Here is a 57671-nt window from a genome sequence, read left to right on the forward strand (position 1 = left end):
TACAAAAGTGGATCTTCAGATCACGCTGATCCCACAGGAGTCGAAGTGGACGCCTACGCTAAATAACGTTCTACATTGTTTTAACGTACGGACATTACGTCTTTTATTTCACATGGTATAAAACCTCAAAAAGTTAACTGTCACATACGTTGTAGAGCTGCTTTATAGCGGAGGCCGCCCGCTTCAACTCCTGTGGGACTGTTTTACCTGAAGATCCACTTTTTCAAGCGGTTTTTGCTTGGAAAAGTTAGCTGAAGGTAAAACCCCACGGAAAGGGAAGCGGGCAGCCGGAGCGGTTGACTTGCACTAGCTAGCTTTCAAAACAGCAACTCCATATGTATAACTATTCTTGTTTCTTAAAATATACGTGATGAATCACCTTTTCCTATCATACTTGCTTATAAAAGTTGTGATATCAATGATTATATGCTTTCCTTATAATTAAAAAAGGATACCACCTTGGTGATATCCTGCCTGTTAAAGTGAGACTGTGTCTACTTCCTGCAAATATTTTTTCATATATTTTTTCACTAATGTAGCAGATTTCACTTTTAATGGTAATTGATCGGAAATTTTCACTTGGTATTTTTGCTGGACAATAGCTTGTTTTAATTCTTCGCTATTGCGACAATCTTGCTCAAATACATTTACGATACTACCATATTGCAAAAATTGATGAGTATCACTTCCGCCTACAACAGGTAAATCAATTTCTTCCGCTAATTCAAGCAATTCTTGGCGACAAGTCTCTACTCCTTTGGCATATAAATCCTTGCCATTTAAATCAAGTGCATCTAACCTTTTCAACTGTTCCCTCGAAACGTTTTGCGCTAATGGCGTACTATCACGGTAAGGATGTGCACCAATTTTTATCAGAGAATACCCTTCCGCAAGATCCATCAACAAATCAAACGGAATAAAATGATCCTCCTCGATATAATCTGATAATTGCTCACGTACAGCACAAACTTCCTTTCGATCACCAATTAACAAAATATGCCCCACTTCTTGAACATCCACTTCTATTCCTGGGAACAACTTCAATCCATCCAGATCATAATAACCATCTACATAGCTATAATGTTCATCTAAAAAAGAATAGATATCAAAGAATCGAATCGTATTAAAATGCTCTGTTAACACTAATGCTGTTAATCCATTCTGTTTCGCCTCGACTATCATTTCGCGGAAATAATCCGGCATAAAATTAGATTTCTTTGAAATCTTTACATGGCTGTGAAAATCAATAATCATACAAACACCTTCCTATAACAATATAAATAATGCTATCACGTAAATAGCAGAACCGAGCAAAAATAAATAATCTTGTCGTTTCATTTTTAATGAAGCTAATTTTAATTTCTTTACTTCAGGGTGATTAAACCCATACATACTTCCCTTTGTTTCTAACGCCTCCACCGTTGTTCGTGCGCTTTTCGCTGTCGATAACAACAATGGATAGAAAGAAAGCATCGCGATTTTAACAAAATATGCAATCGAGCGGATATATAAGAAACCATGTTTTTCAGGAGTTTTCCCTCGTAAACGGAATGACTGAAACACATGATGATATTCCTCTATTAAAGTAGGTAACATCCGGTAACCATAGGCAATACTGAAAGAAACCTGACCTGGCACCTTAATTTTGAGTAAGCCATCACTTAATTTATCTGGATTCATCGAACAAAAAACCGAGATACTTGCTAATGAAATCGTCGATAATTTAACGGTTAAGACAAGCAGTGGTAGCATCGTTGTCCAATTACCACCAAAAAATAATGATACGACTAATAAGTAGCCACCTTGCCCCAATAACCCTAAACAAAGAATAAAAATAATAAGTGGACTAATTTTCGCCATATATGTTGTCACCATCATAAACAAACACATACCAATCAACACACGTACATCATGAATAAACCACGGTATAATACCAAAGAACAGGTACCAAATAAATAATGTTCTCGGGTCCAATTTTGCTAAGAAAGTATCCCCGTTTCCATATGCCGTATTAAGTAATTCAATTTTTACTTGTTCTACCGATAATTTATCGGCAAATTTACGCGTATACTCCATTATCGACTTCCTCTCTTTGATAACGCTCGATAAACTCCTGTACTGTATATGCAGGCTCTTCCCACCCTAATGATTTCGTAAGCGAAAAAACTTGTGGTGGCATAAGTCCTGCCTTTTCTAACAATCGATAATTTTGAAATACCGAAACACGATCTCCGTCATGAATGATTCTTCCTTCATGCATAACTATAATCCTATTAGCAAATTCACTGGCTAACTGCATATCATGTGTAGCGATCACGACTGCTTTTAATTGTCTTTTTAAGTCGTCCAGTAATTTGGTAATATGCTTTCTCGTTGCGATATCTAAATTAGCTGTTGGTTCATCTAACAACATAATCTCAGGATTCATTCCTACTCCAATCGCAAGTGATGCTCTTCGTTGCTGACCACCACTCAATAGGCGGCTGTCACGATCAGCAAGTTCAGTAAGCTCAAATTGTTTCAGTAATTTATCCACTTTTGTTTGATAATCTTTTACTTTACGAGATTTCATAAAAAATGCTACATCTTTCTCAACACAATCCTCGATAAACATTTGTTCAGGATTCTGGTGAATATAGGTTACCTTTTCCGCTAAATATTCAGGAGGGACATCTCTTGTATTCTCTCCATCAACGGTTACTTCTCCAGTTGCAGCCTTTACCAATCCTGTCATCAAACGCATAAACGATGATTTTCCTGCCCCATTATTTCCAACTAAAGCGATATAATCGCCTTCATGAATCGTACAATCAATTTCATGTAATACTTGTTTCTTTTCTCTTGTGATCGTTTTATAGGCAAAGTCAACATCTTCGTATGACACAATTGCTTGCTTCTGCTCCCTACTAGAAATATATGTACTTTCTTTTGGTTCTGCAGTGGAAAAATGAGTCAAGCCTTCTTCTAACGTAACAGGTAACTTTCCGTCCATTCCTGTTTCCCGTGCTACTTGTGTCACCTGTGGCGGATAAATCTGGTGTGCAAGTAAGGTATCAACTTGATTTAACGCCTCTGTAACTGGTAACGAAAAATGGATCGTGCCTTGATCCATCAGTACCACTTTCTTAGCATAGGAAGCAACAAATTCCGTATGATGTTCAATAACAATGATCGTCTTGTCGTGCACTTCGTTTAATTCCGTTAAAATATCATAAATATCTTTGGCATGATGTGGATCAAGTTGGGCAACCGGCTCATCAATGATAATGATGTCAGGATTCAATGACAATACACTTGCTAATGCTAATAAGTGTTTTTGTCCACCACTTAACTGCCAGATAAAAGCATCCTTCTGCTCTTCTAAGCCAACTAATTTTAAGGCTTGGAGTCCTCTTTCATGGAAATCAGGCAGTCCATAGTGCAGAGGAGCAAAAGACGCATCCTCTAACACTCTTGGACTAACAATCTGATTTTCAAAATCCTGATAAACATAGCCAACATGCTTGGATAAATCTGCTACTTTGTAATCTGTTGTTTTATAACCATTTACTGTCACTTCTCCAGACATATCACCAACATAATAATGTGGAATTAAACCATTCAACAGCTTACACATTGTTGACTTACCACTACCATTTCCACCTAATATTGCTATAAAATCCCCTTTTTCAATCGATAAATTGATATTGTTTAATACTGGATGTTCGGCACCTGGATATTGAAAGGTGACGTTTTTTATTTCGATTTGAGATGTCATGATGGAATCTTTTCCTCCTGTTGATCAGCAGCGTTGGTGTTTGATTTTTTCTTGATCATAAATGTAATCGTAATGATTGCTACTATTAATGCAACTCCAAGACTTACCCAAATAAACCAGTCACCAAACATTTCTAAGAAATCTGCTTCCCATTCGACATTAAAGCCTGCTTCTGAAAGATATTCAAATAGAAAAGCTGCAGCAGCAAGAAAAATACCTGTAACGATTAATCGTGGACCAACGATTTCACCTAATGAATAGCGGTCATGACGATCACGTGGTTTCATACCTAATAACGGTTCGATCTTTCCATATAATCGTGGTACTAAATATAAAGTTGGTAACAAGGCAAATAGAATTCCTGAGAACAAGACATCATTAAGAAAAGCAAAGCCTTCCACAACTACAACACTTTCGGCTAACCCTGGTACAGCTTCTAACTCTTCGACACCGACCCAAACTTTTAAAATATCGACCATTGCACTGATCGCCTGATGAATAACTACCCCTAAAATCGCAGCAGTTCCGACTTGCAACTTGTTTTTTGGGTCACGTACAAATGTCCCTGCTACATACATCGCTAATGAAAAAGCGATAAACTTCTCCAATTCACCAAAGCCACCGAATTGGCCGAGCATCAACTCACCGAAAATTACTTCTCCTAAAGATGCACCAATCGCAGCATATAACGGATGGAATAAAATACATAATGTTAAAGGAATAAAAGCAAAATACTCAATCGAAAATTCGATTGGACCAAGGTATGCACTTGGCACCAATTCCGTAATCATATTCGACAGACCATACAACGACATAGATAAAATAAAGACCATCATCTTTTGTGACTGTGTTAGCGTGTAACGTTGATTTAATGTTGCCATTTTTCTACCTCCTTTATTTGATTAACTTCATTGTAAAGAAGGTTTATTAATCTATGTTTGGAATGAAGTTAAGAGAGTGTAAATTTGTTAACTTTTATTTTCATAATGTAAATTTTTTTTCATTATGAGTTATGAGGAAGATTCATTTGCTAGAATACAAAACGAGGAGGGATCATATGCTGCCATTTTCCATTGAAAAAGACCGATTAACACCTAGTCAAATGAAAATAGCAAACTACATTTCTAAGCATTTGCAACAAGTCTTACTGTCAACAGAGAAGGAAATTGCACAAGAGGTGGGAGTAAGTATAGCCACCGTTTCTCGCTTCTGGTCGATGATTGGCTATCACAATTTAAAAGATTTTAAACAACAGATGAAAAAGAAGCTAGAAGTTTCTCCTGCAGGTAAGATTAAACGAGTACCAAGGCAACCATCACATTATCTTACATTAGAAAAAAGTCTATCCTTACTGCAAGAAACGTTTGATAATATGGACCAAGTCCGCTTCCAACAAGCACTTGACCTACTTTATCGGGCCAATCATGTTTATATTTTTGCTAGCGGACCTTCTAAAGGACTAGGTGAATTACTTGTGTATCGAATGAAACGTTTTGGCATATCGATTCATTTAATAGAACATCAAGGAAATGAATTGTTAGAAGAGTTGATTCATTTTGAACAAGGGGATGTTGTGATCGTCTTTGCGTTTGGAAGGTTACTGCCTGAAGCGAGAGTCATCTTGGACTACCAGCGAGAAATTCATTTTCAAACCATTATGATTACCGATCAATTAGTAGCAGATTTCACATCCTTGTCGACTATTACTTTATTTGCAAGTAGAGGGGATGCTAACGAATTCCATTCTATGGTAGCACCTACTATATTAGTAGAAAACCTTATACTTGGATTAAGTTTAAGAGACCACACAAAGAATATTGAAAGATTGGAGCACTTATCCTCTTTAAGAAAAAAATATGACAAAGAGCTTCCGCGATAAAAATAAATATGTCTATATACCTATAATTGTAAAAATGTATTGTAACTATTTACTTATTTATTTATACTTAAAGTAATAGAACATCATTTCACACATAGGAAAGGAAGACTACAGACATGGACCTTATTCAAACGATGAAACACAATGATACCAAGCATAAGAATATTTTAATGATAAGCATTCTAGCGATTATGATGAGTGCTGGAATTATATTATCATTCGTTACGAATCAAACGACCTCAACTATACTCTATAGTAGTGAGCTCATTTTAGGTGTTATCTTTTTTATCATATTTCAAAAAGGAATAAATAAACCTCATGTTTTACCATATTTACTTGTTATCATGTACTTCAGTCTTATCTTTGTTTTTATAGCAATTCAAGGAGCAAGTGCATCGATTTTTATGATCGTTCTCTTCCTAAGTATATTTTCAGGCATTCAAATGAATCGTAAAGTGTTTTATACAGGATTTGTTATTGGTTTATTGGTGATAGGATATAATTTCTATGTAATGGATAAATCGGACCAATTAATGGTAGATTTATTCCTATATTCTTTAATCACCTTTTTGTTAACGGCAGTGATTTTTCACTTTATTATTAAAATGGCGAATAACCAAATGACACAACTTGCCGACCTGTTACAATCGTCTGAATTAAATAGTCATAACAGAGAACAACAAGGACAGGTGGTCGAAAAATCGGTTACGAACATCTTGGAAAAAATCGCACAGGTTAATGACAAATTGCAAGACAATGTCAAAACTCAAAATGATCTAAATGCTACCATTCAAGAAATCTCTCAAGCTAGTCAATCACAATCAGAGCAAATTTCTGATATTTCCAATGCCACCAATGATACACGGCAAAATATAGATATTGTTGAACAGACATCTCAGCACCTCTATGACGAAGCTTTACAAGCGAGTGAATTAACATTGTCTGGCAAAGAAAAAATGGACACATTAAATGAAAATAATCGTATCCTAGAACAGACGATCGGTGATTTAAGCAGGACCTTTGCTGAATTAACCGATAAAATCAAAGAAACAAATGGTTTTGCTGACAATATTAAAGAAATTACCGAACAAACCAATTTACTTGCCTTAAATGCATCTATTGAGGCAGCACGTGCTGGTGAAGCAGGGAAAGGATTTGCCGTTGTAGCGGATGAAATAAGAAAGCTCGCTGACTTAACTGGTGAGACAACTGAAAAAATCACAAGCAATTTATCCGCATTAAATGATACAAACGACTCGGCGGTTGCCCAGATGGATAAGAGTATGCAAAATTTTGTCGATGGTATGCAAACGTCTGAGGAAGTAACTGGCTATTTTGAAAGACTCACGACAACGATGGGAACATTAAATGACGCGTTACAGAACTTTTCCCAATTAGCTAAGCAAGTACAGCAACAATCAAACGGTGTAGATGGGTCCACAAATGATTTAGCAGCGATTATCGAAGAGACTTCTGCAAGCTTAGAAGAAATGAGTTCAACGATTACCACTTTAACCGAAAGCAACAAAGAGCTGGCTGAATTATTAGATGAAGCTGTTGAGGATTCAGAAACATTAAAGAAACAGTTCTAAGTTTTATAAAAAGGATAGAGGAGCTGGATAAATATGCTCTATCTATCCTTTTTTTGTATTTCACATGCCCTAGAAATTTGTTTCTCATTGGCTTTTAAAAATTATCGCAGTGAAGAATGATTGTAGCTTAACTAAGCTTTTACTTCTAGCTTATTGAATTTTATATGAGTGTTTTGCACATGATAAAGTCCGTTTGTTCCTCGTTACCCATATAAAAAGAGTGGATCCCTGTTTGAACAAACCCCATTTTCTGATAAAAGGCAATAGCATTTTCATTTTTTTCCCATACGCCAAGCCAGACTTTTTGTTTATTTTGCTCGATGGCAATTTCCATCGCTTTATCTAACAAATATTTGCCTAGCCCCAGTTTTTGAAACTCACTCTTTATATAAATCCTTTCAATTTCAAGTGAATCATCATCCATTTCTTCAGACTGCGCATCATTGGTATTGACCTTTAAATAGCCAGCAATTTCATTATGAAAATAAACAAAATGGAATTGCGAAGAAACATTGGATAATTCTTTTTCTAACTGTTTCACGTTAAATGCCTTTTCCAAATAAGCATTCATATTTTCAGGTGAATTCTGATGCTTAAATGTCTCATTAAATGTTTCATAGCTAATTTCTTGAAGTTTATACAAATCTTCAAAGGTACACTGTCTTATATTGATCATCATTTTCATATGGCGCTCCTTTAATCAATACTCTCTCTTGTTCCCTTTTTTAACAAATTCCCAATCTTTTTCTATATTTTCTCTTACTCTTTGAAGAAGGTTGTAGATGGTATCTATCTCTTTTTCGGAAAACCCGTTCAATGCAATCGTATTGGAATAATCGTTTTCTCTTTTGATAAAAGGGTAAACATTTTCCCCTTTCGTTGTTGGAAAGAGTTTTTTAATTTTCTTGTTATGGTTGTCTGCTCGCTTTTCAATAAAACCATTTAATTCAAGTTTTTTTATAGCGCGTGCTGCTGTTGTTCGATCTACTTTGATCATTTCAGCTAGCTTTTCTTGAATAACGCCTGGGTTTTCACATATGCGCACAAGATACAAATACTGACCTTTTGTTAGGTCAAATTCTTTAAATTCTATATTACTTATAGAATCTAAAGCCCTTGCTATCATCCCGATTTCACGAAGTATTTCCTTCATCATTAACTCCTCAGCACTTATTTTTGTTGTATATGCAACAATAATAATACCTATCTAACATACCTTATTTTTATTGTATTTGCAACAAAAACAAAGAATTATTAATCACTTTTCATCTCTTACTGACTGCTACCTTTCCAAATTTGTGCTATATTTATTGCTAAGGAGAGGATTACATGACCAAGATTCTGATTGTGGAAGATGAAGAAAAGTTAGCTCGTGTATTAGAACTAGAATTAGGCTATGAAGACTACCAAACTACGATTGCTACTGATGGACAGACGGCTTTTCAACTTTTACAGGAAAATGATTATGATCTTGTTTTATTAGATATCATGCTACCAGGAATAAGCGGACTTGAAATACTCAGACGCTATCGCAAAACGAATACTGCTACACCAATTCTTCTATTAACTGCTCGTGATGAAGTACATGATAAAGTCTCTGGCCTAGACTTAGGAGCTAATGATTATATAACCAAGCCATTTCAAATAGAAGAATTGTTAGCAAGAGTCCGAGCACAATTACGGCAGGCCGGACCAGCTAACTCTCTGCAAGACCAACTAAACTATCAAGATTTAACGATTGATTTGCAGTCACGAGATGTGACAAGAAACGGTAAAATAATTGATCTCACTCCGCGTGAATATGATCTGCTTACCTTCTTATTACAAAACAAAAATCAAGTTTTCAGCCGTGATCAATTATTGGATAAAGTCTGGGGCTTTGATTACGCCGGGGATACCAATGTTGTGGATGTCTATATCCGCTATATTCGCAATAAAATTGATAAACCCTTCGAAAAGGTAACTATTCAAACCGTTCGTGGTGTAGGTTATACGATAAAGGATGTAAAATAATGAAATTACGGACGAAAGTACAACTTTTTCTTAGTGGATTTATGATTCTCGTTATTTTTCTCATCAATAGTGCTGTTTATGTTTTATATGAAGATCGGGTTAGTGATAATGAACTGAATCGGGTCAAGGCAGATGCCGAAAGCATTATGGAGGCGATAGTGAAAAGCTCAACAGTTGCGATTGAACAAAATAATTTACTGACAGCATTTCTTCCTGCCAATGGCATTATCCGAATTATTGATGAAAACGGAGAGCTTATTGAAAATGTCAGTACAGAGGATCAATTTAATGATTGGCCATTTTCCTATTCACAAACTGAAAAGAGTCAAATAGCAAAAAATGCAAATAAAACACCATATGCACAAGTATCGATGCCCATCATTTGGGAGGATGGTTCAATAGTTACATTGCAAGTCAACGAAGCATTGTACTCCATGGAAGATTCATTACGTACACTTCGTTTTGTTTTATTTCTTACCACAGGAGTCATGCTCTTCCCTGCATTATTTGCCGGATATTTTTTGTCGCGCTATATTACCAATCAAATTCAGACACTAACATTAGAAATGAAGGAAAACCCCAAGAACGGAAAATGGAAGAAGCTCGCAATTAAGGGAAAAAATAAAGACGAGATTAGTGAAATGCAGCAAGCTTATAATGCCATGATAGATCGAATCGAGGAAAATAGACAGAAGCAAGAGCGCTTTGTTTCCGATGCTTCTCATGAGCTTCGCACCCCTATTTCTGTCATTAAAAGCTATACGGAATTATTACAACGACGCGGAAAAGATAAACCGGAAATTTTTGAGGAAGCAACGGATGCCATTCTTTCGGAATCTGATCGGATGCAGCATTTGACAGAACAAATGCTTATTTTAGCCAAAAATGAAGATCAAGAAAATTTATTATTTGAGCAAGTGAATATCAGTCAGATTACACGTGACATCATTCGGTCATTATCCACTGCTTATCAACGTGAAATTAAATATTATCATGAAGTGGATCAAGACATCACCATAAGTGCAGACCGTAGAAAAATTCATCAGGCGATTTATATTCTAGTTGATAATGCATGCAAATATAGTGAAGACATCGTGATTGTAAGAATGCGAAATAAACAACAACTGTTATCGATTGATGTGGTGGATAAAGGAGAAGGTTTATCTGCTGAAGATCAGGAACATATTTTTGACCGCTTTTACCGTGTTGATAAAGCTCGCAGTCGAAAAGCTGGTGGGACAGGTCTTGGTCTAGCTATTTGCCATCAAATTATTCAGGCACATGGAGGAAGAATCCATATCACGAGTCATGTGAATGAAGGGTCAACCTTTACACTTACATTACCAAAATGAGATTATTTTTCTCATCAAATTCTCATTTTTCTCTCATGGTTTACTCATCGTGTTGCGGTAAACTATACGTAACAAGAAAAACCGGCAAACCCCGCTGGTCCTTTATTACTTTAGTAGTAATGAGGAAATATTTGAACAGCTTGACCACCGCTCCAGCTGCCCACTTCCCTTTCCGTGGGGTTTGTCCTTCAGCTAACTTTTTCGAGCCAAAACCGCTCGAAAAAGTGGATCTTCAGGTCAAACGATTCCCACAGGAGTGGAAGTGGGCGCCCTTCGCTTTATACATCTGCTACAACATTTGTCAGATCAGGCAATTTGAGTTGTCATCCCTGTGAAAGTGCAATGTATGGCATAGGAAATTACTAATAAGGTTTATAAAACCCAATATCTTTTTTCTATTGTTCGTTGTAGATAAAGTATAGCGAAGGCGACCGTTTAGAAACGTAGCGGCATCATAATTAACTGAGATAAAGAAATCACGGTGAGCATGGGATCCGATGATGCTAAGGCCACTTTATTCAAAGGGGGAAATTTTATAATTTTCCAGAACACAAGGAATGAGGAGTGATCATAGATGAAAAAAAAGCTTTTATATCCCTTGATTGTAGTTGCCATAATCGGTGGTGTATTTGCCATTTACCATTTCACTTCTTCTCCGGCTGATGCCTATTTATCAGAAGAAGAAGCAAAAGAAAAAATATCAAAACAATACTCCGGTGAAATCGCAGAAATAGAATTAGAAGAGGAAAATAACCAAAAAATATATAAAGTAAAAATCAAGGGAACAGATCGTGATTATGAGTTGAAAATAGATGCAGAATCTGGAGAAGTATTATTGTTAAATGAAAAAGCTGTAACCGAAAGTGACAACTCTACTAGAAATGAGGATACTGCAGTTGATGATAATACGGAACAAGAAGATAACAGTGGAACTAACAATAAAGAAGATCGTAATGATAGTAGCAATGAAGAAACGAAGCAGCAACCAAATAACACATTAATATCTGCAGAAGAAGCAAGAGATATTGCATTAGATCAATATCCAGGTGCGGAAATCACCGATTTTGAACAGGACGAAGATGATGGAAGATACCTATATGAAATCGAATTGATAACTGACAAAGAAGAAATTGATTTGGAGATTGATGCATATACCGGTTCCATTATTTCCATTTCTAAAGATGAACTTGATGAAGACTAAAGCTATTTGACAAGTTAACATATACTCAAGCAAGCGCAAAGTTCTGAAGGTAGACGACACTATTATTATGGAGGTGGACATTTAATCCTTTATTAAGTTACTTTTGTTAAAAAACAGCGTTATTTTGGATGAATAGCGGAATAGATGTCCGCTAACATCATAAAAACGGCACTTTTGTCACAAATAGCGGAACAAATGTCCACCAACGCCTTATTACAAAGCGAAGTATCTTGCTGAAGCGTATCAAAGTACTTATTTGAATTCAAAACTACGCCAAGTTATTTCACAATATGTTTAGTTTCAACTCTCGGAGCTGACAAGCACCCAATTATTATACTTTCCCAACACAAAAGATGCCCCTCACCAGTGGAAGGAAGGGCATCTTTTTAGATACTCGATAAAATTGTTTTTTTAGCAAAAAGGACATCAAACAAAAACAACATATAATCCATAAACTACTAACAAATAAACTAATGAACTCGCAAATAAGAGATTTGCCCATTTTGTTACTGATGGTGTTTTAAACCCGCTAACTCCAATGATTAACCAACCAACATTTAGCAATGTGATAAGGACATAAAATAAAGTGCTGAATCCACTCAAAAATAAAGGAATAAATAGCAACAATACTATATAAATATTCGTCCTGAGAATTGTAGTCGGAAATCCACGTACAACGGGTAACATTTTTAACCCTGATCTTGCATAGTCTTCATACTTCCGAATAGCGATTGCATAGGTATGGGGCATTTGCCAAAGAAACATAATCGCAAAAAGACTTAGTGGAATAGGGTGAAACGCTGAATCTATTACTCCCCACCCCATCAATGGTGTAACTGCACCTGATAAACTGCCTATGTGCGTATTCCACGTTACTTTTCTTTTCGTCCAAATTGTATATACAACAACGTACGTATACCAACCAATAAAACCGTAAATGGCAACCTCTAAATTAATTAAAAGTACTAGAAATTGCCCAATTAAACTCAAAACTATTCCCATTATCAGAATCGTACGTAAAGAGATAGATCCGGTGACAGTTGGCCTGTTTTTAGTCCGTTCCATTAGTTTATCAACATCTGCTTCTAACCAATTATTTAATGTTAAAGCACCTGCAACCAACATTGCACTGCCGATCAGCAGCAATAAGAAATCAACCGAATAGTCACCGAAGCTAATATTATAATAACGTGCTGCGATAATAAATCCGAGTACTGTTGGTAACACATTCGCAATTAATACAAATCGTTTAAATAAATACTTTAATTCTGTCAACACACTAATCATTCATTGAACTCCTTAACCCTTCTTTATATAAACATGCCAGCTTGAACCAGTTCCAATATTGTGAGCTTTAGCAAATGAACCTTGGTTGATGGCCACTGCCAGGTTATCCAAAGAATTCACATACAGCACCGGCTCTCCAATCTGAATGGCTGCGAAAGAACGACCAAACGTCATCTTATTTCGATATACCCTTCTCGTGTCATGGAGAATTTCTATCTCTACTGCTTCACCATAATCAATATTTAATTGGAGAAAAAGCTCTCTACTAATATTGGTCCACAAATTACCAAAACGGACATCCAATATATCAATAGTCCCGCTTATCATTTGATCCTCAAGCTTTGGTTCATAAAATGGCAGACGTACAATATCTTCTATTTCTAATTCCGGTCCAACGTTATCAAAAGAAATCACTCCTGCAGCTATTCGAGCACCTGTATAGGCATAAATATCTCGGCCATGAAAAGTATGAGAAGCTCCTGACTTTGGTAACCGATTGACCTCTTCATCAATTTCTCTAATTTGTTTGATGCCAATTTTATGATAAATATGTGTTAGCGTACCATTATCTGGTGTAACAATATATTGATTATTCTTTGTTTTGACAACCACACTTTTACGTTCAGAACCGACTCCTGGATCTACGACAGATACAAAAACAGTATTTTCTGGCCAATAGGACAAAGTTTGTAATAATCGATAAGAACCCGACCAAATATCAAATGGTGGTATATCATGAGTATTATCAAATATGTTAACGATTTTACTTACACTATGTGCAACACCTTTCATTGCACTAACTGCTCCATCCTCTAATCCGAAATCTGATTGTAATACTAATGGATTCATCATCATGATTACCCCTTTCTATGCTTAGCACCATTATACTATTATCTAGTAATGAAATGAAAGAATATCATTTGGATCCTAAATACTTGGGTACTTGCAAAAAAAAACAGGCATCCGCTATCAGATGCCTATTTTTCTTCATGTAGTTAAAATGTTGGCCAATCATTATGCCAGTTTATTTTTCGGATTTGCATACGAATGACACCATCGGCATCTCCATCATAATAATGATAAACCATATAATAGTCGTCATTTTTCTGTATAATATCTTGCCCACCTGGACCAATTTGATTACTCTGGCTATCTAATATAATATCACCACCGCCTTGTAATAGCTCTTCCCCTTCTGAATCTAGGTAAGGTCCGGTTACAGTTTCAGCACGACCTACCGCTACTTTATAGGTACTATCTACTCCATTACAGCAAGAATCCCAAGAAGTTAATAGATAAAAATAACCATCTCGTTCAAAAATAGTCGGTCCTTCGATAGCATTGTGTTGAGTTGTAGCTTGTCTGGAAGCAATTTTCGTCGGTTCTCCATTTAATTCTTTCATATTATCTGAAAGCTCTTGAACGACAATTCCACCAAAATGCGAGCCATAAACCATCCACCAACTATCTTCGGCATTGAAAACCATCGGATCTATTGCGTTATATTCTGTTTCACCAGGTGCTGACGTAACAATCGGTCCATGGTCTTCCCAGCTAGTTATATTGCCTGGTGTAGTCGTACTAGCAACACCAATTCCAGATTGGTTTGTACCAAAGATGGACGCTGCATAATAGAGATAATATGTACCATCCTTTTCTACAACATGAGGAGCCCATAAATGTGCTGTATTATACTCAAAAATCCATTCCGGCACCGCTATTTCTCCCATCCCTTCCCATGGACCTGCTAAGGATTCCCTAGATTTTCTTACGAAGATACCTCCAGGATCTTCTGTACTCCTTGCTATCCCTGTAGATACTACGAAATATTCATTGTTCGCCTCGAATATCGACGGATCATGTACTGGATCATCAATCCCTAATGCAGGGTCATAGTCACCATATTCCCCAGTCATTTCCAATAAACTAGCTTTTCCACCATTTGATAAACCATTTAGTTCATCACTATAAAGATTAACAACTATTAATATACCTAATGCTACTACAATAGCAATCCACATATTTAATTTATCCAAAATAAAATCCACCTTTCTCTGTAATTCTCCGTACACATTATAGCATAACATTAATATTAATGTATACGATTACAAAAGAAGACGGATTAGATTAACAAATTAGATATCCATATGATTCCCATTATCATCAATAAATGCAAATGGACTCGATTTCCAGCCATTTTCTATAAGGTGATATATATGATCGGCTGTATCATCAGGATCTTTTGGTGCTTTCTCTCCCCCCATATCTGTTTTCATCCATCCTGGATGTACAGATACAACTTCCACTGGTTCATCCTTCAAATACACCTTTAATTTCTCAGTCAGCATATTCAAAGCCACTTTTGTCATACCATAAGGATAGTCACCACTATAAGCATTGGTAAGACTTCCAGCTTCGGAACTAATATTAATAATCGCTTGTGTTTCTGCCACATGTTGTTTAAGTCCTATTCGTAAAACCGGAAGGAAATGTTTCACTACTCGCATTGGTCCTAAAGTGTTCACATCAAATGCTTGCATTACGGCATTCATATCCAATTCTTCAATCGTCTTTTCCCGTTCATTTAAAATAGCTGCATTATTTATAATCACATCTAAATATTGATCAGTCAATTTCACAGCTTCCGCGGCTTGCTTGACTGATTTTTCATTCGTTACGTCCATATGTATAATTCGAAGTTGTCCTTCATAAGATTCTTTTAAATTTTGCAATTCTTTTATATGTTTATCCGCTACAGAACGAACAGCAGCAAAAATAATATTGCCTTGTTTCAGACCACTACGCACTAAGGCTAAGCCTAAGCCTCTATTAGCTCCTGTAACTAAAACTTTCATTATTTCACCCCATTCTTTATTATTGAAAACCCTTACATATATCTTATCATAATTTCCCATCTAATTGGTGAAAAAGTAATGAAATAGTGCTACTGTTGACGCGATATTCTTATTAGGTCGCCCACAGTAGCACTAGTCTTACCATTATTTAGTCTTTATTTTTAATCACCTTCACACTCTCCATTAATATCACACTTCCGAGTGCTAATGCAAAAGCAATGAATCCTTGGCTCCAGCCAAATTCAGCTGGAATATGGAACACTTCTCTTGCGAAAGGCATAATCGTAATCGAATATAGTACAAACCCAACTACGACAGCCCCTAGCACATATTTATTTTGGAAAAATCCTGCACCAAAAGCAGTCTGGACATTTGACCTTGCTGGGAAGGTTTGTAACGTCCGCGACAGAATAAGAGTGGTAAATGCCATTGCTACCCCCATTCCCTCTGAGTGCTGTAATCCAATATAATGAGAGATAATAACTGCCACCCCAATTAACAACCCTCGGATAATGACCGATCGTAATGTACCTTCAGCAAAAATCCCCTCATCGATTTTTCGTGGCTTACGCTTCATGACGTTTGGTTCTGATTTTTCCATCCCTAAAGCGATAGCCGGTAAAGAATCATTAACAAGGTTGATAAATAATAATTGTAATGCTGTGAACGGATTGGCCCAATTCATGATTACGGCAAACAAAATCGCAATAATTGCACCTAAGTTACCAGCAAATAAATATGCGATCGATTTTTTGATATTATCGAAGACCGTACGTCCTACACTTACTGCTTTTACAATCGATACAAAATTATCATCGGTTAAAATCATTGCTGCCGAATCCTTCGCCACATCGGTTCCACTTCCCATGCCAATTCCAATATCAGCCTGTTTTAACGCTGGTGCATCATTGACCCCATCACCTGTCATTGCAGTAATTTGGTCTTTGCGCTGCCATGCTTTCACAATTCGGATTTTATTTTCAGGTGAAACTCGGGCATAAACAGCAATATGTTCTAATTTCTCATCTAATTCTGTATCAGTCATATCGTCCAATTCTCTACCAGTAACAGCTAAATCACCTTCAGCCATTAATCCGATATCCTTACCGATCGCTTCTGCGGTTGTTTTATGATCACCGGTGATCATGACAGGTTTTATACCTGCTTTTTTCGCCTCTTCAATGGATCCATAAACGGCATCTCTTGGTGGATCCATCATTGCCGTAAAACCGATTAACGTGAAATCTTGTTCATCATCTAACGTAATCTGTTGATCTTTTTCTATTTTTTTATATGCAAATGCTAAAACACGTAAAGCTTGTTTGGAGTAACGCTCATTTTGCTTCGCTAAATGTTCTAGCCATTCTGAAGTTAGTTCTTGTTGCTCTCCGTTAACTAAAATAGTACTTGCACGGTCTAACATTACATCTGGACCGCCTTTGATTAACATCAACCGTTCTCCATCAATTGTATAGACAGTCGACATCATTTTTCTTGCAGAGTCAAAAGGCAGTTCTGCTTCACGCGTATATTTATTTCGCAATTCCTTATATGGCTGGTTTTGCTTATCTGCCAATCGAATCAGTGCAATTTCTGTCGGATCTCCAATTTCATTGTTATCTTCATTAATATAGGAATCATTACAAAGTGCTGCAGTTTGAATGATTAGTCGTTCACTTTTCGCCCATTTTTTATTACTAAACGGATCCTCTATTTCCGGCAAATATACTTCTGTAACAGTCATTTTATTTTGGGTTAATGTTCCGGTTTTATCGGTACAAATGACACTCGTAGAACCAAGTGTTTCTACTGCCGGTAAACGACGAATGATCGCGTGCTGCTTGGCCATTTTATTAGTACCTACTGATAAAACAATCGTCACAATCGACTGCAAAGCCTCAGGAATAGCTGCTACTGCAATTGCAACCGAGAACATTAAAGCATCTAAGATTGCTTTTGTCATATCAACATTAGCATCATTAAACCAAATCCGACCAACTTGTACGGCAAAGATAACTATACAAATAAGTAAAATCGCAATCCCTAACTTTTTGCTGAAAGAATCCAGTTTTCGTTGCAATGGTGTTTGTTTTGCTTCCGCTGTTTCAATCATTTCGGCAATTTTTCCAATCTCTGCTTTCTCGCCAGTTGCTGTCACAACGAAAGTACCTCGTCCATTAACGACTAACGAACTGGAAAACACCATGTTTTTCTGATCACCGATTGATACTTCCTCTTCGATCGGTTCAGTGATTTTTTCTACCGCATCAGACTCACCTGTCAGCATACCTTCATTAATTTTTAATGATTCAGCTTCCATAAGACGACCATCGGCTGGTATGTAGTCGCCCGCCTCAAGCAAGACAATATCACCAGGCACTAATTCACGAGCCATTATGGTATGACTTGTGCCATCGCGAATTACTTTAGCCTCTGGCGCCGACATATCCCGAAGTGCATCTAGCGAACTTTCTGCCTTCTTCGTTTGCACCACACTAATAATGGAGTTTAACAAAATAACGACGAAAATAATGATCGATTCTATTAATTCACCCAATACTAATTGGACGATTGCAGCCACGAGGAGAACAACGACCATTGCGTCTTTAAAACTTTCTAAAAACAGCTTCCATGTTGGTATTTTTTCTTTATCAGCGATTTCGTTATAGCCTTCCTGTTCAAGTCGGTTGTTGGCTTCGTTTGCTGTCAATCCCTCGGATAGTGATACTTCCCACTTATCTAATACTTCCTGCTTTGTTTTTTGATAACTGCTCAAGATTTATCCCCTCCTGATTCGATCGTAATCAGTACCTTTTCTATACGATAATCTGATATTTCAACTGCTTCAAATATCAGATTTTTATAAGAAATGGCTGGACGTTCTGAATTTTTTGGAATGTATCCTAGCTGATGAACCATAAAACCATTTACCGTCTCGAAATCCTCGGAAGGTAACTCCATTTGAAAAGCTTCCTCCAATAAATAGAGATGAGTCGTTCCCTCTACCTCATATTGATTCGTATTAACCTTTTTCACACTGCTTGCCTCATCTTCACCTGGTAAATGATGTTCACTTAATATTTCTCCAACAATCTCCTCGATCATATCTTCCATTGTAATAAGACCATCAATTCCACCATATTCATCGACAACCATCGCGATATGGATGTTATGTTTCTTCATATCGCGAAAGGCGACATCAATAGGTTGAGACTCCATTACATAATAAGGCTCACGTAAGAAGTGATTCCACGTTTGGTCATTTGTTTTTAAATAAGGAAACATGTCCTTCATATGTAAAATACCAATAATATGATCGATATCCTCCTCATAAACAGGAAAACGAGTAAAACGTTTATCATTAATGATATCTACTATTTCCTCGATACTTGACTCCACATTAATCGCTGTAATATCTGTTCTGTGTGTCATAATATCGGAGACGGTTTTATCATTAAACTCAAATATATTATGAATCATCCGTTTTTCATCATTTTCAATTGTTCCACGTTCACCACCAATATCCACCAGCATTCTAATTTCCTCTTCATTTGCCTCTTCCTGTTTGGCATGTGGGTCTACTCCAAACAATTTTACGATTAAGTTCGTCGAAAGATTCAATATTTTAACAAACGGATAACTAATTTTAAATAGCATCGATAATGGACTAACTGTTTTATAAGCTATTGTCTCTGCCTTTTGCAAGGCTAATTGCTTCGGTACTAGTTCTCCAATTACCAATGTAAAGTACGAAAGTAGAATCGTAATCGTAACAACAGCGATTGTTTTCATTAATGGTAAAGCGATCGGTACACCGATAGCCACTAACCATTCTGCTAATGGCCCGGCAAAACGATCGGCAGCAAATGCACTAGCGAGGAAACCCGCTAAGGTTATACCGATTTGAATCGTTGCCAAAAAGCGGCCAGGTTCTGATAATAAAGCCTGTAATTTAATTGATTTTTTGTCACCTTGTTCCGCTCTTTTCTTTATTTTATTATCATTCAAAGCTACTAGCGAAATCTCAGAAGCTGCAAAAAACGCATTGATTAATATTAGTAATACAAGAATAAGAAAAGATAATATCAAAATACCACCCACTTTTCACCAGTCTTATCATTGTTATACCCAAAATAAACGATAACAAGACAATTTTTTTGATAATACATGATTAAAAATGTCAAATTCGGATGAAACCTGTTACAAAATATGTCATAATAGATTATAATAGAAAATATATTCTTAATATGTGATAATAAAAATAATTTAATTAGTACTCAGAAAGTAGTTGGTGGAATTATGCAATTAGAAATAGATAAGTCGTCCCTACCAGTATATGAAGCATTAGCAAGCCAAGTCAGATTAGAAATTATCCAATTATTATCGAAAAATAAAATGAATATAAAGGAATTATCCAGTGTTTTAGGGATCAGTAGTCCGATTGTGACCAAACATATTGAAAAGTTAGAAAAAGCTGGTATCATTCGAACAGAAAAGATACCGGGAAAATCAGGGTTACAACGAATCTCCATACTAAAAGTCGACCACATTGAAGTCAATTTTCCTAAAAAAATCTATCATTCATTTGCTACATATGAAACGTCAGTACCTATTGGTCATTACACAGACTACCATGTTGTACCTACTTGTGGCTTAGCAACTAGTAAAGACTTTGTTGGCCCAGTAGATCAAACCAAATATTTTATGGACCCTAAAAGAATGGATGCAAGAATATTATGGTTTACTCAAGGATTTATTGAATATAAAACTCCGAACTTTTTGCAAGAAGAAGATCAATTACAACAAATGGATATCAGTTTTGAAATCTCATCGGAGTTTCCATTTTCAAACGAAATATGGCCATCTGACATTACTTTCACTTTAAACAATATCGAGTTAGGAACATGGCAAAGCCCAGGTGATTTTGCGGATACTAGAGGTAAATATACTCCTGACTGGTGGCCGCACAATATTAACCAATACGGACTACTAAAAACGATTCGAATCACATCACATGGCACCTATATGGATGGGGAACCTTTGTCAGATGTAACCATTCATGATTTAGACACTACTGTAGATGGATGGAAATTCAGAGTAGAAGTAAAAGAAGATGCCGAACATGTAGGTGGAGTTACATTGTTCGGAAAAGAGTTCGGAAACCATGATCAGGATATTAATTTTAAATTATATTATATTTAATAGTTAGTTATTTCATAATGAAGTTGAATAACAAGAATCCGTCTCAATTTATTGGACGGATTCTTTTCTATTAGAATAATCATATATTCCATATCTTTACTACATCACAAATTACTATCCTTCTAAAACTTTTTCCTTTCTAAAGTGTAAAAAAACAGCTTCACAATGCCTAATACTTCCTTTAAAATAATGATAGAAGAATGTCGAATTGTGAAATGAAAAAGAAAATGAGGGAACAGCGATGAAAAAAACAGTCATCATTGCAGATGATTCACGATTTATGAGACAGTGGCTTAAGCAGAAAATCGAACAACATCCCTATCAAGTTGTTGCAGAAGCCTCAACTGGTCTAGAAGCAGTGAAAGCATATCAACAATATAAACCAGATATTATCATCTTAGATATCGTTATGCCAAAATCGAACGGATTAGATGCCTTACTAAAAATCAAAGACTTAGACCCAAGCGCTAATGTCATCATGGCCTCTTCCCTCGCCACTCACGATAACGTAACAAGGGCATTACAATATGGAGCCAAAGACTTTATCATCAAACCACACTTTCATAACTTAATCCAAATTATGGATAATATTTTCGATTAGCAGTAATAGAACTAATTAACAGATAACCGTTTGTCGAGCGGACATTTATTCCGTTATTCGGTTCATTTAAGTTAACATTAGAGCTTTTTTCGATGAATAGCGTAATAGATGTCCGCGCTCAGCCCTGACATAATCATGTCTACGTTACTTCGCTGCTTGGAACAAACACAGCGACTTCCCACTCAGACCTTTAAAAAAGCCTGGCATTTGTTTAGCCAAGCTTCCTAATTAAAATAATTCGTAATAGCTTTCTTGTCCTAGGTGCTGTACATATTTGTCCGCCAACTCTTTTAAATTTGTAGATTCTTCTAAAAAGAGCCACTGATCATCTTTTTCACCTGTATAAGATTTACGTTCTACTTGAAAAGCTCTCGTATCTTTATCCAATAATGTAAAACATAACTGCGCATCATATGTTTTATATTTCGGATCGGACAATGCCTCAACAATCAAAGGATTCTCATCGAATGGGACAGGATTTTCGTACGTATATAAATAGATACTTTTTTGTCTGATATCTAACTTATAATCCTTAATTGGACTATTATTTTCCATACTCTCTTTAAGTAACTGCACTTCTTCATCAGTTATTTTCCGTCTTGACTTCTTTGTTAAAAAGACTCTTCCATTCGGGTGTTCATATATTTCATACCCTTCTGGAATGCTATCAACTGAAGTATTAGAATCATCTTTTTTAAAATAAAAGGACGGATTACCTTTGTTCGTTTTCCTTACATGTAAATAGTACTCATCTCCACGAAAATTCGTATATTTCACTGCCATCTTTACACCACCTTTAGTTTCATAGCCGATACGTAATCTCAAGATTTTGCTTTCATTAGTATAACAAAAATCAGAATAAAGTGAAACTTTGAAAAAACCATGTTTGCAATTGATTAAAATTTACATAATGTGATTTGCATCACAAATAATTTCTGATCCTTTTGTTACAGTAAAAGTAACACAAGTAAAGGAGGATCAATATCATGAGAGAATTCCAACTAACTGATACACCTGCAGATATTGTCAAAATATACCCGAAAGCAAGTGATTTCTTTAAAAAAGAAAAAATTGATTTTTGTTGTGGCGGTGACCAACCTCTTCAATCTATTCTTGATAAGAAAAAAAGACCTGTTGATGGGGAACAGCTTATTGGCTCGATCAATGAATCCTACCAAGCATGGATAGAAGCCGGGAATAAAGAGATCAATTGGGATGATGTCACTCCTTCAGAATTGGTCGACTATATTATGCAACATCATCATCACTATTTACATGAAGAGTTAACACCACTCAGTCAGTTTGTTACGAAAATATACCGAGTACACGGTCCGCATCATCCGCACCTTGAAGATTTATATAAATTATTTCATCAATTCAAAATGGAAATGGAAGGTCATATGATAGAAGAAGAACGTGATTTATTCCCGCTCTTTGAAAAATATCAAGTAGAGCCTAGCCAAGTATTAAGAGAGAACATTTTCCAATTGAACAAAACGATGATCGAGGATCACGAATTTGTAGGTGAACTCATGCAACAAATGAACGAAATAACCAATGACTATACATTGCCAGAAGGTGCATGTAATTCATACAGGATCACCTATGCTAGACTAGCAGAGCTAGAACAAAACACGTATCAACATATACACTTGGAAAACAATATACTCTTTAAGTCCATTTCATAGGATAGTAAAGACGCTAATAGTAGGATTAGCGTCTTTTACATATTTTCGACAATTTCCCGGGGAATATTTCCAAATAATTGTATTAGTTTATAATAATATAGTGTAAGAATGATAAATATTGGGAATAGCTTAAAGAGAATTATTTTAGTGTCATTAAAGGAGTGCATACGCATGGAAATCAAAGTGTCAGATCAAGCATTACAATGGTTTAAAGATGACGTTGGGGTAAGCGATGGAGATACAATAAAATTTCAAGCTAAATATGGTGGTTATAGCCCAATACATGAAGGTTTTTCACTAGCCTTTGCACTAAATGAACCAATGGAAGATACGATTACAACTACGGAAAGAGATGGCATCACCTTTTTTATTGATGCGACAGATGCATGGTATTTTGAAGGGTATAATTTAATTGTCGAATATAATGAACAACTAGATGAAGTTGCATATGATTATGAAGAAATCCAGTAAAGAGTGAGGAAATCCCTCACTCTTTTTCTTTAGCTAAATCTCCTCCCTCTCGAACCAAATACAACGAAACAGGAAGAAATTATGTTAAAATAAAGGAAGACTTATCAGGAAGTTAGCGACCGTCACCATCCGCTTCATAACTTTACACTTGAAGTTAGGGGCTTACGGACAGTTAGTAACGTGGTAAAGCAAACTTAATAGAATGTTCAGTATAATTTCCCGATATATTCTATAAAGGAGGTTTTAATCGATGAGCAAGCAGGAGTTCCGCAAAGCGATGAGTAAATTTGCGACAGGAATTACTGTCGTAACATCGGAATTTGATAATGAGATACAAGGAATGACAGTCAATGCATTTATGTCTGTGTCTTTGGATCCACAGTTAATTACCATTTCACTAGATTCCAAAACGAATTTCTACCAAAATGCCGATAAAATTAAACGATTCGGCGTTAGTATTTTACGAGAAGAACAACAAGAAATATCCATGATCTTTGCTAAACAAATAGAAAAAGAATATAAAGACTTTACAACTTTAGATGGTATACCAGTCATAGATCATGCACTCACTACATTGGCATGTACGGTAGTCAATACGGTTGAAGCAGGTGATCACTTACTGATTATTGCAGAAGTAGACGAAATCAAATTAGACGAAGGTAATCCAATTCTTTATTACAACAGTACATATAAAAGAATAGTGGATGAATAGAGAAGAGTACGGAGGATAGTCATGGCCATTCTTGCAATCTTACGAAATAGTGCAATATTACCTAACAAAGAAGCGATGTTTTGGTTAAATCGAGTAAACATGAGGGACACACTCGTTTATCTTTTTCTTATATTCTTTATTAGCTTCTTACCTAATGTCATTTTAATGATAGCAAACTTTGAACAAGGTCAATCTCACATTTCTTTTAGTCAATTTCTACTGCAAGTTATTGTCTTTTATCCCTTTTTTATCTTGTTTATCGTTGTTACAGGGGTTTCCATATTAGCAATCGGTCCTTGGATACTAAAAATCTTCCTGCAGCGCAAATTAGCATATCAACAATTATGGAAGATGACTTGCTTTGCGTTACTATGGCCATTAATCATTTATCACCTGTTATTTTTCACGCCACTACCAACTTCCATTGCTTTTTTGGTTGGTTTAGTGTTGTTATATATAATCCTATATCAAATGATTTTGATTTACCCCAAAAAAAGAAAGTGAGGGAGTTTCATTGGCAGATAATGAATGGAAGATAAACCATAGTTCCACTACACAAGTAGATCGGTTTAAAATAACGATCGATGAAGTGTTACTTGCAAATGAACAGACACAGAATTTTTCGTATATTGAATTTCGGGAAGGTGTCTGTGTTTTAGCAATTACAAACGATAATAAAGTGGTCATGCTAAAACAATATCGTCATCCATTACAATCCACTGAACTTGAATTTCCCGCAGGTATGATTGAAGAAGATGAAGAACCTCTTTACGCTGCACAACGGGAGTTATTAGAAGAAACAGGATATCAGGCAGAAGATTGGCAATCTCTCGATTATTTCTATCCATCTCCTGGTTCCACAACCGAAAAAATTCATTTGTATTTGGCAACAAAGGCAACAAAAGTAGATGATCAATTTTTAGATGAGCTAGAAAACATCGAGGTTGAAATAGTTAATATGAAAGATTTTTGCAAACTGGTAGAACAAGGCATTTTTCGGCATGGTGCCGGTCTCGCGTGTTGGGCTCGATATTTAAGTATGTCTTTCAATTAACTCCCAAAGGCTTGCCATTTTAGTGACTGTAAGAATTAATTTAATCTTACCGTCACTTTTTTGCGTTTATTCTTTGTGCTAAACCCTCCAGGCCTTATCACTTCATACTAAATATACCCGCGATTCCTCTAGTAGCCATTATGAAATATATCGCCACTCCAGCTCCCAACATCCCTTTCCCTACCTTAGTCTGTTTTATATAAGTTGTGATACCAATGTTATATACTTTCCATACAAAAAAAGCTAAAGCCCTTTTCAGGCTTTAGCTATTGATCATGTCTCTTACTTTCGCTACTTCTTCCTCCGGAACAATGTAATAATAAATACCGTCGATCGTTGTTCCTGACCCTTGCACTTGATAGCTTGTCACATTTTTTCTTGTATCGGTATAACCATTCAGTAGTGACTTCATTGCATTAAAATCAAGGCTAGTAGACATATTATTACCCATAATATCGATTAGCTCGTTCACTTTGGTAACATTTGCTACGTTAGCACCTTCATTAACAATTGCTTGTATTACTTTACGCTGACGTTCCGTTCTTCCAAAGTCACCAGCTGGATCTTGCTTTCTCATTCTTACATACGCAAGCGTCTTTGCACCGTCCATTTCAACTGGACCTTCTGTAAATTGGTACTTGTTGTCACTCCACTCTATCTCATTGTCAACAGTAATCGTTCCGAGCTCGTCGACCAATTCTTGTAAGCCTTCCATATTGATACGAACAAAATAATCAATTTCAATGTCTAAGAAATTTTGAACTGTTTGTACTGCCATATCAGCACCGCCAAATGCATAGGCATGATTAATTTTATCCTCATTACCTCTACCTACAATCAGTGTACGCGTATCTCGTGGAATACTAATTAACTGCATCTCATCTTTTTCTGGCTTTAATGATAATACCATTAAAGCATCTGATCGACCTGAATCATTTCCGCGCTGATCCACACCTAATAACAATATATTTAAAGGTTCAGCATTTTCAGTTTTCTCTTTAACTTTTTCCATGTCGATCGATTCTACCGGATCATGCATTTTAGTATCGAATGTATCCTCCACATTATTCACAATCGACCAAACATAACCACCCACTGCTAATATAATAACCAACAAAATAATAAGCGGTGTTAAAATCCACCATTTTTTTGATTTTCTTCGATTTGATCTTGTTTCCACTCTCAATCAACATCCTATCTGATTTTTCTAATTAATCTTTCATCATTATAGCACAATAAGACTACAAAAAGGAAATTCCTTTTGCATTTTTTAGCAATTTATCTCATTTTTTGTATGAGTATATCAAGGAAATATATCGAGAAGTGCAGATTTTTACAGCTAATCACGAATACTTGCATTTCCATAGCAAAAGGCAGATAATAATAACAGGAATTTTTCAAACATGGAAGGAACGTGTCAAAATGGGGTCTACTCATGAATTTTCAGTAAAAGAAGAAATTGCTAATTCTGTTACTCACGGAATTGGAATGGCATTAAGTATTGCAGGATTAGTTATTTTGATCGTCTATTCATCACTATACGGTACAGTATGGCATATCGTTAGTTTTACTTTATTTGGTGTTACAATGGTACTCCTCTACACATCCTCTACTCTGTTGCATAGTCTCCGAAAAGGGAAAGCAAAAAATGTTTTTGAAATATTGGATCATTCATCGATCTATTTCTTTATCGCCGGTTCCTATACTCCCTTCTTATTAGTGGTTGTTCGAGGATGGGAAGGTTGGACATTATTCGGCGTTATTTGGGGACTTGCAATTGGCGGAACAATATTTAAAGCCTTTTTCGTTAAAAAGTTTTTATATTTTTCCACGATACTGTATGTATTGATGGGCTGGCTTATTGTATTTGCTTGGCAGCCACTAGTAGAAAATATGCATCCTAACGGGCTCAAACTTTTAGTTATCGGTGGTGTATTGTATACAGTTGGTGCTGTTTTTTATGTATGGCGTGGGTTTAATTATCATCATGCATTATGGCATCTGTTTGTTTTAGCAGGATCAATTGCTCACTTTTTCGCTGTTTTGTTATATGTATTGCCAATTCAATAATATGAAAGAAGCTCCAGTCAATGGTGCTTCTTTTTTTATCTATATGTGTGCATTTCATCACATCCTATCGATGACAAGAACGATACAATATAGTTAACACCTTTTAAGGAGGTACTATATTGACTCAGCAACCACCGTTTTTTAAACCGAGAGACTATCATAAAGATCCTTTTATTGTTATATGGGAAGTTACACGTGCTTGTGCATTGAAATGTCTTCACTGCAGAGCTGATGCACAATATCATCGTGATCCCCGTGAATTAAATTTTGATGAAGCAAAACAATTAATTGATCAAATCCAGTCTATGAATAACCCGCTTCTTGTATTTACTGGTGGTGACCCACTGGAACGTGAGGATTTACTGGATATTGTTCAATATGCTGTCCAAAAAGGAGTTCGTGTCTCCATGACACCATCCGCTACCCCTAATGTAACAAAAGAAGTGATGCAAAAAGCAAAAGAGGTCGGATTATCTCGTTGGGCATTCAGTATTGATGGTCCAAACAAAGAGGTGCATGATTTCTTCCGGGGCACTACTGGTTCTTTTGATCGTACGATTGAAGCCATTAACTATTTACACGAACTTGGGATGCCACTGCAAATTAATACCGTCATTTCTCAATATAACATCGAATACTTAGAAGAGATGAGAGCATTAATGGAACAATTAAATGTCGTGCTATGGAGCGTATTCTTTCTTGTGCCTGTTGGACGTGGACAGGATAAAGATATGATTTCACCAACTGAACATGAGAAAGTATTCCGCTGGTTATACCAAGTATCAAAGACAGCTAGTTTTGATATTAAAACAACTGCTGCACAACATTATCGTCGTGTCGTGCTTCAGCAAAAAGCAAGAGAACAAAAAATCGAAAAAGATGATATCGCATTTCAGAATGTCTTATCAGAAGGTGCAATTGGTACAGTGGATGGATTAGGTCGAGCGCCTAAAGGTGTCAATGACGGGAATGGTTTTATTTTCATTTCTCATATTGGCGATGTCTACCCAAGTGGCCTACTCCCTGTCAAAGTAGGAAATGTCCGTTTGCAATCATTACCGGAAATCTATCGGGAATCACCTATTTTAAAACAGTTGCGCGATCCAGACCAGTATAAAGGAAAATGCGGCATTTGTGAGTTCCGTCATGTATGTGGAGGATCTCGTTCTCGAGCTTATGCAGCAACCGGAGATTATTTGGAAAGTGAGCCCTATTGTGTTTATATACCTCGGGCGATGCGGAAAAAGAATAAACAAGGCAATTTTTTATAGATTATTCATGATTTCAGTAATGTCATGATCCTATCACTATCATATTTGTTTTTATTGTACTTGCATCATGCCAATTATCGATTCTTTTAATCTTGTAATAAAGTAGAAAAGTCGTGAACACGATCACGGCTTTTTCCTTTTACTATTGATTATTAAATTCTCAACCTTTTCATCAGAAAACCTAATGACAAGAAAACTGGCAAACAACGCCGTCCATAATTACTTTGGTAGTAATGATGAAATAGTTGAACAACTTGATCACCACTCAGGCTGCCCACTTCCCTTTTCGTGGGGTTTGCCCTTCAGCTAACTTTTTTGAGCAAAACCCGCTCAAAAAAGTGGATCTTCAGGTCAAACAATTCCCACAGGAGTTGAAGTGAGCGGTCTCCGTTAAGATCTGCTCTACAACATATGTCAGAGCTAAAAACTTGATTTATTATCCAATAAAAGCACTAAAATATAGCATTGATATCTCTAAAAAAGTTGCGATATCAATATTTATATGCTTTCCTTACAAAGTAAAACAAACTGAACGACATATTCGTTCACTCATCAGGCATCTTTTTTCAAAACACCTATTCCAGCTAATATTACTTTTGCGTCATTAGTCAAAAAATTTAATGCTTCTTTTTCCATAAAAAGATTAGGGTTTTCCTTTAAGATTAACTTAATACCTCTTACGTCGAATTGTTCAGCATACACATTGACAGCTCTAATCGAAGCTAATTCTTTCTTATCCAAACTTCTATAACCAGATTCCTGACGCTTCATCATAAAACTTAAGATCTCCCGGGCGTTATGATTTAATAAGTGCCTTTTTTCTTTTAATATTTCAAGGTTATCCTCTATATAACGTCTGGATGTCACTAAGTCAAGATTCTCTGTAGCATGATTGATACTTTTTATAAGTTCACTGAATCTCATATCCATCCTCCTGATCTCAATTCAAGATAACTATATCATATATAGGGATATTTAACTATATTTTTTGTTGAAATTAATATTTTTTTGTCGAATTTGCGCTTAACCTAGCAATTTTAACCCAACAACTGCTAATATGATTAATGCTAGAAAGAAAATTCTTTTAGCACTTTTAGATTCATTATAGAATAAAATCCCAACAATGGCTCCGCCTGCTGCACCAATTCCTGTCCATATTGCATAACCCATACTCATTGGAATGGTTTCTAACGCATTAGACAAAAACAAAAAGCTTAACGCAAAACTTGCAATCATAAAACTAAATACTGTCTTTGATTTTTGTCGATGCCACTGATTCATCATGATTACTGCTAACATTTCGAATACCCCTGCTATAATTAAAAGTATCCATGCCATTAGTTACTTTCCTCCTTTGGTTCCGATGTCGATTTTAGACCAATAATACCGATCAACAGCAGAAAAATTAGTGCAATTTTAGTAAGATTAATTTCCTCATTAAAAAAGAAAGCACCAACTACTACAGTCCCAGCTGTTCCTAAACCTACAAATACGGCATAGACCGTTCCGACTGCAATCTTTTCTCCAGCCATAACTAGGAAATAAAAACTAATAATAATAGCGATAACTGTACCAATCCACTCCAAAATTTGATCGGAGTGTGTTAAGCCAATTACCCATAAAACTTCAAATACTGCAGCGATTATCACTTTTAGCCATTCTTTTAACATAACAACTTCCTCCTTACTTTTTTCACAAAAAAATATTTTGATGTGCAGTAAAACTGCCATTCATTAAAGAAAAACTGAAACTCCTTACAGATACACATGTACTCGAAGTTAAGAAATATTTTGATTTAGTACCAATTTAGTATTCAAGAAGGTTGATTTTGGTACTAAAACCTGTTTTAAGTACCAATTTAATAGTTTGTTTTTTATTTTTGGTACTTAATTGACTGTTTAGTACCATTTTGACTTTATGCAAGTTATTTTTGGTACTTAAATTAAAGGCATATTGATTCCCAAAAGTGTCATGTCAGAAAGCGAAAGGATGATGAGTTATCGTAGGGCGATTCGTGAAGTCGCCTGGTTTTTGGGCGCTCGGAGCTAGACATCTGCGCAAATTTTATACTTTCCTTACACACTATAAAAGCCTGGGAGAATGAATCTCCCAGGCTTTTATCCTTCCGTGTCACAGTAGTTACTGTGTGTTTTCTCTCGGACCAGTCCAACATTTGTTGCGGAACCCTAGAAAACAATTACGATATGCTATTGTTCATTATTGTACCATCTTTTGATTTCTTTTTCTAACAATTACTAATAACCCAATTCCCAATCCTAACAATACTCCACTAGCTAACAACCAATTAAAAATATTAGTTGCAGTATCAGGCAAACCAAAACCTCCGCTTGATTTTTCACCAGAAGTTGCATCTTGGTCTTGTTCATCATCTGCAGTAGCTAATACACCATAAGTTGAGAAGTGGTCAACTGTTGTAGTTACGACACCATCGCTTACCTCACCACCAATAAGCTCCCAGCTATTAGTTGCTTCATTGTAATAATAGATCGCTACATTTTCTGTATTATCATCATGCCCCATGATTAATTGGAATTCACCAGTATAATCTTCAAAACCTTCAGGGAAAGTAAATTCGAAGGTATATACATCACCTGCAACTTGAAGATCCCCTAAATTTTGAGGTTCTGCTTGTTTAACAACTAAAGTCGTTCCTTCCGGTAAGTCGCTCGGTAAAATCACTTTAGTTGGTGAATCAGCAATAGCAATTATCATATCTGCAGCTACTTCTATTTCTTCACCTAATTCAACTTTCATTTCTTTCGTGTTATTACTTGACTCATTGTTATCTTCATTTTCACCTTCAGGGCTTTCTGTTCCTTCGCCATCACCATCTTGTTCAGATCCATTTCCAGGTGATTTATCATCATTTTCTGCTTTTTTACCAGGCTTTTCATCAGACCCATCACCTGGCTCTTTATCTGAATCCTCATCTGGATCTTTACCCGGCTCTTCTATCGGATCTAACGCATATGGATCCCAACCTTTTAATACGTTTTGTACGGTCCAGTCAGCAGCCTCTTCATCTGTTAATTGACGACGTGAATCATTGATTACTGCTCCTGGTCCTTCATTTTTATACTCATATAAACGTGCATCTTCAGGTTGTAAGCCGCTCATTGATGTCCAGCCTTCTGGCTTGATATGCGCACCAAGTTTAGTTTCCATGATGACAACACTTCCAATTGCATCCGGATTGCCACCAGCTGGCCATGGTCTACCTAAATATACAGTTTCTGCAGGTGCATCACTTGTAAATTTACTGTCGATAAATAACATGCCGTATTCTTCTGAAATTAACGTACTGGCTGCGGTCACATAACCATTATTTGAGTCAGAACCTCGATCCAATGAATGAATAACAGAATCTTCAATGACAATACTTGCTGCTCCAAAAATGAAGTCAACATCCCCTTCGATATAGACATCCCCATAATACTGCGTACCGGAATGTGCATATAACGTATCTTGATTACCGATAAAACGGACATCGTTGAAATATTGACGATCACCACTGGCATAAACTGCTACAGCTTGCTTTCCTTCGACATCAGCACTTTCATCAAAGGAATTTTCCAAAGTTAGATTTTCGATACGAAGATCATCTGCTCGTAAATAGACACTAGCACTGCCACTTGTCCCAAGCGTTCCACCTACACCATTGTCACGACCAGCATAATTATCATACGTAATGATCGTATCGTTTTTACTTTCACCTAATAAAGTAATAAAAGGTTTATTCGTTGAAATAGTGACTACTTCTTTGTACATACCATCTTTAATAAAAATGGTTACAGGATTACGATTTTTTTCCGGAACAGCATCTATTGCAGCTTGAACAGTCTCGTAATCTCCTGATCCATCCTGTGCAACAACTAAATGACTTTCGATCTCATTCATTTGCTTTGTTTGTCCTTCCAATACTTTAATATCTCCTTGCACTAATGTCCTGCCATTTACATCAACAGAGTCGGTACCTGTTACTTGAACAAATACTTTATCCGTATAATCTCCTGTCGTTTGCATGATTTCCAACAATTGAGTTGCCCAATGGCCACCCCAGGAGTAACCATCTCTTCTTTCTGCTTCTATTTCCATAATATCATGTTTAATCACCCCATCACGGCCAGAGAATATCGGTTTATTCGTACCTATTTCATAGAAACGGTACCACGCAGTTGAATTCGGATCTTCTACAAAATATTCATTGTTAGGATCACCACTAACATATCTGGTATTTTCCAATTTCACTTCATCAAACCATTCTAACGCTGCTAATACAGCTTCATTAATTTCCTCGGTCTGTGGTCGAGACAATAAATAACGAACAATCCCGACTGACTCTGATCCTGAGATGGAAGGATGCTCATAAGATCGAGCCTCTTTCGGTTCATAGGTATAAGGATCATGCTGTGCACACCAAGCAGTTAGTTTACCATCCACTTCAATTTGCGCATTTAAAATATAGTCAATACCTAATTCAATCGACTCTTGCGATTTGATAACATACTCTTCACTGATTAGATCAGAATCAAATGGATAACGTTGCTCTGCAACTAAATCCAATAACTCCAATACATTAATCATCGCTTCATCATTAAAGGTTACATAATCAGAATAGTTGCCCCTTTCAGGGTAAACCTGTGCAAAACCACCTGTTTCATACTGAAGCTTGAATAAGAAATCTAAACCTTTTTCAATGCTTTCTTTATATCTAGGATCTTTCGTTTCTTGATACACTTCTGCTAAATATTGCAACTCTGAAATGGTTGCATCATTATCAATTGTACCTAACTCAACACCATCATTGACCCACTCTGAGCGTGATTCTTTACCATCCCAAGGACGGGTGTAGATATGTGGCCAGTTTTTCGTCCATCCGCCGTGATCCATTTGCCATGTTAATAGATTATCTGCTTCTTCTACAGCCGTATCTAAATCTCCAGAGAATCTTGTTTCCTCAAATTCGACTGGATACTCACCATACTCATTCCATTCGTCTAAACTATGCATCACAATAACGGTTTGACCAAATTGATTCGTAGCCACTGCGGCCTTATCTATATTTAAATTTGTAAATCCTGGTGCTAAGAGTTCCCATCTTCTCGTCGGAGCTACTACCTCCAGATCTGTTGGTGTAAAGTCTTCAAAGTAACCATTTAATGTAACAACAAGTAAATGGTTCGATACAGCATGTACACCTGCAATATCGACCGTTTCACTTTCATTTTCTGCTTCTAGTAAAGCAACTAAATCTCTAGCTTCACCCCATGTTACTTGTTCACTTTCAGACTCCGCTGTTTGATCAGAAACTGCCTCTATAATTTGTACTGCTTCATCACCAGTAATTGTCTCATTTGGACTTACCTTCCCATCACTTACTAAGTGATCTGCATAGCCTAATGCTTCAGCAGTTTCAAGCACAAAGGAATACCACTCTTCAGTTGACGTTTCCCAAACCGTTTTCTTCTCAGTCAGGCTTTTGAACTGTTCCTCATGCACATAGCCAAAGGCTTGATTCACTAAAGAGAAAAATTCAATTCTTGTAATCGCTTCTTCATTCGTCGGAAGTTCATCAGCTACGATGCCTAATTCTTTCAATTTTTTCAATTCGACACCACTAATCACTTCTTCGAGTTCAGCATGATCCATTTCAATCGGGCGATCATTACCTGCATCAGATTTATTATGCACACGCAGGTGGTCAATATTTGCTCCACCGCTTGGACCTACTCCGGTAGCTCGAATGGTATTTTCACCAGCTACAAGCAGAGCTTTCGTAGATGTATACTCCCAATTCGCCCAATCACCTGTCGGGTCAAAAGCAAGTTCTTCTTCTACTACTTCACCATTCACTTGAATTTCTGCTGGACGCTGATCTGTACCACCATGACCATAACGGAAGTCCAAGAAATACTCTCCCTCCGCTGGAACATGGACTGTCCATTCCACCCAGCTTCCAGGAGCATTAGGGCTGTAATCGATAAAACCATCTCCGGTAAATCCAGCATGTTTATTATCAATTATCACCGTGCCTTCTTCTAATTCCGCCTCTTCTGCTTCATAAATTTCATCATACTCCATTAACACGCTTAAGTGATCAATGTTCGCTCCACCACTTGAACCAACTCCAGTTGCGCGAATAACATTCTCACCTTCTGTTAATGTAGCTTTTGTGGTGGTATATTCCCATGTTGTCCAATCACCTGTCGGGTCAAAAGCTAGCTCTTCTTCTACGACTTCACCATTCACCTCAATTTCAGCAGGACGAAGATCTGTGCCACCATGAGCGTAACGAAAATCCAATGTATACTCACCATCAGCAGGCACATTGACTACCCATTCGATCCAGCCACCTGGAGCATTCGGAACATAGTCAACAAAGCCTGTACCAGTAAAACCAGGATGCTTGTTATCAATAATCGCATCATTTAAATTTGCATCTTCCGCTTCATAAATATTTCCAGCAACAGGCTCTGATGGTTCTTCTGGTTCCTGCGGCTCTTCTTCCTCCGGTTCTTGATAAAGATTACCTGAGATTTTTAAGTCGTCAACATAGTGTCCATCTGTTCCACTGTTAGGAGTGAAACTCTCCACAAAATTAACTTTTTCTGCCGGTTGATTAAGCTCCGCTTCTTCATGCACTAGTTCATCATCAATATAAACATTGGCATGCTGACCGTCTAAATCAATTTCAACTTTTACTTTATACCATGTTTCTTCTTCTACTTCTACTAACGGATGATATTGATCACCTGTGCGATACGTAATAGACCCATCTTTTGTTTCAATTATTACCGGTGTACTATTACCTTTAATTCTCATCACTTTGGTTGAACTAGTATAGTTTGGCTGCATAAATAACATTTCAAATGTCGCTACACCGCCAAGATCCTCCACCGTTTTACTTAAAATAACATTTGTGTCGTCACTAGTATCATCAAGGAATACACTCTTATTCTCTTCAGACGGCACATCGACTACCGTTACGGTTCCCCCGCCTTCGGATACATCAACATTTGTAGGAACCTCACCTGTTACATCCTCATTGAAATCTGTTTCAAAAACAAAATCAGCTTCCGGTGTTTCCGGTGGCAGTTCTACTTCTTCTACTTGTGAAATACGAAGATCATCAATATAATGGCCTAATGCTTTACTTCCAGGAGTAAAGGATTCTATATAATTGATTTTCGATGCATCCTCGTAAAAGGCTGCCCCTTCTACTTTTAACTCATCATTGATAGAAACATCAACTGTTTTTTCTATTAAATCTACTTCAACTTTTAGATCGTACCATTCATTTTCTTGCAACTCTACTAAATTCTGATAGGAATCATCACTGTTTCGGTAACCAATATGGCCATCATTCGTTTCAATAATGACGGAGGTACCGTCACCTTTAAGACGCATAACTTTTGATGAACTTGTATAAGTTGGTTGCATAAATTTCATCTCGATCGTTACCTGATTATCCAAGTCATCCAATGATTTAGAGATTAATACATCATCACTCTCACTTGTGTCATTCAGATATACACTTTTATTTTCTGCATCAGGTAACGCCTCAACGGTGACTTCTCCACCAGCTGCAGATACATCTAAATTCGCCGGTTCTGTACCTGTTTCCTCATCATTGAAATCATCCTCAAAAATAACAACGTTGTTAAAATCAGACTCAGCTTTTACCAACATGACTGGTATTGTAGAAAATATGGTCGTAAACATTAACATAAAAATTAGGAATAAGTTAATTGCTTTTTTACCATTCATCCATGAATCTCCCTTCTCTTAAATAGTAGCATGACATGTAGTACAGGAAATTACGTTTTCCCCCCTTCCCAGTTATACTTGATTACGGAATTGCTTAGGAGTGACTTGCTGATATTTCTTAAAGCATCTAATAAAGTTAGATGCTGTTGAAAAACCAATTCGGGAAGCTATTTCTGCAATAGGTATGTTTGTTTCTTTCAGTAATTTCTTCGCTTCATACATTCTTCTTTGTAATATATATTGATGAATCGTCATACCAAACTCTTTTTTAAAAAAGTGACACAAATAATATTTATTAAAGTGTAACTTATCGGCAAGATCCTCTAATTGCCAATTGGTATTCCATAAACTGTTGATTTCTTTTAAAATTCTTTCTTGAGTACGAACTGGATTTGACGCTGATAGTTGAAAGATTCGATCCTTTGAAGTCTGTATTGATCGACTGAAAAAGAGTAATAATTCTGATACATAAAGGATTAATGCATGTTGATGTTGCCAATTATTCGGGGACATATCTTCCTGTAATAGTTGACGAATAATATGCTGGAAATTTTCATAGCCTCGTTCCTCTATTTGCAAAAAGAAATGTGGTGTAGGTTGTTGATTTAATAGGCGTTTAAATGCTTGAAAGATTGGCTGCTCATAGCAAAATAAATCATCCTGAAACATGATCATGACGCGATCATATGCCTGATTATTTGGCAAATTCACTTTATGCAGCTTCTCACTGTTAAACAAAAGAACATGACCTCTCTTCAAATGAAAGACGCTTTCTTCAAAAATAAACTGCGCTTCTCCATTTCTCACCCATACAATTTCATAACCGCGATGGGAGTGGAAATCTTGTGGTGTCTGGTTATCCACCTTATGTTGGATGGTGAATGTTGTTGGCACTTCCTCTTGTTTTTGTACGGTTTCTAGTTTCTCTATTAACACCCTTTCACCTCCGCAATATTAGAAAACGTTTTCATTTTGTATTATAGCATAAATATTACCTATTCCAATAACGAAATATTGTTGAAAAAATATTCCGAGATTGCTATTGATGAAAGAGACTTGGACTAAAGAGTAATTAAAAAGTAAAAATCCGAACATTAATGTCTGAGAACATATCCCGCTTCGGCAAAACACTTCACACAGTGGATCTTCATCTCGTGCTATTTCCACAGGAGACTACGTATTTTGCCTACGCTAGGTTTAGATTTGTTCGGATTCTAGTTCTTCCTGTTTTTAGTTATGTTCTAGCTTCTTCTGTTGATAGATTGCATCTTTCTGTCTTTGCAAATACCAATGGTGAAAGGTTTTAGCAAAATCTAGCGGTACATCATTGATCGTTTCAATTCTCGTTGGTGTAGAACGATTCATCGTCGAAATAGAAGCGAGCTGGAAAATCCTCTGTAGCATCGATTGCGAATAACTCATTTCGATGACCCGTCTCCTTTTCGTAATAAACATTCTACTAGTTAAGCCGCCATGCCACCATTGCAATTGATCATCTGAGATCGAATACTTCGTATGGAGATAATCTAGTATTCTATTCACGATAACGATCAGTAATAACAACAATGACAATAACCACCACGCTGCATCCATTTGAAAAATAGTTGGTTGGAAATAAATGAGTCCAGCAGTTACCACTATCCAGAACCAACTCGGTTTTAATAGTTTCATATATAAAGAAGACTTTGTTAATCGATTCATAGATTCCTCTACATAGTAATCCGGTAATAGAGCTTCCATTAATTGATAAGCTCGATTAATCGGCAGAAACGGATATAACGAATTTACACTAACGGCATGATCTTCTGATTGAGGACTGGCAGAACTGATTAACTTCACTTCCGCTAATCCGAAAATGCGCTTAAGTAAAGTTTGTTCGATTTCTAAACCTTGTATTTTCTGTTTTTCTATTGCAAATTGTGTCTCATCTAATAGACCTCTCTCAATATAAATATGAGTAGCACTAGATGAAATACGGTATTTCCCATAACGTGAAAATGTTCTGACAATACCGATAATTATTGCAATCACAACAGCAACGACGCTTAACATGATAATTAACCATCTGCTATCAATAATTTGATAGAATATACCTTGATAATGATCTGAATCAGGTAATAGTGGCCCAATAATATCATACAATCCCATCACGATCGGTATGATCGCTAAAAAACTAAGAGAAGTAAAGCTAGCTTTTAGTAAATCCTGATGGGAAGGCTCAAAATGTATGACATGATCTGTTTCCACTTTCTTTTCAGCATCATTCACTTCTGCTTCATGTTGAGCTTGTTCTTGTTGTTTGTTTTCCTGCTTAGGCAGTTGTTCTTCCTCTATATTGGCTAATTCTAACAAAAAGGTTGCATGTTGTTTCGACACCACTTCAAAGGCAATTGAATCATCTTCGCCATCCATCGCGGTTTCAAATGTAAGGGAAGTCAGATTAAATAGTTTGTGAAAAAGCGTAGTATGTCTAGTTACATTTTGAATTTTTGAAATAGGAATCGTGCTTGTTTGTTTGATAAAAAGACCTTTTTTGAGCTGAAAGGTATGATTATCCCACTCATAAGTTTCTACAAACCAACTTACCACAATATAGATCAACCGTAATAAAACACCGGCAATAAACAGATAACGACCATATTCGAACAACCAAAAGTCAGAATTTCTTTTCACAACAAACAAGAGAATCCCTAGTATTAAACTATTTTTTATTAATTGATAAATTCGATATATTATAGTTAAAGGATGATATCTCATCATTCATCCACTTCCTTTAGTTTAGCAAATTCAGCTATCCTAGCACGTAATTCTAGTGCCACATGTTCTTCTAAGGCAGGAATAACGTGTGAAGACCCCATTGTCTCGACTTTTATCGAACGCAGTTGATACCCCCGCATAATAGGCCCTTGACTGGTAGATACTGATTGAATTTTAGACATGGGAACGGTAACCCATTCTTTTGTGAACACACCATAGCTTAATTGAAGATAGTCATTACTGATCTGATAACGCCAACTTCGATAGAGATAATGAGGCTCAATGAACGACCAGATTGTACCAACAACCACAAATAGTAGAACAGCTATCAAGATCCAATTAGCCCATATGGGCCAGTCAAAGTAATAATCTAACCAAAATAATACTGCCAGCACGATAAGACCAATGATATTACCAATCGTTTCAGATATGATTCTCGCTTTAGGAAACTTCGATGATAATTGATGTTCTAATTCATTCATACCGCAACATCCTTTGTTTTTGTTTTCGGTTTCGGTTTCGACTTGAACGAAAGATAAACTACTAGTTTCATCAACCTTTCTAGTGGACCTTGTGTAAAGCGGGCCATATACCATTTACTGCAAAACACTTGTAATATGTAGATAGCAACCCCTAGAAAAATAGCAAACCATACTCCTAAACGGGCAAATAATCCTATCCCATACCCATAAAAAATAAAAGTACAGATCACCGTCTGTAAGATATAATTAGTAAGTGATAGTTTCCCGACTTGCTCAAACGCATATACGATCACACTCTTTTGACAAACGGTATACAAATAGGCAAACAGGAAAATGTACCCGATAGCCAAAATATTACCTCCAACATCACTAAAAGCGATCGTTTCTGAGAAATACGGTATAATCTTCAGCAGTAATCCAATCGGTATTAGCCAGAAAAATGCCTGTTTATATTTATTTTTATTTTTTTCGGTTTGATGGAGCCATTCTTTTTTGCCAGCATAAATACCAAGTAAAAAGATTGGTAAAAAAACTACCGGTGTTAGTAATAAAATGAGCAATGCCTCGATTTCTCCAATTTCTAACGGATCTTCATTATTGCGATGATGTTGTATTTCCTGGTAAGTACCAGTTTGATAAATAGTTAATGTTTCTTCTAAGTAATGGTTAATAGTTGTGTCACTATAAAGTGCATATTCTTCTTCTGACCCCCAAGGAATATTCATTAATAACAGAAGTCCAAAAAGAATCACAAACCAAATGAAAATGGTCTTAGCCTTTCGCTTTGCAAAAAATAATAGGAAGAGTCCTATTAAACCGTAAGATAATAAAATATCGCCTTCCCATAAATAATAACTGTGCAGATAGCCAAATGCTATCAACATCAAAAATCTTCTGAATAAATACCTTTTTACCGGTAATCCCCTGTCTTCTAATTTGTTCGTCATCAAAACCAGTGAATAGCCAAAAATAAAAGCAAAAATAGGCATAAATGACCCTTCAATAAAAAGATGAGTAGCGTGATAACCTAGCATATCCATTGATGACAAATTAAAAAAGGTAATTTCATCTTTTCCAAAAATTCCGTATTGGAAGATTAGTAGATTGGCTAGTAAAATTCCAAACAAACTAAAACCTCTTATTGCATCAATGAGTGAAATCCTCTGTGTTCGAACCATTCCTGTAGCTCCTTTGCATCTAAATCCATAATTTTCTATTTCACTATAACGGATAAATTATGTAATTTCAATATTTTTTTATTGTTTTTCGATAAATTTTTGTTGTATAATAAAGTCATACTATGATCAACAGGGGGTTAATAAACCCGTGCTGAAGCTTGAAGTGGTAGGTTTACAGACGGTTAGCACCGTGATAAATGAGACTTCCTGTTAGTTGAGGAGAGTATATAATGAATACAAAAGCTTTATTTAAAGTAACATACTTGATATGTCGAACTTTATTCTTTCTAATTATACCTATTGGATTATTCAGTTTTCTATATCATATGGCATTTTTATTTTTTCCAAATTCCAGCTTTGCTGAATCTTTTGGCGAGTTCGAACCGACTATTAGCTATTTAACGATTGAATTCGAAACACAGCCCGATATTTTTATCAACACCGACTTAAAAATTTTATCTTTTATTTGTGAGATAAGTTTATTTATCCTTGTATTAGGTATTTTACGAATCGTTGATAAACTTTTTAAAAATATTTATAAAGAGAGTTTGTTTATGATGGAGAATGTTAAACTCTTTTATATGATAGGCATATTCATTCTCAGCTTTGGGACTATTTTCTTTTATACAGAAGGTCTTATCTTTGACAAAACCATTGAAGCGTTACATATTACCAATGCTTCCATTGGATTTAGCAACCTGTCTTATATCGATACCATTTTCACTGGTATTTCTTGTCTGTTAATAGGGGTTGCATTGAAGGTTGCTGTAAAAGCAGTAGAAGAGAACAAATATACAATTTAAAGTGGGCGATTCGATGATTAGAATAAAATTAGATGTGATGATGGCAGAACGAAAAATGTCTTTAAATGAGTTATCCGAAAAAGTCGGCATCACTCCAGCAAACCTATCGATTCTCAAAAATGAAAAAGGAAAAGCAATTCGTTTCAGCACATTGGATGCTTTATGCAAAGCACTAGATTGTCAGCCGGGTGATTTAATCGAATATATAGAAGAGTAGTGCTTTGTGCTAGATAAAAGGCATCACTTTACTCCCGTATGGGATTTGACTCTTAAATTTGCTGTTGGCACTAATCGTTACTCAATAGCTTGAAGAATGTAGGAAAAACTTAGCAAAATTTTCTCAGTCCTTATCCCTAGATCTGCGATTGTTTTAGTAGTCATTTTGAAATATATCAATCACTTAACCGCCACTCCGGCTGCCCACTTCCCTTTCCGTGGGGTTTGTCCTTCAGCTAACTTTTTCGAGCCAAAACCGCTCGAAAAAGTGGATCTTCAGGTCACACAATTCCCACAGGAGTGGAAGTGGGCGGCCTTCGCTTTATACATGTGCTACAACATTTGTCAGATCAGGCAATTTGAGTTGTTATCCCTGTGAAAGTCAAGGTAATGGCATAGGAAATTACTAATAAGTTAGAAAACCCAATATCCTTTTTCTATTATTCATTGTAGTACAAGAATAGCGAAGGAGACCGTTTCGACTCCTTTAGCGTTAGCATGCTCTTGGAAAGCGAAACTGTCAGCCGTAGCGATTGACTTGCACTAGCTAGCTTTCAAAATGGCAACTCCATATGTATAGCTATTCTCGCTTCTTAAAATATACGTGATGAATCACCTTTTCCTAGACAACAAAAAATCGTCATGATCTTTTCAACCATGACGATTTTTTGTTTATTTAATCATTGGAGATTTTTCTTTTCTGTTGTCTGATAACAACAATGGCCATTCCTATTAATAACAAACAACCACCTATAAGTAGGAATGTATACATATTCGTTGCTGTATCAGGTAACTTATTGTTGCTCTTTTCTTCCTTAGAAGATGAAGTGGATTGTTCTTGGTCTTCTTGATTCTCTTCGTCAGAAGTTGAAGGATTATTATCTTCCTTTTGGCCATTTGACACATTTTCACTTCCATTCGGATCTTCTTCTCCCTCAGCTAAAGCAGTTGAATCTAGTACAGTAAATATACTGAAATGATCTGTCTCAGCAGAGATCCAATTATCATGCAGTGTTCCACCGACTTGACCCCACTCTTTGTCTTCCTCATTCCAATGATAAACAGAAGCAGCTTCATTTGTTTCAGCTAATTGAAAGGATAGTGTCACTGGTACATCAAAGTTAGAAACTACTTGATCACCTTGTGTAAATTCAAGCTGATAAATGTCGGTTAGGGCGTGTTCACCATCTTCGAATTTAGCCTGATCTAATGTTTCAATCAACAAAGAAAGAGGTGCTTCATCAGTAAATGATCCAGCATTAAACGTTACAATAATATCTTCTCGTTCTATAGTAACGGTAATATCCTTATCCTTTAATTGCTGTAGTTGCTCCTTTGTAAAGCTAATGTCGCTCACTTCTCCATGATCCTCCGGAAAAACAAGATTCAACCTAGCCTGTTCATCTAAATTAGCAATATCCGTTTCAACAATAAAACTGTTATCAGATAGTTGCAATTGTTCACTCACGGTAGCAAATAGTCTCTTCACAAACAGTGTATAAGTTGAAATAGATCCATCTTCTGCAATAACTTCTACATTTATTTCATTGTTTCCTTCTGCTAGTGTAATTGATTCCGCTGGATCTTCTCCATTGACAAGCACATAAGCATCATCTGATTGTGTCATAGCTGATAATTGGATTTCATCTACTTCGTTTGGAACTTCCAATTGATATTCCATTTGTTCTGGTGAAAATGAAGGATTTAACTCACCTGCATCTACCATTAATTCACTTAATAAAGAATTAGAAGACTGCCCTAATTCATAAGCTGCAATCGTACCACTCACTTCATGAGCAGCTAATAAAATTGGCTTTTCCGTTGGGCTATCGTCTGCCTGAATAAATGTTAAACCTTCTGGTGCAACATCACCGCTAGCTGGTGTTACATCTAAATCAAGTCCTTGAAACACGCGAGAAGTAAAATAACTATCAAAACTTGGCGAAGTTGGATTGCTCATATCATATACCATGATACCGCCTTGTCGCTCTAACCCTGTAAAAGCGTAAGTCTTTCCATATACTTCTCCAGATATCACGCTTTCTGGTTCTATCCCTTTATCATCACTTCTTGTTTCAAATGTATCTTCATCATTATTACTATTAAAATACTCTGGTTCGATTTCTGCAATTAATTCTTCAAACTCTGAACCACTGTCATAAACTAATTCTAATGTTTCTGCATCCCATACAGAGAAAGAACGTCCACCATAACCATAGATAGCTTCATATTTTCCGTCTGCATTTGTTGGATGTGAAGTCGAAGTCTTCAATCTGCCTAGTTGCTCATCATCAAATAGACCTTCCTCGACCATTTTGTCCAATTCTTCTTGATTATATCCTTGAAAAAGATCTGCATTTAATTGATAATCATCCACCAATTTCTTTACACGCTTTTCCTCTGAGAAACCATCCCAATCTTGGGCGTCTCCTTCATTAGCTGTTAATAAATAATTTTTACCATTGATTTCTACGATATCCATTCCATCCGGTTGATAGAGCGATAATACCGGCCAATTACGGATATTGATTTCATCATCTTTATCTGATGCATCTAATTTATTTTCAGGTAAAGAAAAGTCCTTATAACCTAAACTTTTCACTGTAAGAAATTCACCTGTTTGAATATCCAATTTTGCAATCGCATTTGCTTCCTGCAAGACAACATAACCAAATTGGCTTGTTCCATCTACTACAATGTACTCAGGCTCCAAATCTTCTGCATAAGTACTGTCAGGATGTACTTTTCTGACATCTTCCTCTATTATCTCATCTGAAAAAGTTGCCGTCTTCACTGTTAAATGGTCACCTTCATTTACACCACTAGAAACATCAATAATCGATACTGAACCTTCTGGATTTACAGAGTAATCTTCACTTGGCTCACCTTCATTTGCTACTAATACATGATTGCCATCAGGTGTAATCGTAACCATATCCGGTAAAGCACCGACTTCAACTGTTGTTAATACATCACCTTCTGTTGACATAAAAACAACATGTCCATTTTCCACTTTATTCGCAGCTGGGACAGACACAGCGATAAAACTGCTATCTGGTGCAATGGTTACACTTGTTAAGTCACCAGCGTCAACCCCAAAATCATTGAGCTGAATTCGTTTCTCTAACTCGATTTCAGTTTGACCATCGGCAAGTCCCGATAAATCAATAATATCTAGCGTTTTTTCATATCCATTCACAGAGTAAGCTAAATATGTATTCGGATCATATGCAACGATTTCTGTTCCGCCTTCATCAATTGGAGCTCCACTGGTATAACGCCCTAGCAGTTTCACAGCCAACGAGTCTTCGCTTTCTGAATAATAGGTAACTTCTGAAGAGGCAGCTGTCATGATGGGATTTACTGATAGAAGAAAAGAAATAAATAAAATAGCAATCGCAAATTTCTTCATCATTCCACTCCTTTTTCCATATTCTTCTGCCATTCTACTTCTCTACCATTAATTGAATATGTTAATAGTGTTAATAGTTTGTAAAATTTATCATTATCTCCAAGGATGTCTCCTTTTTACATGAAAATAACACTTATTTTTGATGTATTCGCAAAAAAACTGATGTGATAGATTTATATATTAGAAAGCGCTTTCTAATATATTTTGGGAGGGATTGATAGTGAAGAAAAAGTTCACCTTAACTTTGCTTACCTTTGTTATGCTGCTTAGTATTACTTCCATCACTACATTCGCAGAAGAAACCCCCACCGAAGAAATCAATATCCAGACATATGCCGAAAACATGCAGCCGGGTTGGAATCTTGGTAATACGTATGACGCTGTTGGTGAAGATGAAACAGCTTGGGGAAACCCTTATGTTACGAAAGATTTAATTGAAAAAATTGCAGATGAAGGCTTTAAAAGCATTCGCATTCCGATCACATTTGATCAAAGAATGGCTGAAAGTGGCGACTATCAAATTGATGAAGATTTTTTAGATCGAGTTGATCAGACGGTACAATGGTCGTTAGAAGAAGATTTATATGTGATGATTAATATTCATCATGATTCATGGATTTGGATAGAATCTGGAATGCAAGAAAACCATGATCAAACGGTAGAACGTTTTAATGCTATTTGGACACAGCTAGCAGATCGTTTTAAAGATGAATCACCGAAATTAATGTTTGAAAGCATCAATGAACCTAGATTTTGGGGAACCGAGGAAGAGAGCCAGCAATACTTAGACGAATTGAATACTCACTTCTATCAAATTGTTAGAGAATCTGGTGGAAATAATGATATTCGACCATTAGTGTTACCTACTCTTGATACCGGATCAGAGCCAGAAAAAATTACTGCTTTATATGATTTTATCGACAACTTAGAAGATCCCAATATTATTGCAACTGTTCATTATTACGGTTTTTGGCCATTTAGTGTCAATATTGCTGGATATACACGCTTTGAACAAGATACAAAAGAGGATATCCACGCTACATTTGATCGAGTGCATGATACCTTTACAGCGAACGGGATTCCAACAGTGATTGGTGAATATGGACTGCTTGGCTTTGACGTAGATACAGGTGTTATCCAACAAGGCGAAAAACTGAAATTCTTTGAATATATGCTTCACTATGCTCAGGAGAAAGACCTTGTTCACATGCTTTGGGATAATGGCCAACACTTAAAACGCGATACATTGGAATGGTCAGATCAACAATTTTTTAATATAGTACAAACAAGCTGGCATACTAGATCTGCAGTTCCCAACGATAACTTCATTTACTTAAAAGACTCAGAGGAAATCACAGATAGATCCATTACGTTTGAACTGCATGACAATGATTTTGCAGAAGTTTATCTGGCTGATCAACAGTTAGAAGAAGGGATCGATTATCAAATCGAGGGAAATACGATCACTTTTTCTAAAGAATTATTGAGCTCCCTTGTAACGGAAAATGACTTTGGTACGGTTGCTACTTTAACTGTAACATTTAGTGGTGGTGTTGATTGGGATATTGATGTACGGGTCTATCAAACACCTGTATTGGAAGGAACAGAAGGAACAACATCCGAATTTCTGATTCCTACAAACTTTAATGGGGATCAATTAGCGACAATGGAAGCATATTATCAAGATGGATCTTTTGCAGGCCCACAGAATTGGACGGCATTTAAGGAATTTGGTTATGCTTTTGCCCCGGATTATCAAGAAGGATTTATCGAATTAAAGGATACCTTTTTTAATGAAGTAGAGCATGGAGAAGTTGATCTCACCTTCCATTTCTGGAGTGGTGAAACAGTAGACTATACGGTTGTCAAAAATGGGGAAAGTGTTACTTCTTTAGTAGAGGAAGAACCGGAGAAGGAGGAACCTGTCGAGGAGGATCCAGTTAAAGAAGAGACAGGGGATGACCGTACACAAGAAGAAGCAAGTGAAGTAGGGGAAACACCTGTTGACGAAGAAAACGAATCAACCAATCCAACAGACGATTCCCATAAAAAAGAAACGTCGACTGATTCTGATGAGGATGATACCAAATCAGAAGATACAGCTGATCCATATTTAGCATCAAACCATGAGGAAAACAATCGATTACCTGATACAGCTACTGCTCAATTTAATTATATGGGGATTGGGTTAGTCTTGGTTTTAATCGGGATTGGCAGTTTTACTTGGTATCGTAAGATAAAAGGTGAATAAATAGGAAAGGGCCTTAGCTATTTTGCAAAGGCCCTTTTTTATAAGATAAGAAAGTATAAATTTTGCGCAGATGTCTAGCTCCGAGCGCCCAGAAACTAGGCGACTTCACGAATTGCCCTACGATAAAGAAGACTTGCCGATTGGTGAAACCAGAGGCTTAGTCGCACTTATGCCTTTAGGTGAAAGTTATCATCGGTTCGTAAACTCACTGTGATTCCTTTATCTCAGTTAATTCTGAAGTCGCTACGTTTCTAATCGGGCGCTCTGCGCTTTTTTTACTATTTTGCATTCCGTTTTAAAACAATAAATAAAACAGCAATCATCACAATAAATAATAATGTAACTGTTAACGAGATCATTACTTCACCGGTGAAACCGAATATTAAATAGCCGATTCCTGCTGCTAAAGCACTGAGAAACGCATATGGCAATTGAGTAATAACATGATCCATGTGATTTGCCCCAGCACCGGTAGAGGATAGGATTGACGTATCAGATATTGGAGAACAGTGATCCCCAAAAACAGATCCTGCCAGCACCGCAGCCATTGCTGGAAGTACTAAATCAACATCATACTCGATAGCAATTTGTGCAGCAATCGGAAGCATAATACCAAACGTTCCCCATGATGTTCCAGTTGCCAATGCCATAAAACCAGCAATCACAAACAATAACAGTGCTAAAAAGTTCACGTTAAACGAATATTGCTGTACTAATTCAGCCAGATAACCACCAGTATCAATAGTCTCAATGATAGCTCCAATCATCCAGGCAAGAATTAAAATATAAATCGCTGGCATCATTGACATGGAACCATCTTTTACCACTTTCACCACTGATAACTTAGTGCCATTTAAGAAAATATACATGATCAGTCCAACGGCAACAGCACATAATCCACCGACAAAAAGGGATAGGTTTACATTCGTGTTTTCAAACATGGTTAAGATCGTTGCATTTCCTTCTGTCTCCAGATACCCTGTATAAAGCATCGTCGCAACGGTAGCAACTACCAATACAATAATTGGGATTAATAAATGCATGATTTTTCCGTTTTCATTTACTACCGCGTTCTCTCTCATGTCCGCTGACATCGTTTGCTTTGCAGGGTCTACTACATGACCTGTTTCCACTGCTCTTTTCTCATGAGTTTTCATTGCTCCAATATCAATCCGAAAAATAGCGACTAAAAATACTAACAACATTGCTGCAAAAGCATACATATTTAACGGGATCATTTTAACAAATGCTTCTAACGGCTGGAATTCCGTCACTTCAGCTGCAACAAAAATGGAACCTAGCGTCCCAATAATATAAGCGCCCCAACTTGAAATTGGTGTAATTACCGTGATCGGAGCAGAAGTAGAATCAATAAAATAGGCTAATTTTGCTCGGGATACCTTATATCGATCTGTTAATGGTCTCGAGACTTGTCCCACAGCTAAACTGTTAAAATAATCATCAATAAATATGACAACACCAAGAAAAGATGGGACGAGTTGAGCACCACGTCTTGTTTTTACTTTTTGAATAGCCCATTCTCCGAAAGCTTTACTGCCACCGGAAGCTGTCATCACAACTGTCATAATCCCTAATAACAACAAAAAGACAAGTAAATAAATACTTCCGAGATTCCAACCATCTTCTGTGTAGAAGATATCTCGAAATACGAGCCAGATTTGCTGAAGACTGTCTACGATATTAAATTCGTGAATAAGCAAAGCCCCAACAACAATTCCGGTTCCTAAAGACAACAATACTCGTCTTGTCGTTAATACTAGTATCAGCATCAAAACCGCCGGAATTAAAGAATATATTGTACCTTCCATAAACATAACCTCCACTATTACTATCCTGTCCATAAAGTAAGACTTCTATCAGTGGGAGTTTTGGCCCCTCACTGATGATTAGCGAAACTAATCAAGGTGTTAGCGTCCATATCCGTCCCTAGCTTCATTGATAACCTTGGAATGGATTGGACAGCACCGTGATAAAACACAGAAAAAACAGTAATAGAACAACGTCCATTACTGTTCCACTTCGAAATATATACTAAAATAGTGTACCAATTTTCAAAGCATCTGTCACTTATTTTTTTAAGAATGAAAGAAACGGAAATGCTGAATATATTTGGATGAATCAAGGTTTGTTTTTGTTACGGACAGTTTTGCTTGCTTTTTCTTGAATTTGTCTATTAGATGCTTTCTTATGGACACTTTTTTCGTTTTTGATCTAGCTTTGTCCACAAGATCTATTCTTACGGACACTCCTGACGTATTTCCCTTACTGGTGTCCCTTAGATTCAGTCTTACGGACAATTTCATCTGTTTTTCTGTTGTTTTGTCCGTAAGTTGATCTAGTTTAACTATATATATCTTTTAATCCCTCTTGTTCGAGTGCCCATCCTTTTGGGAAACCTGTTTTCGTTGCGAGCATTGCCACTGCAATCAACAAAGCTCCATTTCCAGGAAGATAGACCGTTAATGCATCATGTTGGTAGTTATGTCCATTGATAGAGTGAGTATTTTTGACTTGATCCATTAACAAAAAGTCGACAGCTAGATCTAGCTCCCCAAGCCTTGCAGCTGTCATGGCACACATTGGAAAATCCCATCCCCATGCTGTTTCCCATTGCCATTCTTCTTTAACTTTATGCAATGTATCAAGCATTACCTTTTTATCTATTAATTCTCCCGGCAATACGCCAAAAGCCGCTACCATTGATGGATGATCATGATTTTTTTCAGTGAAAGTATTTTCACAATCTCGATGTGCTAAATAGACCCCATCTTTTACACGTGGCTTTGCTATTTTTTTTCTGACTGCTTTCCATTTTTCCGGTATTTCTTTACCTATTCGCTCACACCATTCGATCGCAATACCTAAACCAAAATGCCAATATTCTAGTTCATATGGTGGATTAATGCTATCTTCCATCCGATGGTTCTCCTGTGCTGGTATAAGTCCAGGTCCTAGTTGATAGACATCATGCTCTTCATCATAGGTAGCGAATGATGCCATAAAATCAGCCGAAGCAAAAACTACTTCACTAAATGTCTCTAACATCTTTTCATCATTATTTGCTTGATAGCATAATTCAGCTAAATATATTGGATGTGGTTGCTGCCAGATTAAACCCGGAGCAATCGGTGATGGCGTCTGCTCTCCTTCTATACCAACCATTTTCGGCCAACGAGCACCTTGAAACCCTTGAGATTCTGCTAGCTGATAAGCTTTAGGCAAAATATTGAGATACCAGTTCATACTTTTTTTCAAAATAGCTGGCCTTCCCCATAACGGAAAATGTGCAGCATGCCAATAATGCATTTCTAAATGAAACTTCCCAAACCAACTGTTATACATGTAACCTGTTTCTTGTGGTGGAACCGAACCACCACTATGAACAGCTAAAAGATATTGTGATAAAATCACCCGCCGTTCCAGTTCATCTGCACGAGGATCCTTACTTCCTTCAAAAGACAGGAAACCTCCGTTAGACCAGAATTCCTTCCAATGCTCACGCGATTCTGTAAACACCTGATCTGTTGTCTTTTCTATCAGCTTATTTTCAGAAAAAGACAGTGTAAATGTCAATGTTTCAGCATCTGATGTTAATACCCATCTATTTGCTTCTGTTTGCCGAACTTCTCCAGAGTTCCAGTTCCATCCTACTGTATAAGACGTATCATCCATTATGCGTTTCAACTTAATCGAGTTATCAGATTGGTTAAATACCTCTGTTTGATGTCCACTTTCTTCCCAATTTAATGCAAACGCATCTTCCCATTTTCGATCGGTGATATTGGGACTGGGAAAAGCTAATTGTATTGCGATTTGACCTTTTTTTAACAAGGATGAGGCTACGGTTACTCCGATGATATCCTCTTCCGGATCACAAGCTGTCTTGACCTTAACCTTCTCGCCATTTAAGATGAAATCACTCTCAATCACACCTGACCATAAATCATGCCTTTGCTTAACAGGTTTGACCTCCCCAGCATCACACAAAAACCCAATCTGTCCAAGTTGTAAACGATGAGGATTTTGTCTTAACCAATGATAGGCTTCTTCTTTGTTTTCTGGATAAAGTGGATATGGCGCCCCTTGGTAATATTGCATGTTCACATCATCTAATGTGTAACGATTTTTTCCACCAGTAGCATGCCAACCCCAATTTGATTGTGTACTTAATGGTGTCACATATTGTTCAGGGAATGTTTGCAACCCCGTAAAGTCAACAGACATTCCGAATTCACCATTTCCAATGGATAATGGCGCCCTAGGTTCTATCTTAGTCACGACAGGAGCATGTTTATCGACGATCTTTTTTCTATTCATCGTCAGCCCTCCTAAGCACACCATTATGCTCTTCCATTCGAATAAAAATCGGTCGTTCGTTCGGCGTTTTATTTGGTGAATGCAATGTCAGGTGTAATTGTCCTTGTAAATCATGAAATAACATGCCATGACCACCATCACTTTCAAATAATGGCTTTTCATCATGCACCCATGAACCTGTTACTTCCCCAGTTGTGGAACGGGAAATCCCTTGGGCATAGACATTATCAACAAAACTAGCCCACAACATTAATAATTCTCCATTCTCCGCTTTATATATGTAGGGACCGTCTGTCACATAATTTTCTTTTGTATTTCGTGTTTTATGTTGAAATGATGTTGGCCAAGGGGCTTCTGACGCCGCAAAAAGGGTTACCGGATCTCCGATAGCTTTCTTTAAATCATCACTTAGGCGAACAGCACAAATCTCTCCATCACCAATCTGAACCCATTCATGACAAAATACCATCCACGGCTTACCTTCCTCATCAATGTGTAATGTTCCGTCTAGTGAAAACCAGCCTTTCGGTGTGACAATCCCTTCACTGTGCGGATGGAACGGACCTGTTAATGAATCAGATTTTAAAATAGCTGTACCACGTTTACCACCATCTTTTAATAGAAAGGTCGCAAACATATAATAAGAACCATTATGCGCGTGTACTTCTGGAGCCCAGAAGTTCTCGTCTGAGTAAAACTCTATATCAGGGCGAAATACTGGATAGGGGCCTTCCCATTGCTTCAAATCGTCACCAATCCAAACATCAAAGCCAGTACCCTTTCCCCAGATATTTTTATCGGTACTGCCGAATAAATAATATTTTCCTTGTTTACGATCTACAAAAATAAATGGATCTCTAATCTGGACTTCCTGATTTACCTTCATTAAATCCCCTCCCTTATCAAATTAAACTCCTCTTCTCGAAGACACTTTTTCCACCTTTACCTTTCTTTTGCCCTCGAGAGCACTTCACATCCTAAAAATATTCAGATGGGCTTACACCGGTAATGGCTTTAAATACTTGACTGAAATAAGTAGAGTTTTGATATCCTACCATTTCACTCACTTCATAGACCATATACCTTTTTTCGCGTAATAATTCTTTCGCTTTGGTGATTCGATACTGATTTAAGTAATTAACAAACGTTTCACCGGTTACTTTTTTAAATAACTGAGATAAATAATTGCGATTCACATAGAGCATATCGGCAATTTCAGCTAACGTGATTTCTTCATCATAATAATGATGAACATGCTCCTTCACTTGCTCTACTAATTTACTCGTCTTCTTGCCAGCTAGTGCCTCCTTAGAATGCTCCACCCACTTTCTTAATTGCTCTGTCATCCATGCTAGTAAATCTTTCGTTGTATGATAATTATAGACTTCAATCAATAAAGATGACTGCCCTTCAGGTTGGGATTCACCATGGTCGATTGACTGATCTTCCATCATTAATGCACTTAAAATATTGATCGAAACGGTTTGGATCATATAAAAAGGAGAATAATCTCCTTCTGATAAACCGTTTACAAATTGATCCCAGATTGCTAATAACTCATCGTAATCCTTATCGCTAATTTTTGTATGAATTTCTTTAATCGTTTCAAAAGGATATACATATGCATCACCAGAGCCTTTCTGCTTTGTCTCCTGGTAATGAAATACTTTGTTCCATTCTTCATACTCCGCAACTTCTAAAGCTTGCATACTTTCCGAATACGCGTCTGTTAACTGATGCAAGCTTTTTCTGACATTACTGACCCCAATCATAACGGATACTTTTAAGTAATAGAGGACATTCTCCAACATTTTATGGACGAGCTTATCATTTAATTGCTCTAAATAAATTTCATTTCCGGGCAAAAAGACTACCATTACATAAGTAGAATCAGAATAATCAAGAAGATGTGTAACAAAGCGATATTGCTCAGAAAACTGCTGTATGGTTTCCGCCAAAATATTGCCTACACTAAACTTCATTAATTGCCATTCACGCTCATGTGCTTTCGTTAAATATGGTGGTCGATTAATCATAATCGATGTCACCACTTGGGATGCATTTACATCTACTTCTAAAAGCTCCTTGCTTTCAACAGACAAATCCTTTGATTTGTACCGATTAAACAAAAGATTACGGATAAATGTATCTTTTCGGTAGGCTAAATAGGCAGGGCCTTGTTCTCGATAAGTTTCAAGGATTGCCTGTTGTTTATCCTCTGACTCGATTTCTTGCAATACTTCCTGAATCACAGTTTCGATTTCCGTCACTGGTGAAGGTTTCAAAAAGAAATGTTTGACACCATATTGAATCGCCTTTCTAGCATTATCAAAGTGATTATAACCACTATGAATAATGATCCGGATAGAAGGATAGTTTTCGCTTACCTTTTTAATCAAGGAAAGACCATCCATCCCAGGCATATAAATATCTGTAATCATCAGATCTGGTGTTTCTTCTTCGATCATCCTTATAGCTTGTTCTCCATCATTGGCACTACCTAATACTCGTATCTGTAATTTCTCCCAATTGACGTGCTTGAGTAAGCCTTCTCTTACCGATAATTCATCATCAACAATTATAATGGACTTCACTCTCTATTCCCCCGATTCATTTGTCTGAGGTTGTGTAGCGGGTTGTGCTTCATAAATCGGTACGCGAATTTCCACGACCACTCCACCTTTTTCATGATTATAAATGTCAACATCAAACTGCTCACCACAGTACATGGCAATCCGCTCTCTTACATTTTGAATACCAATCCCTTTCACATTAGAAAAACTCCAATTATCCGGTAATCCTGTCCCATTATCCTTAACAGTTAGCTTGATACAGTCGTTCTTTCCACACATTTCTCCAAGAACCGTAATCTCCATTCTTTTAGATCCGGCATTATGATAGCCATGTTTAATACTATTTTCGATAAAAGGCTGGAGAATAATTTTGGGAACATAGTAATCCTTCATATAAGCTGGTACACGAACTTTGTAATCAATAGCTTGTGGCTGACGTTGCTTTTGGATATCAATATAACATTTGGCATGATCTAACTCATCACGCAACCGAATAAACTTCAAACCACCACTCAAGCCGATTCGTAGCATTTTGCTTAACTTATTAACCATTTCTCCAACATCTTCTGCATCATGGTCAAGTGACTTCCACTTAATCATATCTAATGTGTTGTACAGAAAGTGGGGCATTATTTGACTTTGTAATGCACGCATTTCTGCTTCACGACGATTGGCATTTTCCTCTTCCAGCTTTTCCAATAACTCTGACAATTCGTTCGTCATCTGATTAAAATTCTTTCCTAAAATATCATACTCTTCAACGAAATGGCTTTTCACCTGAACATCGAATTCTCCCTTTTCCACTTTACGCATGGCCTTAACCATATGACTAATTGGTTTGGTAATCCATTTTCCAATACCGTACACAATCGGTATCGATAACAGAATCGCAATTAACCCAATCACTAACACATGAACACCAAGCTCTTGGGTTTCTGCATATAAACCATCAACTGGAATAACCTGTACGAGTCGCCACTGTTCATAATTTGGGCGGGAAATTAATAATAAGTAATATTCATTGTCTTTTTTTATTAATTGATGATGGTCCGTTAATTCATCATATTCTGGAATTAACCGTTCATATATTTCACTTTCAACAGAAACGGTAATATCATTTAGAATCGGATACTCTTCCCGTGAGTGTGTTTCCGCAATAATTCTTCCACCAGTATTTAATAAAATAAATGGTTCATTAATTTCATCATATAAATCCATATCCACTAAATATTCCAGAAAGTTTTCCGCAAGCACATTGACTTTAATATATCCGACTGTCTCACTGCGCTGGTTTAAAATCCGGTGAACATAACTAATCATTTCTCTATCCATCAGTTCGTCGGTATGCCTTGGCACCCAGCCATTATCAACATTCTCAATGAAAGGTTCAAACCACTCCTGCTCGGTCAGGTTGGATTGTGGCTGTACATTATAGTCATAAAGATACGAATACTCCTGAAAACGATCCGTATATATTTCAACCGAATAAACCTCTTGTTTTAAAGAAGCAACATTATTAGCCAAATTCTTCAGTTCATTACGTTCCACTAATGCTTCATATGGCGTGGTGCCCGTATTTTCAAACATATCAACAACAGTACGATCAATGGCAATAAACGTTCCCGCCTCACGAATATTTTGGATTACACCTGATAATTTATTAGCGCTTTCATTTAATAACGTCAGTTTTGCCTCACTAATTTCATCAGAGGTAAAATTAAAAAAATATTGGTAAGAAGAATAGCTGACACCTGCAAGAAAGAGGGCATTGACGAAAACAAAACATACGACCATTATCGTTTTTAATTTTCGAATCATTGATATCCCTCTTTTCTAACCATTACTAACCTTTTATACCAGTAGTTGCTATGCCTTCCACAATATATCGTTGAAAAATGAAAAATACGGTTGTTATTGGAATTAAGGAAAGCACGGACATCGCAAAGACAGATCCCCAGGAGGACTCCCCTTGTGAATCTAAAAATAACCGTAAACCTAATGGAACTGTAAACGTATCAACGGTATTTAAATATAAAATTTGGCTAAAGAAATCATCCCAAGTCCAGATAAAGGTAAAGATCGCTGTCGTAATTAATACCGGGACCGCTAAAGGCATAATGATCCTTGTATAAATCTGATAAATACCGCAACCATCCATGATCGCGCTTTCATCTAACTCACGAGGAATCCCTCTAAAAAATTGTACCATGAGGAAGATAAAAAAAGCATCTGTCGCTAATAATTTCGGGACAGTTAATGGCAAAATCGTATTAACCCATCCTAAATTATGAAAAATTGTATATTGCGGAATAAGTGTTGCATGTGCTGGTAACATAATCGTCATTAGCATACATGCAAACCAGAGCTTTTTCAATGGGAATTTCAACCTAGCAAAAGCATATGCTGCCATCGAACAAGTAATGAGATTGGCTAGCACCGCAATCATACTTATTAAGAACGAATTTTGAAAAAACTGGCCAAATGTAACATTTCTTACTACATTCCAACCATTCGTATAATTATCCAATGTCCACTCTTTCGAAAAAATACTCGGCGACGAGAAAATAAGTGTTTCCGGCTTAAACGAACTCGCGACCATCCATACCACCGGATATAGCATCAATAAACCGAATACGATAATGAAAACATGTGTTACAATCCTGCTTGTTTTCGTACTTTGATTCATTACAATTTCCCCCCGTCTTCATAATGCACCCAATATTTTGATGAGAAGAAGATAATCAGTGTCATCACACCTAAAATAAACACTAACACCCATGCCATTGCAGAGGCATATCCCATCTCAAATTGCGTAAAACCTTTCTGGTATAAATAGAGAGTGTAAAATAACGTGGAGTTAATTGGTCC

47 protein-coding genes and 1 riboswitch (1 of these 48 running past the window's edge) are annotated in these 57671 nt (G+C 36.7%); of the genes, 17 read left to right on the top strand and 30 right to left on the bottom strand.

The window, feature by feature from the left end; genetic code table 11:
- Positions 1 to 477 precede the first annotated feature (477 nt).
- Genes D569_RS0100005 through D569_RS0100020 form a run of 4 tightly spaced genes read right to left on the bottom strand, consistent with a single transcriptional unit; the run spans position 478 to position 4638 of the window.
- Positions 478 to 1254, bottom strand: a complete 777-nt coding sequence (locus tag D569_RS0100005) for a PHP-associated domain-containing protein (RefSeq protein WP_018930332.1) — start codon at positions 1252 to 1254, stop codon at positions 478 to 480.
- A gap of 12 nt (positions 1255 to 1266) precedes the next feature.
- Positions 1267 to 2076 carry an energy-coupling factor transporter transmembrane component T family protein gene (locus D569_RS0100010; protein ID WP_018930333.1) on the bottom strand — a complete coding sequence of 270 codons (810 nt, stop codon included), beginning with the start codon at positions 2074 to 2076 and terminating at the stop codon, positions 1267 to 1269.
- Positions 2060 to 3757 (bottom strand): ABC transporter ATP-binding protein, encoded by a 1698-nt coding sequence (locus D569_RS0100015; RefSeq protein WP_018930334.1) that lies wholly within the window; start codon positions 3755 to 3757, stop codon positions 2060 to 2062. The genes D569_RS0100010 and D569_RS0100015 overlap by 17 nt, the downstream gene beginning before the upstream one ends.
- A complete protein-coding gene (locus tag D569_RS0100020) occupies positions 3754 to 4638 on the bottom strand; it encodes a DUF8171 family membrane protein (RefSeq protein WP_018930335.1) in 885 nt (294 codons plus the stop codon). The genes D569_RS0100015 and D569_RS0100020 overlap by 4 nt, the downstream gene beginning before the upstream one ends.
- A gap of 176 nt (positions 4639 to 4814) precedes the next feature.
- On the opposite strand from D569_RS0100020, the gene D569_RS0100025 reads away from it, so the two are divergent.
- Both D569_RS0100025 and D569_RS0100030 read left to right on the top strand, forming a co-directional pair.
- Positions 4815 to 5636, top strand: coding sequence for a MurR/RpiR family transcriptional regulator (locus D569_RS0100025; RefSeq protein WP_018930336.1), 822 nt, complete (start codon positions 4815 to 4817; stop codon positions 5634 to 5636).
- Positions 5637 to 5752: 116 nt separating this feature from the next.
- A complete protein-coding gene (locus D569_RS0100030) occupies positions 5753 to 7228 on the top strand; it encodes a methyl-accepting chemotaxis protein (RefSeq protein ID WP_018930337.1) in 1476 nt (491 codons plus the stop codon).
- 160 nt (positions 7229 to 7388) lie between these two features.
- On the opposite strand, the gene paiA is transcribed toward D569_RS0100030, so the two are convergent.
- The gene (gene paiA / locus D569_RS0100035) at positions 7389 to 7907 is read right to left on the bottom strand and encodes a spermidine/spermine N(1)-acetyltransferase (RefSeq protein ID WP_026287159.1); all 519 of its coding nucleotides are present in this window, start codon (positions 7905 to 7907) and stop codon (positions 7389 to 7391) included.
- 21 nt (positions 7908 to 7928) lie between these two features.
- Entirely contained in the window at positions 7929 to 8381 is a 453-nt protein-coding gene (locus tag D569_RS0100040; RefSeq protein WP_018930339.1) for a MarR family winged helix-turn-helix transcriptional regulator, read from the bottom strand.
- A gap of 176 nt (positions 8382 to 8557) precedes the next feature.
- On the opposite strand from D569_RS0100040, the gene D569_RS0100045 reads away from it, so the two are divergent.
- The 3 genes from D569_RS0100045 (at position 8558) to D569_RS23530 (ending at position 11794) form a co-directional block, all read left to right on the top strand.
- Positions 8558 to 9241, top strand: coding sequence for a response regulator transcription factor (locus tag D569_RS0100045; RefSeq protein WP_018930340.1), 684 nt, complete (start codon positions 8558 to 8560; stop codon positions 9239 to 9241).
- A complete protein-coding gene (locus tag D569_RS0100050) occupies positions 9241 to 10593 on the top strand; it encodes a sensor histidine kinase (RefSeq protein ID WP_018930341.1) in 1353 nt (450 codons plus the stop codon). The genes D569_RS0100045 and D569_RS0100050 overlap by 1 nt, the downstream gene beginning before the upstream one ends.
- A 574-nt stretch (positions 10594 to 11167) precedes the next feature.
- Positions 11168 to 11794 (top strand): PepSY domain-containing protein, encoded by a 627-nt coding sequence (locus tag D569_RS23530; RefSeq protein ID WP_018930342.1) that lies wholly within the window; start codon positions 11168 to 11170, stop codon positions 11792 to 11794.
- A gap of 426 nt (positions 11795 to 12220) precedes the next feature.
- Here the strand turns inward: D569_RS23530 and cyoE are convergent, their stop codons facing one another.
- The 6 genes from cyoE to D569_RS0100085 all read right to left on the bottom strand — a co-directional run bounded on the left by cyoE (position 12221) and on the right by D569_RS0100085 (position 20025).
- On the bottom strand, positions 12221 to 13081 hold the full coding sequence (cyoE, locus tag D569_RS0100060; protein ID WP_018930343.1) for a heme o synthase: 861 nt from the start codon (positions 13079 to 13081) through the stop codon (positions 12221 to 12223).
- Positions 13082 to 13093: 12 nt separating this feature from the next.
- Positions 13094 to 13936 (bottom strand): SAM hydrolase/SAM-dependent halogenase family protein, encoded by an 843-nt coding sequence (locus tag D569_RS0100065; RefSeq protein WP_026287160.1) that lies wholly within the window; start codon positions 13934 to 13936, stop codon positions 13094 to 13096.
- Positions 13937 to 14076: 140 nt separating this feature from the next.
- Positions 14077 to 15117, bottom strand: coding sequence for an arabinan endo-1,5-alpha-L-arabinosidase (locus D569_RS0100070; protein WP_018930345.1), 1041 nt, complete (start codon positions 15115 to 15117; stop codon positions 14077 to 14079).
- Between the two features lie 99 nt (positions 15118 to 15216).
- Entirely contained in the window at positions 15217 to 15936 is a 720-nt protein-coding gene (locus D569_RS0100075) for an SDR family oxidoreductase (protein ID WP_018930346.1), read from the bottom strand.
- 148 nt (positions 15937 to 16084) lie between these two features.
- Positions 16085 to 18712: a cation-translocating P-type ATPase gene (locus tag D569_RS0100080; RefSeq protein WP_018930347.1), complete on the bottom strand. Its 2628-nt coding sequence runs from the start codon at positions 18710 to 18712 to the stop codon at positions 16085 to 16087.
- Positions 18709 to 20025, bottom strand: coding sequence for a hemolysin family protein (locus D569_RS0100085; RefSeq protein ID WP_018930348.1), 1317 nt, complete (start codon positions 20023 to 20025; stop codon positions 18709 to 18711). Before D569_RS0100085 ends, D569_RS0100080 begins: the two co-directional genes overlap by 4 nt.
- Positions 20026 to 20235: 210 nt before the next feature.
- On the opposite strand from D569_RS0100085, the gene D569_RS0100090 reads away from it, so the two are divergent.
- Both D569_RS0100090 and D569_RS0100095 read left to right on the top strand, forming a co-directional pair.
- Positions 20236 to 21138 (top strand): ArsR/SmtB family transcription factor, encoded by a 903-nt coding sequence (locus tag D569_RS0100090; RefSeq protein WP_018930349.1) that lies wholly within the window; start codon positions 20236 to 20238, stop codon positions 21136 to 21138.
- 241 nt (positions 21139 to 21379) lie between these two features.
- On the top strand, positions 21380 to 21739 hold the full coding sequence (locus D569_RS0100095; RefSeq protein WP_018930350.1) for a response regulator: 360 nt from the start codon (positions 21380 to 21382) through the stop codon (positions 21737 to 21739).
- A 228-nt stretch (positions 21740 to 21967) separates the two neighbouring features.
- Here D569_RS0100095 and D569_RS0100100 read toward each other — a convergent pair whose 3' ends face one another.
- On the bottom strand, positions 21968 to 22522 hold the full coding sequence (locus D569_RS0100100) for a hypothetical protein (RefSeq protein ID WP_018930351.1): 555 nt from the start codon (positions 22520 to 22522) through the stop codon (positions 21968 to 21970).
- A 203-nt stretch (positions 22523 to 22725) separates the two neighbouring features.
- Between D569_RS0100100 and ric the strand changes: the two genes are divergently transcribed.
- The 5 genes from ric to D569_RS0100125 all read left to right on the top strand — a co-directional run bounded on the left by ric (position 22726) and on the right by D569_RS0100125 (position 25664).
- Positions 22726 to 23427, top strand: coding sequence for an iron-sulfur cluster repair di-iron protein (gene ric / locus D569_RS0100105; protein ID WP_018930352.1), 702 nt, complete (start codon positions 22726 to 22728; stop codon positions 23425 to 23427).
- A gap of 171 nt (positions 23428 to 23598) precedes the next feature.
- Positions 23599 to 23898 carry a HesB/YadR/YfhF family protein gene (locus D569_RS0100110; RefSeq protein WP_018930353.1) on the top strand — a complete coding sequence of 100 codons (300 nt, stop codon included), beginning with the start codon at positions 23599 to 23601 and terminating at the stop codon, positions 23896 to 23898.
- A gap of 250 nt (positions 23899 to 24148) precedes the next feature.
- Entirely contained in the window at positions 24149 to 24610 is a 462-nt protein-coding gene (locus D569_RS0100115; RefSeq protein WP_018930354.1) for a flavin reductase family protein, read from the top strand.
- A gap of 21 nt (positions 24611 to 24631) precedes the next feature.
- Positions 24632 to 25114: a DUF1189 family protein gene (locus D569_RS0100120; protein ID WP_018930355.1), complete on the top strand. Its 483-nt coding sequence runs from the start codon at positions 24632 to 24634 to the stop codon at positions 25112 to 25114.
- 10 nt (positions 25115 to 25124) lie between these two features.
- Positions 25125 to 25664 carry an NUDIX hydrolase gene (locus D569_RS0100125; protein WP_018930356.1) on the top strand — a complete coding sequence of 180 codons (540 nt, stop codon included), beginning with the start codon at positions 25125 to 25127 and terminating at the stop codon, positions 25662 to 25664.
- A gap of 262 nt (positions 25665 to 25926) precedes the next feature.
- On the opposite strand, the gene D569_RS0100130 is transcribed toward D569_RS0100125, so the two are convergent.
- Positions 25927 to 26844, bottom strand: coding sequence for an LCP family glycopolymer transferase (locus tag D569_RS0100130; protein ID WP_018930357.1), 918 nt, complete (start codon positions 26842 to 26844; stop codon positions 25927 to 25929).
- Between the two features lie 242 nt (positions 26845 to 27086).
- Between D569_RS0100130 and trhA the strand changes: the two genes are divergently transcribed.
- Both trhA and D569_RS0100140 read left to right on the top strand, forming a co-directional pair.
- Entirely contained in the window at positions 27087 to 27734 is a 648-nt protein-coding gene (gene trhA / locus D569_RS0100135) for a PAQR family membrane homeostasis protein TrhA (RefSeq protein WP_018930358.1), read from the top strand.
- Positions 27735 to 27853: 119 nt separating this feature from the next.
- Positions 27854 to 29005, top strand: a complete 1152-nt coding sequence (locus tag D569_RS0100140; protein ID WP_018930359.1) for a TIGR04053 family radical SAM/SPASM domain-containing protein — start codon at positions 27854 to 27856, stop codon at positions 29003 to 29005.
- A 552-nt stretch (positions 29006 to 29557) separates the two neighbouring features.
- On the opposite strand, the gene D569_RS0100145 is transcribed toward D569_RS0100140, so the two are convergent.
- From D569_RS0100145 to D569_RS0100185, 8 genes are all read right to left on the bottom strand, one after another.
- A complete protein-coding gene (locus D569_RS0100145; RefSeq protein WP_018930360.1) occupies positions 29558 to 29929 on the bottom strand; it encodes a hypothetical protein in 372 nt (123 codons plus the stop codon).
- 99 nt (positions 29930 to 30028) lie between these two features.
- A complete protein-coding gene (locus D569_RS0100150) occupies positions 30029 to 30343 on the bottom strand; it encodes a DMT family transporter (protein ID WP_018930361.1) in 315 nt (104 codons plus the stop codon).
- Entirely contained in the window at positions 30343 to 30675 is a 333-nt protein-coding gene (locus D569_RS0100155; protein ID WP_018930362.1) for a DMT family transporter, read from the bottom strand. The genes D569_RS0100150 and D569_RS0100155 overlap by 1 nt, the downstream gene beginning before the upstream one ends.
- Before the next feature lie 434 nt (positions 30676 to 31109).
- Positions 31110 to 31206: riboswitch (guanidine-I (ykkC/yxkD leader) on the bottom strand.
- 16 nt (positions 31207 to 31222) lie between these two features.
- Positions 31223 to 36793 carry a pectate lyase gene (gene pelA / locus D569_RS23785; protein WP_018930363.1) on the bottom strand — a complete coding sequence of 1857 codons (5571 nt, stop codon included), beginning with the start codon at positions 36791 to 36793 and terminating at the stop codon, positions 31223 to 31225.
- A 72-nt stretch (positions 36794 to 36865) separates the two neighbouring features.
- Positions 36866 to 37729, bottom strand: a complete 864-nt coding sequence (locus D569_RS23535) for a helix-turn-helix transcriptional regulator (RefSeq protein ID WP_018930364.1) — start codon at positions 37727 to 37729, stop codon at positions 36866 to 36868.
- A 294-nt stretch (positions 37730 to 38023) separates the two neighbouring features.
- Entirely contained in the window at positions 38024 to 39553 is a 1530-nt protein-coding gene (locus tag D569_RS0100175; protein ID WP_018930365.1) for a PH domain-containing protein, read from the bottom strand.
- On the bottom strand, positions 39550 to 40032 hold the full coding sequence (locus tag D569_RS0100180; protein ID WP_018930366.1) for a PH domain-containing protein: 483 nt from the start codon (positions 40030 to 40032) through the stop codon (positions 39550 to 39552). The genes D569_RS0100175 and D569_RS0100180 overlap by 4 nt, the downstream gene beginning before the upstream one ends.
- Positions 40029 to 41210, bottom strand: coding sequence for a DUF418 domain-containing protein (locus tag D569_RS0100185; RefSeq protein WP_018930367.1), 1182 nt, complete (start codon positions 41208 to 41210; stop codon positions 40029 to 40031). Before D569_RS0100185 ends, D569_RS0100180 begins: the two co-directional genes overlap by 4 nt.
- 230 nt (positions 41211 to 41440) lie before the next feature.
- Between D569_RS0100185 and D569_RS0100190 the strand changes: the two genes are divergently transcribed.
- Entirely contained in the window at positions 41441 to 42013 is a 573-nt protein-coding gene (locus D569_RS0100190) for a hypothetical protein (RefSeq protein ID WP_018930368.1), read from the top strand.
- Positions 42014 to 42026: 13 nt separating this feature from the next.
- Positions 42027 to 42230: a helix-turn-helix domain-containing protein gene (locus D569_RS0100195; RefSeq protein WP_018930369.1), complete on the top strand. Its 204-nt coding sequence runs from the start codon at positions 42027 to 42029 to the stop codon at positions 42228 to 42230.
- Between the two features lie 675 nt (positions 42231 to 42905).
- On the opposite strand, the gene D569_RS23540 is transcribed toward D569_RS0100195, so the two are convergent.
- Positions 42906 to 45644: a choice-of-anchor I family protein gene (locus D569_RS23540; protein ID WP_156822837.1), complete on the bottom strand. Its 2739-nt coding sequence runs from the start codon at positions 45642 to 45644 to the stop codon at positions 42906 to 42908.
- Between the two features lie 217 nt (positions 45645 to 45861).
- On the opposite strand from D569_RS23540, the gene D569_RS22230 reads away from it, so the two are divergent.
- Positions 45862 to 47892, top strand: a complete 2031-nt coding sequence (locus D569_RS22230; RefSeq protein WP_018930371.1) for a cellulase family glycosylhydrolase — start codon at positions 45862 to 45864, stop codon at positions 47890 to 47892.
- Between the two features lie 278 nt (positions 47893 to 48170).
- Here D569_RS22230 and D569_RS0100210 read toward each other — a convergent pair whose 3' ends face one another.
- The 7 genes from D569_RS0100210 to D569_RS0100240 form a co-directional block, all read right to left on the bottom strand.
- Positions 48171 to 49721 carry a Na+/H+ antiporter NhaC family protein gene (locus D569_RS0100210; protein WP_018930372.1) on the bottom strand — a complete coding sequence of 517 codons (1551 nt, stop codon included), beginning with the start codon at positions 49719 to 49721 and terminating at the stop codon, positions 48171 to 48173.
- A 532-nt stretch (positions 49722 to 50253) separates the two neighbouring features.
- Positions 50254 to 52230: a hypothetical protein gene (locus tag D569_RS0100215; RefSeq protein ID WP_018930373.1), complete on the bottom strand. Its 1977-nt coding sequence runs from the start codon at positions 52228 to 52230 to the stop codon at positions 50254 to 50256.
- Positions 52223 to 53116 carry a glycoside hydrolase family 43 protein gene (locus D569_RS0100220; RefSeq protein ID WP_018930374.1) on the bottom strand — a complete coding sequence of 298 codons (894 nt, stop codon included), beginning with the start codon at positions 53114 to 53116 and terminating at the stop codon, positions 52223 to 52225. The genes D569_RS0100215 and D569_RS0100220 overlap by 8 nt, the downstream gene beginning before the upstream one ends.
- 91 nt (positions 53117 to 53207) lie before the next feature.
- A complete protein-coding gene (locus tag D569_RS0100225) occupies positions 53208 to 54824 on the bottom strand; it encodes a response regulator transcription factor (protein ID WP_018930375.1) in 1617 nt (538 codons plus the stop codon).
- Positions 54825 to 54827: 3 nt separating this feature from the next.
- Entirely contained in the window at positions 54828 to 56621 is a 1794-nt protein-coding gene (locus D569_RS0100230; RefSeq protein WP_018930376.1) for a sensor histidine kinase, read from the bottom strand.
- A gap of 25 nt (positions 56622 to 56646) precedes the next feature.
- A complete protein-coding gene (locus D569_RS0100235) occupies positions 56647 to 57489 on the bottom strand; it encodes a carbohydrate ABC transporter permease (protein ID WP_018930377.1) in 843 nt (280 codons plus the stop codon).
- Positions 57489 to 57671, bottom strand: the final stretch of a protein-coding gene (locus tag D569_RS0100240) for a carbohydrate ABC transporter permease (protein WP_018930378.1). The gene runs 756 nt beyond the window's last position; 183 of the gene's 939 nt are visible here — the last part of the coding sequence; its start codon lies beyond the right edge, outside the window — the gene reads right to left on this strand; the stop codon is at positions 57489 to 57491. The genes D569_RS0100235 and D569_RS0100240 overlap by 1 nt, the downstream gene beginning before the upstream one ends.

The organism is Gracilibacillus lacisalsi DSM 19029, assembly GCF_000377765.1.
Taxonomy (GTDB): Bacteria; Bacillota; Bacilli; order Bacillales; family Amphibacillaceae; genus Gracilibacillus; species Gracilibacillus lacisalsi.

Excerpts from the sequence above, each read along its gene's own strand:
- D569_RS0100220 (WP_018930374.1), bottom strand. The coding sequence starts at position 53,116 with ATGAAGGTAAATCAGGAAGTCCAGATTAGAGATCCATTTATTTTTGTA.
- D569_RS0100175 (WP_018930365.1), bottom strand. The coding sequence starts at position 39,553 with ATGATGAGATATCATCCTTTAACTATAATATATCGAATTTATCAATTA.
- D569_RS0100110 (WP_018930353.1), top strand. The coding sequence starts at position 23,599 with ATGGAAATCAAAGTGTCAGATCAAGCATTACAATGGTTTAAAGATGAC.
- D569_RS0100185 (WP_018930367.1), bottom strand. The coding sequence starts at position 41,210 with ATGGTTCGAACACAGAGGATTTCACTCATTGATGCAATAAGAGGTTTT.
- D569_RS0100215 (WP_018930373.1), bottom strand. The coding sequence starts at position 52,230 with ATGAATAGAAAAAAGATCGTCGATAAACATGCTCCTGTCGTGACTAAG.
- D569_RS0100190 (WP_018930368.1), top strand. The coding sequence starts at position 41,441 with ATGAATACAAAAGCTTTATTTAAAGTAACATACTTGATATGTCGAACT.
- D569_RS0100210 (WP_018930372.1), bottom strand. The coding sequence starts at position 49,721 with ATGGAAGGTACAATATATTCTTTAATTCCGGCGGTTTTGATGCTGATA.
- D569_RS23540 (WP_156822837.1), bottom strand. The coding sequence starts at position 45,644 with ATGATGAAGAAATTTGCGATTGCTATTTTATTTATTTCTTTTCTTCTA.
- paiA (WP_026287159.1), bottom strand. The coding sequence starts at position 7,907 with ATGATGATCAATATAAGACAGTGTACCTTTGAAGATTTGTATAAACTT.
- D569_RS0100235 (WP_018930377.1), bottom strand. The coding sequence starts at position 57,489 with ATGAATCAAAGTACGAAAACAAGCAGGATTGTAACACATGTTTTCATT.
- D569_RS0100115 (WP_018930354.1), top strand. The coding sequence starts at position 24,149 with ATGAGCAAGCAGGAGTTCCGCAAAGCGATGAGTAAATTTGCGACAGGA.
- D569_RS0100145 (WP_018930360.1), bottom strand. The coding sequence starts at position 29,929 with ATGAGATTCAGTGAACTTATAAAAAGTATCAATCATGCTACAGAGAAT.
- D569_RS0100050 (WP_018930341.1), top strand. The coding sequence starts at position 9,241 with ATGAAATTACGGACGAAAGTACAACTTTTTCTTAGTGGATTTATGATT.
- D569_RS0100095 (WP_018930350.1), top strand. The coding sequence starts at position 21,380 with ATGAAAAAAACAGTCATCATTGCAGATGATTCACGATTTATGAGACAG.
- D569_RS0100040 (WP_018930339.1), bottom strand. The coding sequence starts at position 8,381 with ATGAAGGAAATACTTCGTGAAATCGGGATGATAGCAAGGGCTTTAGAT.
- D569_RS0100065 (WP_026287160.1), bottom strand. The coding sequence starts at position 13,936 with ATGATGATGAATCCATTAGTATTACAATCAGATTTCGGATTAGAGGAT.
- cyoE (WP_018930343.1), bottom strand. The coding sequence starts at position 13,081 with ATGATTAGTGTGTTGACAGAATTAAAGTATTTATTTAAACGATTTGTA.
- D569_RS0100030 (WP_018930337.1), top strand. The coding sequence starts at position 5,753 with ATGGACCTTATTCAAACGATGAAACACAATGATACCAAGCATAAGAAT.
- D569_RS0100120 (WP_018930355.1), top strand. The coding sequence starts at position 24,632 with ATGGCCATTCTTGCAATCTTACGAAATAGTGCAATATTACCTAACAAA.
- pelA (WP_018930363.1), bottom strand. The coding sequence starts at position 36,793 with ATGAATGGTAAAAAAGCAATTAACTTATTCCTAATTTTTATGTTAATG.
- D569_RS0100010 (WP_018930333.1), bottom strand. The coding sequence starts at position 2,076 with ATGGAGTATACGCGTAAATTTGCCGATAAATTATCGGTAGAACAAGTA.
- D569_RS0100155 (WP_018930362.1), bottom strand. The coding sequence starts at position 30,675 with ATGTTAAAAGAATGGCTAAAAGTGATAATCGCTGCAGTATTTGAAGTT.
- D569_RS0100180 (WP_018930366.1), bottom strand. The coding sequence starts at position 40,032 with ATGAATGAATTAGAACATCAATTATCATCGAAGTTTCCTAAAGCGAGA.
- D569_RS0100075 (WP_018930346.1), bottom strand. The coding sequence starts at position 15,936 with ATGAAAGTTTTAGTTACAGGAGCTAATAGAGGCTTAGGCTTAGCCTTA.
- D569_RS0100100 (WP_018930351.1), bottom strand. The coding sequence starts at position 22,522 with ATGGCAGTGAAATATACGAATTTTCGTGGAGATGAGTACTATTTACAT.
- D569_RS0100015 (WP_018930334.1), bottom strand. The coding sequence starts at position 3,757 with ATGACATCTCAAATCGAAATAAAAAACGTCACCTTTCAATATCCAGGT.
- D569_RS0100045 (WP_018930340.1), top strand. The coding sequence starts at position 8,558 with ATGACCAAGATTCTGATTGTGGAAGATGAAGAAAAGTTAGCTCGTGTA.
- D569_RS0100150 (WP_018930361.1), bottom strand. The coding sequence starts at position 30,343 with ATGGCATGGATACTTTTAATTATAGCAGGGGTATTCGAAATGTTAGCA.
- ric (WP_018930352.1), top strand. The coding sequence starts at position 22,726 with ATGAGAGAATTCCAACTAACTGATACACCTGCAGATATTGTCAAAATA.
- D569_RS0100005 (WP_018930332.1), bottom strand. The coding sequence starts at position 1,254 with ATGATTATTGATTTTCACAGCCATGTAAAGATTTCAAAGAAATCTAAT.
- D569_RS0100020 (WP_018930335.1), bottom strand. The coding sequence starts at position 4,638 with ATGGCAACATTAAATCAACGTTACACGCTAACACAGTCACAAAAGATG.
- D569_RS0100230 (WP_018930376.1), bottom strand. The coding sequence starts at position 56,621 with ATGATTCGAAAATTAAAAACGATAATGGTCGTATGTTTTGTTTTCGTC.
- trhA (WP_018930358.1), top strand. The coding sequence starts at position 27,087 with ATGGGGTCTACTCATGAATTTTCAGTAAAAGAAGAAATTGCTAATTCT.
- D569_RS0100025 (WP_018930336.1), top strand. The coding sequence starts at position 4,815 with ATGCTGCCATTTTCCATTGAAAAAGACCGATTAACACCTAGTCAAATG.
- D569_RS23530 (WP_018930342.1), top strand. The coding sequence starts at position 11,168 with ATGAAAAAAAAGCTTTTATATCCCTTGATTGTAGTTGCCATAATCGGT.
- D569_RS0100090 (WP_018930349.1), top strand. The coding sequence starts at position 20,236 with ATGCAATTAGAAATAGATAAGTCGTCCCTACCAGTATATGAAGCATTA.
- D569_RS0100195 (WP_018930369.1), top strand. The coding sequence starts at position 42,027 with ATGATTAGAATAAAATTAGATGTGATGATGGCAGAACGAAAAATGTCT.